Origin of the sequence: Stenotrophomonas sp. S39 (genome assembly GCF_016624665.1) — a bacterium.
Taxonomy (GTDB): Bacteria; Pseudomonadota; Gammaproteobacteria; order Xanthomonadales; family Xanthomonadaceae; genus Stenotrophomonas.
In genome coordinates this window covers 1-49,564 of sequence record NZ_JACVTT010000027.1, presented here as the reverse complement: position 1 = coordinate 49,564, position 49,564 = coordinate 1, and the positions used below count along the sequence as shown (strand labels likewise).

47 protein-coding genes are annotated in these 49,564 nt (G+C 67.0%); 17 read left to right on the top strand and 30 right to left on the bottom strand.

Annotated elements, in window-relative coordinates; translation table 11 throughout:
- Window positions 1–53: 53 nt before the first annotated feature.
- The 4 genes from IAE41_RS09425 to IAE41_RS09410 form a co-directional block, all read right to left on the bottom strand.
- Window positions 54–269 (bottom strand): hypothetical protein, encoded by a 216-nt coding sequence (locus tag IAE41_RS09425; RefSeq protein ID WP_200732936.1) that lies wholly within the window; start codon window positions 267–269, stop codon window positions 54–56.
- Window positions 266–910 (bottom strand): sigma-70 family RNA polymerase sigma factor, encoded by a 645-nt coding sequence (locus IAE41_RS09420; RefSeq protein WP_200732935.1) that lies wholly within the window; start codon window positions 908–910, stop codon window positions 266–268. Before IAE41_RS09420 ends, IAE41_RS09425 begins: the two co-directional genes overlap by 4 nt.
- A 36-nt stretch (window positions 911–946) precedes the next feature.
- Complete coding sequence (locus IAE41_RS09415) at window positions 947–1,276, bottom strand: hypothetical protein (protein WP_079224246.1); 330 nt, start codon at window positions 1,274–1,276, stop codon at window positions 947–949.
- A 79-nt stretch (window positions 1,277–1,355) separates the two neighbouring features.
- The gene (locus IAE41_RS09410) at window positions 1,356–1,799 is read right to left on the bottom strand and encodes a hypothetical protein (RefSeq protein ID WP_200732934.1); all 444 of its coding nucleotides are present in this window, start codon (window positions 1,797–1,799) and stop codon (window positions 1,356–1,358) included.
- A 150-nt stretch (window positions 1,800–1,949) separates the two neighbouring features.
- Between IAE41_RS09410 and IAE41_RS09405 the strand changes: the two genes are divergently transcribed.
- The 5 genes from IAE41_RS09405 (at window position 1,950) to hemF (ending at window position 8,065) form a co-directional block, all read left to right on the top strand.
- Complete coding sequence (locus IAE41_RS09405) at window positions 1,950–4,316, top strand: S9 family peptidase (RefSeq protein ID WP_200732933.1); 2,367 nt, start codon at window positions 1,950–1,952, stop codon at window positions 4,314–4,316.
- Window positions 4,317–4,326: 10 nt separating this feature from the next.
- Window positions 4,327–4,746, top strand: coding sequence for an NUDIX domain-containing protein (locus IAE41_RS09400; protein ID WP_200732932.1), 420 nt, complete (start codon window positions 4,327–4,329; stop codon window positions 4,744–4,746).
- A gap of 30 nt (window positions 4,747–4,776) precedes the next feature.
- Window positions 4,777–5,340, top strand: a complete 564-nt coding sequence (locus tag IAE41_RS09395; RefSeq protein WP_200732931.1) for a hypothetical protein — start codon at window positions 4,777–4,779, stop codon at window positions 5,338–5,340.
- A gap of 142 nt (window positions 5,341–5,482) precedes the next feature.
- A complete protein-coding gene (locus IAE41_RS09390) occupies window positions 5,483–7,129 on the top strand; it encodes a hypothetical protein (RefSeq protein ID WP_200732930.1) in 1,647 nt (548 codons plus the stop codon).
- A gap of 39 nt (window positions 7,130–7,168) precedes the next feature.
- Window positions 7,169–8,065: an oxygen-dependent coproporphyrinogen oxidase gene (gene hemF, locus IAE41_RS09385; protein WP_200732929.1), complete on the top strand. Its 897-nt coding sequence runs from the start codon at window positions 7,169–7,171 to the stop codon at window positions 8,063–8,065.
- Window positions 8,066–8,219: 154 nt separating this feature from the next.
- Here the strand turns inward: hemF and IAE41_RS09380 are convergent, their stop codons facing one another.
- Both IAE41_RS09380 and polA read right to left on the bottom strand, forming a co-directional pair.
- On the bottom strand, window positions 8,220–8,693 hold the full coding sequence (locus IAE41_RS09380; protein WP_200732928.1) for a YetF domain-containing protein: 474 nt from the start codon (window positions 8,691–8,693) through the stop codon (window positions 8,220–8,222).
- A gap of 314 nt (window positions 8,694–9,007) precedes the next feature.
- Window positions 9,008–11,782, bottom strand: coding sequence for a DNA polymerase I (gene polA, locus IAE41_RS09375; RefSeq protein ID WP_200732927.1), 2,775 nt, complete (start codon window positions 11,780–11,782; stop codon window positions 9,008–9,010).
- Window positions 11,783–11,879: 97 nt separating this feature from the next.
- Between polA and IAE41_RS09370 the strand changes: the two genes are divergently transcribed.
- The gene (locus IAE41_RS09370; RefSeq protein ID WP_079224259.1) at window positions 11,880–12,164 is read left to right on the top strand and encodes a DUF2782 domain-containing protein; all 285 of its coding nucleotides are present in this window, start codon (window positions 11,880–11,882) and stop codon (window positions 12,162–12,164) included.
- A 108-nt stretch (window positions 12,165–12,272) separates the two neighbouring features.
- Complete coding sequence (locus IAE41_RS09365) at window positions 12,273–12,716, top strand: AraC family transcriptional regulator (protein ID WP_200732926.1); 444 nt, start codon at window positions 12,273–12,275, stop codon at window positions 12,714–12,716.
- 102 nt (window positions 12,717–12,818) lie between these two features.
- Here the strand turns inward: IAE41_RS09365 and IAE41_RS09360 are convergent, their stop codons facing one another.
- The 4 genes from IAE41_RS09360 to IAE41_RS09345 form a co-directional block, all read right to left on the bottom strand.
- A complete protein-coding gene (locus IAE41_RS09360) occupies window positions 12,819–13,265 on the bottom strand; it encodes a universal stress protein (protein ID WP_200732925.1) in 447 nt (148 codons plus the stop codon).
- Between the two features lie 143 nt (window positions 13,266–13,408).
- Entirely contained in the window at window positions 13,409–14,425 is a 1,017-nt protein-coding gene (rtcA, locus tag IAE41_RS09355; protein WP_200732924.1) for an RNA 3'-terminal phosphate cyclase, read from the bottom strand.
- 83 nt (window positions 14,426–14,508) lie between these two features.
- Entirely contained in the window at window positions 14,509–15,735 is a 1,227-nt protein-coding gene (locus tag IAE41_RS09350; protein ID WP_200732923.1) for an RtcB family protein, read from the bottom strand.
- A gap of 516 nt (window positions 15,736–16,251) precedes the next feature.
- On the bottom strand, window positions 16,252–17,799 hold the full coding sequence (locus tag IAE41_RS09345) for a VWA domain-containing protein (RefSeq protein WP_200732922.1): 1,548 nt from the start codon (window positions 17,797–17,799) through the stop codon (window positions 16,252–16,254).
- 187 nt (window positions 17,800–17,986) lie between these two features.
- Between IAE41_RS09345 and rtcR the strand changes: the two genes are divergently transcribed.
- Window positions 17,987–19,582, top strand: coding sequence for an RNA repair transcriptional activator RtcR (rtcR, locus tag IAE41_RS09340; RefSeq protein ID WP_200732921.1), 1,596 nt, complete (start codon window positions 17,987–17,989; stop codon window positions 19,580–19,582).
- Window positions 19,583–19,657: 75 nt separating this feature from the next.
- Window positions 19,658–19,804, top strand: a complete 147-nt coding sequence (locus tag IAE41_RS09335; protein ID WP_200732920.1) for a hypothetical protein — start codon at window positions 19,658–19,660, stop codon at window positions 19,802–19,804.
- A 94-nt stretch (window positions 19,805–19,898) separates the two neighbouring features.
- On the opposite strand, the gene IAE41_RS09330 is transcribed toward IAE41_RS09335, so the two are convergent.
- From IAE41_RS09330 to rpmB, 7 genes are all read right to left on the bottom strand, one after another.
- A complete protein-coding gene (locus tag IAE41_RS09330; protein WP_079224267.1) occupies window positions 19,899–20,453 on the bottom strand; it encodes a hypothetical protein in 555 nt (184 codons plus the stop codon).
- Between the two features lie 112 nt (window positions 20,454–20,565).
- Entirely contained in the window at window positions 20,566–20,892 is a 327-nt protein-coding gene (locus IAE41_RS09325; RefSeq protein ID WP_053498324.1) for a low molecular weight protein tyrosine phosphatase family protein, read from the bottom strand.
- An 86-nt stretch (window positions 20,893–20,978) separates the two neighbouring features.
- Window positions 20,979–23,171 (bottom strand): DNA helicase II, encoded by a 2,193-nt coding sequence (uvrD, locus tag IAE41_RS09320; RefSeq protein ID WP_079224270.1) that lies wholly within the window; start codon window positions 23,169–23,171, stop codon window positions 20,979–20,981.
- 9 nt (window positions 23,172–23,180) lie between these two features.
- Complete coding sequence (locus IAE41_RS09315; RefSeq protein ID WP_200732919.1) at window positions 23,181–24,602, bottom strand: FAD/NAD(P)-binding protein; 1,422 nt, start codon at window positions 24,600–24,602, stop codon at window positions 23,181–23,183.
- Window positions 24,603–24,647: 45 nt separating this feature from the next.
- On the bottom strand, window positions 24,648–26,066 hold the full coding sequence (gene cls, locus IAE41_RS09310) for a cardiolipin synthase (protein ID WP_200732918.1): 1,419 nt from the start codon (window positions 26,064–26,066) through the stop codon (window positions 24,648–24,650).
- Between the two features lie 147 nt (window positions 26,067–26,213).
- Window positions 26,214–26,381 (bottom strand): 50S ribosomal protein L33, encoded by a 168-nt coding sequence (gene rpmG / locus IAE41_RS09305; protein ID WP_170272460.1) that lies wholly within the window; start codon window positions 26,379–26,381, stop codon window positions 26,214–26,216.
- Window positions 26,382–26,391: 10 nt separating this feature from the next.
- Window positions 26,392–26,628, bottom strand: a complete 237-nt coding sequence (rpmB, locus tag IAE41_RS09300; RefSeq protein ID WP_005411638.1) for a 50S ribosomal protein L28 — start codon at window positions 26,626–26,628, stop codon at window positions 26,392–26,394.
- Window positions 26,629–26,972: 344 nt separating this feature from the next.
- Between rpmB and IAE41_RS09295 the strand changes: the two genes are divergently transcribed.
- Both IAE41_RS09295 and IAE41_RS09290 read left to right on the top strand, forming a co-directional pair.
- Window positions 26,973–28,985 carry an AAA family ATPase gene (locus IAE41_RS09295; RefSeq protein WP_200732917.1) on the top strand — a complete coding sequence of 671 codons (2,013 nt, stop codon included), beginning with the start codon at window positions 26,973–26,975 and terminating at the stop codon, window positions 28,983–28,985.
- Window positions 28,978–29,877: a hypothetical protein gene (locus tag IAE41_RS09290; protein ID WP_200732916.1), complete on the top strand. Its 900-nt coding sequence runs from the start codon at window positions 28,978–28,980 to the stop codon at window positions 29,875–29,877. Before IAE41_RS09295 ends, IAE41_RS09290 begins: the two co-directional genes overlap by 8 nt.
- Before the next feature lie 27 nt (window positions 29,878–29,904).
- Here the strand turns inward: IAE41_RS09290 and IAE41_RS09285 are convergent, their stop codons facing one another.
- Complete coding sequence (locus IAE41_RS09285) at window positions 29,905–30,798, bottom strand: LysR family transcriptional regulator (RefSeq protein WP_200732915.1); 894 nt, start codon at window positions 30,796–30,798, stop codon at window positions 29,905–29,907.
- A gap of 107 nt (window positions 30,799–30,905) precedes the next feature.
- Here IAE41_RS09285 and IAE41_RS09280 point away from each other — a divergent pair, with 107 nt between their 5' ends.
- Window positions 30,906–31,304: a RidA family protein gene (locus tag IAE41_RS09280; protein ID WP_200732914.1), complete on the top strand. Its 399-nt coding sequence runs from the start codon at window positions 30,906–30,908 to the stop codon at window positions 31,302–31,304.
- A 103-nt stretch (window positions 31,305–31,407) separates the two neighbouring features.
- Here IAE41_RS09280 and IAE41_RS22505 read toward each other — a convergent pair whose 3' ends face one another.
- On the bottom strand, window positions 31,408–32,094 hold the full coding sequence (locus tag IAE41_RS22505; protein ID WP_234458403.1) for a hypothetical protein: 687 nt from the start codon (window positions 32,092–32,094) through the stop codon (window positions 31,408–31,410).
- A gap of 156 nt (window positions 32,095–32,250) precedes the next feature.
- Between IAE41_RS22505 and IAE41_RS09270 the strand changes: the two genes are divergently transcribed.
- The 4 genes from IAE41_RS09270 to IAE41_RS09255 are packed head-to-tail and all read left to right on the top strand — an operon-like array spanning window position 32,251 to window position 38,279.
- Window positions 32,251–32,589, top strand: a complete 339-nt coding sequence (locus IAE41_RS09270) for a hypothetical protein (RefSeq protein ID WP_200732913.1) — start codon at window positions 32,251–32,253, stop codon at window positions 32,587–32,589.
- Between the two features lie 56 nt (window positions 32,590–32,645).
- Window positions 32,646–33,899, top strand: coding sequence for a TolC family protein (locus IAE41_RS09265; RefSeq protein ID WP_200732912.1), 1,254 nt, complete (start codon window positions 32,646–32,648; stop codon window positions 33,897–33,899).
- A complete protein-coding gene (locus IAE41_RS09260; RefSeq protein WP_200732937.1) occupies window positions 33,896–35,071 on the top strand; it encodes an efflux RND transporter periplasmic adaptor subunit in 1,176 nt (391 codons plus the stop codon). The genes IAE41_RS09265 and IAE41_RS09260 overlap by 4 nt, the downstream gene beginning before the upstream one ends.
- 10 nt (window positions 35,072–35,081) lie before the next feature.
- Window positions 35,082–38,279 (top strand): CusA/CzcA family heavy metal efflux RND transporter, encoded by a 3,198-nt coding sequence (locus tag IAE41_RS09255; RefSeq protein WP_200732911.1) that lies wholly within the window; start codon window positions 35,082–35,084, stop codon window positions 38,277–38,279.
- Between the two features lie 57 nt (window positions 38,280–38,336).
- Here IAE41_RS09255 and IAE41_RS09250 read toward each other — a convergent pair whose 3' ends face one another.
- From IAE41_RS09250 to IAE41_RS09210, 9 genes are all read right to left on the bottom strand, one after another.
- Window positions 38,337–40,106: a DUF885 family protein gene (locus IAE41_RS09250; RefSeq protein ID WP_200732910.1), complete on the bottom strand. Its 1,770-nt coding sequence runs from the start codon at window positions 40,104–40,106 to the stop codon at window positions 38,337–38,339.
- Between the two features lie 365 nt (window positions 40,107–40,471).
- Window positions 40,472–40,819 (bottom strand): lipid-A-disaccharide synthase N-terminal domain-containing protein, encoded by a 348-nt coding sequence (locus IAE41_RS09245; RefSeq protein ID WP_174214093.1) that lies wholly within the window; start codon window positions 40,817–40,819, stop codon window positions 40,472–40,474.
- On the bottom strand, window positions 40,819–41,541 hold the full coding sequence (locus IAE41_RS09240; protein WP_079224313.1) for a glycosyltransferase family 2 protein: 723 nt from the start codon (window positions 41,539–41,541) through the stop codon (window positions 40,819–40,821). Before IAE41_RS09240 ends, IAE41_RS09245 begins: the two co-directional genes overlap by 1 nt.
- A 90-nt stretch (window positions 41,542–41,631) precedes the next feature.
- The gene (locus IAE41_RS09235; protein ID WP_079224314.1) at window positions 41,632–42,597 is read right to left on the bottom strand and encodes an NAD-dependent epimerase/dehydratase family protein; all 966 of its coding nucleotides are present in this window, start codon (window positions 42,595–42,597) and stop codon (window positions 41,632–41,634) included.
- A 36-nt stretch (window positions 42,598–42,633) separates the two neighbouring features.
- Entirely contained in the window at window positions 42,634–43,368 is a 735-nt protein-coding gene (locus tag IAE41_RS09230; protein WP_200732909.1) for a suppressor of fused domain protein, read from the bottom strand.
- An 84-nt stretch (window positions 43,369–43,452) separates the two neighbouring features.
- A complete protein-coding gene (locus tag IAE41_RS09225) occupies window positions 43,453–44,373 on the bottom strand; it encodes a ParB/RepB/Spo0J family partition protein (protein WP_079224318.1) in 921 nt (306 codons plus the stop codon).
- Window positions 44,373–45,170, bottom strand: a complete 798-nt coding sequence (locus tag IAE41_RS09220; RefSeq protein WP_079224320.1) for a ParA family protein — start codon at window positions 45,168–45,170, stop codon at window positions 44,373–44,375. Before IAE41_RS09220 ends, IAE41_RS09225 begins: the two co-directional genes overlap by 1 nt.
- Window positions 45,171–45,282: 112 nt before the next feature.
- Complete coding sequence (gene rsmG / locus IAE41_RS09215; protein WP_200732908.1) at window positions 45,283–45,921, bottom strand: 16S rRNA (guanine(527)-N(7))-methyltransferase RsmG; 639 nt, start codon at window positions 45,919–45,921, stop codon at window positions 45,283–45,285.
- A gap of 52 nt (window positions 45,922–45,973) precedes the next feature.
- Complete coding sequence (locus IAE41_RS09210; RefSeq protein ID WP_200732907.1) at window positions 45,974–46,573, bottom strand: 4'-phosphopantetheinyl transferase superfamily protein; 600 nt, start codon at window positions 46,571–46,573, stop codon at window positions 45,974–45,976.
- A gap of 90 nt (window positions 46,574–46,663) precedes the next feature.
- Between IAE41_RS09210 and IAE41_RS09205 the strand changes: the two genes are divergently transcribed.
- A complete protein-coding gene (locus IAE41_RS09205; RefSeq protein ID WP_079224325.1) occupies window positions 46,664–46,915 on the top strand; it encodes a GlsB/YeaQ/YmgE family stress response membrane protein in 252 nt (83 codons plus the stop codon).
- A 79-nt stretch (window positions 46,916–46,994) separates the two neighbouring features.
- Here the strand turns inward: IAE41_RS09205 and xth are convergent, their stop codons facing one another.
- A complete protein-coding gene (gene xth / locus IAE41_RS09200; protein ID WP_200732906.1) occupies window positions 46,995–47,762 on the bottom strand; it encodes an exodeoxyribonuclease III in 768 nt (255 codons plus the stop codon).
- A 129-nt stretch (window positions 47,763–47,891) separates the two neighbouring features.
- The gene (locus tag IAE41_RS09195; RefSeq protein WP_200732905.1) at window positions 47,892–49,301 is read right to left on the bottom strand and encodes a coniferyl aldehyde dehydrogenase; all 1,410 of its coding nucleotides are present in this window, start codon (window positions 49,299–49,301) and stop codon (window positions 47,892–47,894) included.
- Between the last annotated feature and the right edge of the window lie 263 nt (window positions 49,302–49,564).

The window sequence follows — 49,564 nt, the reverse complement described above, 5'->3', positions numbered from 1 at the left end:
GGCACCGTGCGACCCATCTGCCGGTAGCGCCGGGCCATGCCCGGCGGGAGATGTCAGTGCCAGAAATACCAGGCTGCTGCAGCCAACAGGGCGCCGAACAACAGCACCTGCACCACCACGTACAGCACACCGCTGTCGCGCGTTTCCGCCTGCAGCCGCTGCTGCAGCGCGTCGCTTACATCAGGCACGGCGTGCTGTTGTTCCTGCTCGCGCAGCGCCTGCGACAGCGCGCGCGCATCGGCATCGCGGGGGTCGTTGGCTTCGCTCACAGCAGTTCTCCGGCGGTGGCGCGTCGCGTCAACTCCTGCTTCAGGGTCTGCCGCGCGCGGTACAGGTGGCTCTTGATGGTACCGCGCGCCATCCCGGTCACCTGTTCAATCTCGGCCAGGTCGAAATCCTCCAGGTAATGCAGGCCCACGATCAGCCGCTGCGGCGGGGTCAGCCGCTCCAGCGCCGCGCCCAGCTGCCGGCCGGCGTGCAGCGCCTCGCTCAGCTCCGCCGGGCCGGGGCCCTCGTCGCCGATCCCCAGCTCCTCGGGCACCTCCACCGCCACCATCCACTGCATCTCCAACCGGCGGCGGCGCAGGTGCTGCAGCGCCGTCGTGTAGGCCACCCGCGAAACCCAGGTCCGCAGCGAGGATTCGAAGCGGAACCGGTGCAGCTGGCGGAACACCGCCAGGAAGGTTTCCTGCAGCAGGTCGGCCACCTGGTCGCGATTGCCGACCATGCGCCCGATCACGTGTGCACAGGTACGTTGATGGGCCTGCACCAGCTGCGCGAACGCTGCCTGCGAACCATCGATGATGGCGACCACCAGCGCGCGGTCGTCTTCCCACGCAGCCGGTTCCTCGGCGACGGCGTCGCGACGCCGCCCGCGCAATGCAGCCAAAGCGCCACCCAGCAGGCTCATGCGTTGGCCGCTCGCTGTGCCCGTGGCATGCGCCGGTCAGCCCTTGCGCACGGCGGGGCGGGTGATGAACCACGCCAGCAGCTGGCCCACGCCGGCACTGCCGGCCAGCGCAGCGGCGGCGCCGAAGGTCAGCTCGCGCGCACCCATGGCTTCCAGCAGGGCCAGGGCCACGGCCAGGCTGACCAGGCTGATGCCCCAGCGCAGCGCGCCCTGGCGGCGGCGCTCCTCCTCCAGCACCGCCAGCGAGCGGATCACTTCCTCCGGCACGTGCGGGGCCACCAGCTTGCTGCGCGCCCGCGCATCGGCAATGGCATGGATCGCGTAGGCGATGCAGAGGAAGAGGGTGATCGGGATGAGTTCCTGCATGGTCGTGCTCCTGTCCGGTGAATGATGCGGGTTCAGGAGATTGGATGCGCAGGCCCGGCGACCGGTTGCAGTGGATGTATCAGGCTTCGTCGTCGGTCTCGGTCTCGACCGGTGCATCCGGAAAACAGGTTTCCAGATGGAAGCCCAGCCGCAGGTCGGCCATCAGCCGCACCAGTGCAGGATCCAGTTCAAAACCCGCCCACGCCCGCTTGCCAAAAACAGCGATACGCAGGCCGACATCGGCGCCCTCCTGGTTCAATGCCTGGATCACCTGCACCCGCGCCTGCAGAATCCCGACCACCTGCGGCCAGGCGTCCATCAGCCAGCCATCCTTGCCAGCGGCCAGTTCAAAGCTCACCCAGGTGAAGCCATGTACCCGGATCAAGCGGCCATCACCGCCACGTAGATCGGTGCCGGCATCACGGAAGAACCTCCGTTCCAGCCCCAGCCGGGCGGAGATGTCGGCGCTGGCGACTGCAGGGTGCTGCACCCCCAGGGAAATGCGGTAGTCGTAGGGGTACATGGTCGGCTCTTTCCGGCTCAGTCGCCCATCATGCGCCACGCAAGGCCCCGCCGGGCCTTTGCCCAAGCGGTCTGCATGACCTGTGGCCCCCTCCCCCGGCCCGGGCGGCTGCTACCCTTGCCCGGTTTCCTCATCTGGTGCTGTCCGCCCATGTCCCGAGTGCTGCCCCTGTCCCTCCTGCTGTCGGCCGTGCTGGCCGCACCGGCCGCGCATGCCGCGCCGACGCCGATCACCATCGAACAGGCCATGGCCGACCCGGACTGGATCGGTCCGCCGGTCGAGAAGGCCTGGTGGTCCTGGAACAGCCAGCAGGTGGAGTACCAGCTCAAGCGCAACGGCAGCCCGGTGCGCGACACCTTCCGCCAGCCGCTGGCCGGTGGCGCCGCCGCACAGGTGGCCGATGACCAGCGCGGCACCCTGGACGTGGCCGAGCCGGTCTACGACCGCAGCCGCAGCCGCAGCGCCTTCGTCCGCAACGGCGATGTGTTCGTGCGCGACCTGCGCAGCGGCGCGCTGACCCAGCTGACCCGCAGCAACGAACGCGCGGCCGGGGTCAACTTCGCCGCCGACAACGGCGTGATCTGGCGCGTCGGCCAGGAATGGTTCCACTGGACAGCCGCCGCCGGCGTGCAGCAGGTGGCCAGCCTGAAGGCCGAGAAAGACCCGGCCAGCAAGCCCAAGGACGACCTGCTTCGCGACCAGCAGCTGCGCACCCTGGAAACCCTGCGCCGCGACCGCGACCAGCGTGAAGCGCTGAAGGACCAGGACCAGCGCTGGCGCCAGGCCGACCCGACCCGTGCCGCAGCCCCGATCTACCTGGGCGCCGACGTGGAGATCGCCGACAGCCTGCTGTCGCCGGACCTGGGCCACCTGATCGTGGTGACCAAGCCGAAGGATTTCGATGACGGCCGCACCAGCAAGATGCCGCTGTACGTGACCGAATCGGGCTACGAGGAAACCGAGGACACCCGCACCCGCGTCGGCCGCAACGGCTTCGAGCCGCACACCCTGTGGTATGTCGATGTGCGCACCGGCAAGGCCGAGAAGCTCTCGCTGTCGGGCCTGCCGGGCATCGGCACCGACCCGCTGGCCGAGCTGCGCCGCAAGGCCGGCAAGGACCCGCTGAAGGGCGACCGCAGCGTGCAGGTGATGAGCGACTTCATGGGCGGCGGCATGCGCTGGAGCGCCGATGGCCAGCAGGCTGCGGTGATGCTGCGCGCCAACGACAACAAGGACCGCTGGATCGTCAGCATCGGCAACGATGGCCGCGTGCAGAACCGCCACCGCCTGACCGACAACGCATGGATCAACTGGGGCTTCAACGATTTCGGCTGGATGGCCGATGGCCGCACCCTGTGGCTGCTGTCCGAGGAATCGGGCTTCTCGCACCTGTACACCCAGGCCGGCACGGCCAAGCCGCAGGCGCTGACCAGCGGCAAGTGGGAAACCTCCGCGCCGGTGCTGTCGGCCGACGGCAAGGGCTTCTACTTCCTGTGCAACCAGCAGGCGCCGCACGACTATGAAGTCTGCGCGGTCGACACCGGCAATCGCCAGGTGCGCGAGCTGACCAGCCTCAACGGCGTGGAAGATTTCTCGCTGTCGCCCGATGGCCAGCAGCTGCTGGTGCGCTATTCGGCCGCCTACCTGCCGACCCAGCTGGCCGTGGTGCCCAGTGCCGGTGGCCAGGCGCGCGTGCTGACCGACACCCGCACCGCCGAGTACAAGGCGCGCGAGTGGGTCCAGCCGAAGCTGGTGGCGGTGCCGTCCAAGCACGGTGCCGGCGTGGTCTGGGCCAAGTACTACGAGCCCGAGCACAAGGAACCGGGCAGGAAGTACCCGATCGTGATGTTCGTGCACGGTGCCGGCTACCTGCAGAACGTGCACCAGCGCTACCCGGCCTACTTCCGCGAGCAGATGTTCCACAACCTGCTGGTGGAGAAGGGCTACATCGTGCTGGACATGGATTACCGCGGCAGCGAGGGCTACGGCCGCGACTGGCGCACGGCGATCTACCGCAACATGGGCCACCCGGAACTGGAAGACTACAAGGACGGCCTGGACTGGCTGGTCGACACCCAGCAGGGTGACCGCGACCATGCCGGCATCTACGGCGGTTCCTACGGCGGCTTCATGACCTTCATGGCGCTGTTCCGCTCGCCGGGCACGTTCAAGGCCGGCGCCGCGCTGCGCCCGGTGCTGGACTGGCAGAACTACAACCACGCCTACACCAGCAACATCCTCAACACCCCGGACATCGACCCGGAGGCGTACCGCACGTCCTCGCCCATCGAGTACGCGCAGAACCTGCAGGACAACCTGCTGATCGCCCACGGCATGATGGATGACAACGTGTTCTTCCAGGACTCGGTGCACCTGACCCAGCGCCTGATCGAGCTGCACAAGGACAACTGGTCGATCGCCCCGTACCCGCTGGAACGCCACGGCTACATCCGCGCCGACTCCTGGCTGGACCAGTACAAGCGCATCCTCAAGCTGTTCGAGCAGAACCTGAAGTGAGCCGGCTGGCATGAGCCGCGACGCGGCCACGATCCACATCGTGGCCGCGGTCATCGTGGATGACCGCGGTCGCGCGCTGGTGGTGCGCAAGCACGGCGTCGACCGTTTCATCCAGCCCGGCGGCAAGCCCGAAGCGGGTGAAGCGCCGCTGCAGGCATTGGCCCGCGAGCTGGACGAGGAACTCGGCGTGCAGCTGCGCGCCGGGACCGCCATCGCACTGGGCACGTTCGAGGACTGGGCGGTGAACGAGCCCGGCCACCGCGTACAGGCCCAGGCCTGGTGGGTGCATGTGCTGGGCACGCCAGCCGCACGCGCGGAAATCGCCGAACTGGCCTGGGTTCCACTGCGGCCGCCGCACGGCCTGCGCTTGGCACCCCTGAGCGAACACCATATCCTGCCGGCGGTCGCCGCCCTGGCGACGCCCCACTGAAGACGCGGGCCCTGCCTGCAAGGACAATGGATGTCAGTGCCTATTCCCCCCATTCCCGCCGCGCCCACCGCCGCCCGTAGCCACTGGTTGAAGCCGTTGGCGCAGGGTTCGTTCTGGCTGTGCCTGGTACTGACCGTCTACTGCCTGCTGCAGGCACTGGTGGCGATTCCCTTGGCCGCACTGCCGCTGTGGCAGCACCTGGCCAGCCTGGCCTGGGAACACGGCCTGGACCGCACCCTGTGGTGGATGCTGGTCCACCCGGTGTCCACATCGCTGCTGGCCGCCCTGGTCTGCCTGGCGTCCACGCTGGCCAGCTGGGGGCTGTGGCACGAGCGGCGCTGGGGACTGTGGGCCTATGTCTGGGCGCTGCTGTTGAGTGCGCTGGCCAACTTCGTCATCACCTGGTGGTTCGACCGTGTCCTGCGCCAGGTGTTCGCGCTGATCGCCGACGACCCGTCGATGGCCCGTGAACTGGACATGCAGCGCGTGATGTTCACCGTGACCCTGCTGGGAAGTTCCGTGCTGTTTGCCGGCCTGCAGGGCTGGCTGGCCTGGCGCCTGCTGCGGCCGGACATGCGCGCACGCTTCCGCTGACGCGCTGGCTGCTGGCGTTTTTGACGCGAACGACCTGCCCGGCGCAGGCATCGTGACCGCAGGACAGGCGTTCCAGCGGCTTTGATTGCGGATCGGTGGGGGCTGGCTATCGTGGCCCGCGTCTTTTTGCCCTGGCCCCGAAATGTCTGCATTCGCCCCGCGCACCCTGCTTCCGCGCTGCATCGCGCTGCTGTCCCTGCTGCTCTGTGCCCAACAGGCCGCTGCATCCGGCCTGCCACGCTGCGGCGTATTCGAGGTCGAGGGGGGCAGCAACAGGCTGTACGTGCTCGGGCCTGACCGCGGTACTGAGAAAGGCCGCTATATCTCCGATCTCCCCTTCGTCGTCCAGCGCAGCGAAGGCAGCCTCAGCCTGGTTGATCTCACCTTCGGCCTCGTCTCTGAACTGGAGGTCCAGCGCGATGGTCGCGTTCTGCAGAAGGACAGCAAACGCTACCGCCTGACCCAGCCGGCTGCGTGCCTGCCACCGGTAGAGCATGCGCCCGGCAGTTGCCTCGCAGACGCACAGCACTGCCTCGACAGCTACCATGAATTGAGCCTGCCGGCAGTCGAATCGGCCTGCGCCGAAGGTGTTCCGCGATTCTGCCAGGCCCTGCCAGAGCGCTATCGCGAGGCTGACCAGCCTCCCGGCAGCGATACGCCGTCCGAAGCACAGATTGCCGTGATACAGGCCACCATGGAAAAGGCCATGGCCGAGATGGATTTCCCCCGGCAGTGTCGCGATGATGATCCTGCGGCCGACGCCGAGGCCTGCATGGCCATTCTGGAAGAGCGGCCGGAGCTCGTCGAGGCCGTCGCCACTGCCATTCGCACGGCCTCGATGGCGGCCAGCATGGTTGAAGTGTTCTCGCCTGCCGCCAAGCCCGCTCTGTCGGATGCGCGACTACAACGCCTGCAGGGGCTCTGCAAGCAGGTGGGTGGAAGTGACTTCTGCAAGGAGGTGGCCGGCCTGCAGTGGGCCGCCGGGAACCTTCAGGAAGGAAGGGCAGCCCTGCAGGTCGCCTGCGACGGGGGCGACGAAACGGCTTGCAGGCAATCGGCCCAGCTGCAGCCGCTGGGGGAGGCGTTGACCGTGGTACCGGTAACGGCCCTGCCCTGTGGCCGCTACGACGCCTCCGACCGAATGTTGGAAAAACTGGAGTTCGGCGACGGCGGCCTGGTGGAGTTTGGTTTTGGCTCGCAGGTGCGTGCACGCGTGCAGGAGGGCCAGATCCGCATGCGCCATGAGCGCGGCGGCGACTACGTGCTGCAGCCATTGCCCAACGGCGATCTGCTGGGGCTGGATCAATGGCTTCGCTTCGAGCGCTTCCAGCGGCAGCCGGGCGATGCGCAGTGCAGTGCGCCGCGGGAGTTCAATGAAGTACCGTTTCCGCAGGATTGCCCGCGTGCGCCCATCGACGGCGAAGCCGAAGCCTGCTGCGCCGCCGGCAGAATGCAGGGCTGCCACGTGCTGGGCAGTCGCGCCGCGCTGGGCGGGAAGTGGGTCGAGGCGAGCGAGCACTACCAGAAGGTCTGCCAGGCCGGCATCCGCGAAGGCTGTGAGAACCTGGTCGGCCTGATGGAGAACAGCAGCAGGGTGGACGTCCGCCCCATGCTTGAGGCCGTCTGCGAGGCCGATGGCAGTGGCCGCCACGTAGCGTGCGACGTGCTGGCGACCCGCAACTGGGGCCTGTTGGATCTCGGCCAGGCCCTGGAGCGTGCTGTCCAGGAGCAGTCGGCGGACGAGGATCGGACCAGACCGGCGCCGCGCACCCCCAACCACAAGCAGTGAGGAGCTTGCCTGCCCGGGCGCTGCGGTAAAGTACGCGCCATGAACGATTTCGAGCGCGTACGCGCCTACCTCACCGACCTGCAGGACCGCATCTGTGCGGCCATCGAGGCCGCCGACGGCCAGGCCCGCTTCCAGGAAGACCTGTGGCAGCGGGCCGAGGGCGGTGGCGGGCGTACCCGCGTGCTGCGCGACGGCGCGGTGTTCGAGCAGGCCGGCATCGGCTTTTCCGATGTGTCCGGCAGCCGCCTGCCGCCGTCGGCCTCGGCCAACCGGCCCGAGCTGGCCGGCGCCTCCTGGCGCGCCACCGGCGTGTCGCTGGTGTTCCACCCGCTCAACCCCTACGTGCCGACCACCCATGCCAACGTGCGCTTCTTCCAGGCCCAGCGCGATGGTGAAGTGGTGGCCAGCTGGTTCGGCGGTGGCTTCGACCTGACCCCGTTCTATCCCTTCGATGAGGACGTGCAGCACTGGCACCGGGTGGCCCACGACCTGTGCGCGCCATATGGCGAGGAGCGCTACGCCGCACACAAGCGCTGGTGCGACGAGTACTTCTTCCTGCGCCATCGCAACGAAACGCGTGGCGTGGGCGGCCTGTTCTTCGATGACCTGCACGGCGATTTCGAGCGTGACTTCGCCTACCTGCGCGCCGTTGGCGACGGCTTCCTCGATGCCTACCTGCCGATCGTGCAGCAGCGCAAGGACACCGCGCACGGCGAGCGCGAGCGCGAATTCCAGCTGTACCGTCGTGGCCGCTACGTGGAGTTCAACCTGGTCTACGACCGCGGCACGCTGTTCGGCCTGCAGAGTGGCGGCCGCAGCGAGAGCATCCTGATGAGCCTGCCGCCGCGGGTACGCTGGGAATATGGCTTCACTCCGGAAGCCGGCAGCGCCGAAGCGCGCCTGGCCGATTACCTGGTGCCGCGCGACTGGGTGTGAGGCCACGCCGCGTTCGACGCTATCAATGCGTGTGGCGCAATGCCCGTAGAGTCGAGCTTGCTCGACTGCTTTTCGCACTGCGCCAACGGCAGTCGAGCAAGCTCGACTCTACAGGAGCGGGACGCACCGTCGAGCGCGTGCGACATTACGAAGGCTACTTCTTCGGAATGATGGTGATGTGGCCGGTGGTTTCCAGCAGCGCCAGTTCGACATCCTCCACGCGCAGGCAGCCCTGCTGGCGCAGCGCGGCTTCGAAATCGGCCGTGCTGACCAGCTCGCGCCGCAGCACGGCCTCCAGCAGGCGCCCGTCGCGCGCGATCACCACCGGCTCGCCTTCGATCAGCCGTTCCATGCGCCGGTTGCGCGTGGTCAGCCACCCCACGCCATAGTTCAGCAGGATCAGCGTGGCCGCCAGCAGCAGGCCGCCGCCCAGCGACGTGTCGGTGCCCAGCAGCGCGTTCTGCACGGCGTTGCCCAGCAGCACGATCAGCAGCACATCGAACGGGGTGATCTGTCCCAGCGCGCGCTTGCCGCTGAGCCGGACCATGCCCAGCACCACGGCATAGACCACCACCGCACGCAGGATGAATTCCCACCACGGCATCGCCAGTGCGAACAGATCGGGCATTGCGGCTTCCCCTGCGGAGCGATGGCCCAGCGTGGCGCAGCAGCGCACAAATAAAAAGCCCCGCTGACCAGGGGGAGGTCAACGGGGCCGGGGAACGGGCGCTTGGGGAGGAGCCCCCGTTCCGAGATCTGCTCCAGGGGATGGGAGAGATCCACGACAGGCGTTGCGCCTGTCGAGAGTTATAGAAACACCCCGAACACTAACGGTTCGTGAAGGGGCCCAATTTATTGTAGGCCGCTACCCAAAACATTCATCTTCGAGTCAGATAAATCGTACAAATGAACCATTCATGGCGTTTTTAGCCTGAATGCGAATCAGTGCGCCTCGTCCCAGTTAACCCCAACACCGGTATCAACGACCAGCGGCACCCGCAATTGCGCCGCTTGCGACATGCGCTCGATCACGTTTTTACGCAGTTCCTCGGTGAAACCGGCCTCGCTTTCGAATACCAGTTCATCGTGAACCTGCAGGATCATCCGCGCCGGGGCGCCACTGTCGTGCAGCCACTGGTCCACTGACACCATCGCCCGCTTGATGATGTCCGCCGCGGTGCCCTGCATCGGCGCGTTGATCGCCGCGCGTTCGGCGCCGGCACGCAGGCCCTGGTTGCGGGCATGAATGTCATTCAGGTACAGGCGACGGCCGAACAGGGTTTCCACATACCCCTGGTCACGCGCCTGCTGGCGCATCCGCTCCATGAAGTCACGCACGCCCGGATAGCGGCTGAAGTACAGCGCCACATAATCCTGCGCCTGGCCACGGTCGATGCCCAGGTTGCGGGCCAGGCCAAAGGCGCTCATGCCGTACATCAGGCCGAAATTGATGGCCTTGGCGGCGCGGCGCTCGTTGGGCGTCACCTCTTCCAGCGTGCGCCCGAACACCTCTGCGGCGGTGGCACGATGGACGTCGGCGCCCTGCTCGAAGGCACGCACCAGGCCCGGGTCCTCGGACAGGTGGGCCATGATCCGCAGCTCGATCTGCGAATAGTCGGCCGCCAGCAGCTGGAAGCCCTCCGGCGCGACGAAGGCACGGCGGATGCGGCGGCCGTCCTCGGTGCGGATCGGGATGTTCTGCAGGTTCGGGTCCGAGGAGGACAGGCGGCCGGTGGCGGCGCCGGACTGGTGGTAGCTGGTGTGCACCCGGCCGGTGTCCGGGTTGACCATCTCCGGCAGCTTGTCGGTGTAAGTGCTGCGCAGCTTGGCCAGGCCGCGGTATTCCAGGATCACCCGCGGCAGCTCGTGCTGGTCGGCAATCGCCTCCAGCGCTTCTTCATTGGTGCTGGGCTGGCCCTTCGGGGTCTTCACCACCGCCGGCAGCTTCAGCTCGTCGAACAGCACCGCCTGCAGCTGCTTGGGCGAATCCAGGTTGAAGCTGCGCCCGGCCAGCTCGGTGGCCTTCTGCTGCGCAGCCAGCATGCGCGAGGACAGGTCGTGGCTCTGCCGGCGCAGCTCATCGGTATCGATGCGCACGCCGTTGGCTTCGATGCTGGCCAGCACCGGCACCAGCGGCATCTCGATGTCGCGGTACACGCTGTCCAGCGCCGGTTCGGCCAGCAGCTGCGGCTGCAGCGCACGGTGCAGGCGCAGGGTGATGTCGGCGTCCTCGGCCGCATAGCGGCTGGCTTCGTCGATGCCCACCTGCGAGAACGGGATCTGCTTGGCGCCCTTGCCGGCCACGTCCTCGAACTTGATGGTGTTGTAGCCCAAGTAACGCAGGGCCAGCGAATCCATGTCGTGGCGGGTGGCCGTGGAATTGAGCACGAAGCTCTCGAGCATGGTGTCGTCGTGGTAGCCCTGCACGTCCACGCCGTGGCGGCGCAGCACGTGCAGGTCGTACTTGCCGTGCTGGCCCAGCTTCTGCTTCGCCGGGTCCTGCAGCACCGGGCGCAGTGCGTCCAGCACCTGCTGCAGCGGCAGCTGGGCGGGGGCCCCCGGGTAATCGTGGCCGACCGGGATATAGGCGGCCTTGCCCGGCTCCACTGCCAGGCTGATGCCGACCAGGCGCGCGCGCATGGCGTCCAGCGCATCGGTTTCGGTGTCGAAGCTGATCAGCGTAGCCTGCTGCACGCGCTCCACCCAGGCCTGCAGCTGTTCGGTCGTCAGTACGGTTTCGTACTCACCGGGCGCGGACAGCGCCGGGTCGATCCCGGCGGCCGGCGGCGCTTCGGCGCTGCCCCGGGCGAAGCCGGCGGCGGTGCCACGCAGGCTCGGGGCGGCTTCACTGGCGGCGGCCGGTGCCGGCAGCGGGCCGCCCAGCTCCTTCAGCGCCTGGGTGAAGCCATAGCGGGCATACAGCTCGGTCAGCACCGGAACGTCCTGCTCGCGCAGGGCCAGGGTGGCCGGCGAAGCGTCCAGCTCGACGTCGGTGCGGATGGTCACCAGCTCGCGGTTCAGCGGCAGGCGCTCCAGCGCGGCGCGCAGGTTCTCGCCGATCTTGCCCTTCATGGTCGGCGCGGCAGCGATGACGCCGTCCAGGTGCTGGTACTCGGCCAGCCACTTGGCGGCGGTCTTCGGGCCGCACTTCTCCACGCCGGGCACGTTGTCCACGGTGTCGCCCATCAGCGCCAGCAGGTCGATGATCTGGTCGGCGCGCACGCCGAACTTGTCCATCACCGCCGCGTCCGAATCCATGCGGCTGCCGGTCATGGTGTTGACCAGTTCGATGCCCGGCCGCACCAGCTGGGCAAAGTCCTTGTCACCGGTGGAAATGGTCACCTTCAGGTCCTGCGCCACGCCCTGCAGGGCCAGCGTGCCGATCACATCGTCGGCTTCCACGCCGGGGATGCGCAGGATGCTGATGCCCAGCGCTTCGACGATGCGGCACATCGGCTCGACCTGGCTGCGCAGCTCGTCAGGCATGGGCGGGCGGTTGGCCTTGTACTGGTCGTACAGGTCGTCGCGGAAGGTCTTGCCCGGGGCATCGACCACGAAGGCGACGTAGGCCGGGCGCTCCTTCAGCGTCGAGCGCAGCATGTTGACCACGCCGAACAGCGCGCCGGTGGGCTCGCCCTGTGCATTGGACAGGGGCGGCAGCGCGTGGAACGCGCGGTACAGGTAACTGGACCCGTCGATCAGGACTAATCTGCTCATGCGACGATTCTACGCGCCCGTGCCTGCACCGCGGCGACACGGCCGCGACGCGTCGATGGGGCATAATCAAGGTCCGATCGATGCGAAGGCCCTGCCGATGAAGACCCTGATGCTGGCTTCCCTGCTGCTGCTTGCTGGCTGCGCCAGCATGGGCGGTGCAGGCGCTCCCCCGGTGGACGTGAAGGGCGCCGATGTGTCCAGCCGCACCATGGACAACGGCGATGTCATCGAGGAATACCGCGTGTCCGGCCAGCTGCGCATGGTCAAGGTCACCCCGTCGCGCGGCGCACCGTTCTACATGTACGACAAGAACGGCGATGGCCGCATGGACAACGACAAGGACGGCGTCTCGCCGGTGTACTGGAAGCTGTACAGCTGGTGATGCATCCGGGGCCGGCTCCGTCAGTGCAGCCGGCCGATGATAGGTTCCCGACACATCTGCCGGTTGATCCCATGACAGGCCCCGGAGGCGGGCCGGGATCACGCTGCCATGAACCTGCAACAGGCCACCCCTTCGGTGGTTGCATCCCTTGCCGCCGACCTGCGCCGCCGCAGCGCACGCCAGCGCGTCACCTGCGGCGGCACGGCCGACCCGCGCCTGCTGCGCATCGTCGATTACATCGATGCCCACCTGGGCGACTGCGAGCTGGGCGAGCAGATGATCTGCGACGCCTTCGCGATGTCCCGCTCCACGGTCTACCGGCTGTTCCGGGCCCACGGCGGGGTGGCGCGCTACATCCGTGAATGCCGGGCCTGGCTGGCGCACCGCCACCTCGCCCGGGAGCCGGGCTGCCGCCTGACCTGGCTGCTCTATGAAGTCGGCTTCGCGTCCGAGCGCCAGTTCCAGCGCGCGTTCCTGGCGCAGTTCGGCATGTCGCCGGCCGACTGGCGGCAGGCCTGCCGGCAGCGCGCACGGGGCTCGCTGCTGTCCTGAGCGGACCCGCTGGGACGGCCTGGAGGAAGTGGGTGCCGGCACACATCCTGCGTACCGGCACCAGGTCCCCTCCCCGGGAACGCGCGGATCAGTGGATGTTGATCAGCGGATGACCAGTACCGGCAGGGTGCTGCGTGCCAGCACTTCGGCCGTCTGGCTGCCCAGCAGCACGCGGGTCACCCCGCGGCGACCGTGCGAGGTCATCACGATCAGGTCGCTGTTGCGCTCGCCGGCCGTCTCGATGATGCCGTCGGCGGCGTAGCGGTCCAACACATGGACGGGATTGGCGCGGATGCCCTGCTCGGCGGCCTTGGCCAGCGCCGGCTGCAGCACCTTCTGCGCACCTTCCTCGCGGTCGGCCTTGTATTCGGGGCTGTTCATGTAGCCCACGCTCCAGCCCATGGCGTCGTACATGCCCACCGCCCACGGCTCGGAGACCGTCACGATATCGACCTCGGCGTTGAGATCCTTCGCCAGCTCCAGGCCCTTGGCCAGGCCCTTGTCGGACAGCTCGGAGCCGTCGGTGGCGATCAGGATGCGGGTGTACATGGTGGGCCTCCTTGGCGGGGTGCCAGTTGGGAACATCACCATTGCACACCGGATGTGCACGCCGCGCCTTGAGCAGGATCAATCCTGGCGCGGGATTGATGCCCGTGCCCATCTGCAGCGCCGGGCCATGCCCGGCGGCGTGTTCAGGCCTCGACGGTGACCCGCCAGCCCCCTGCATGAGGCTGCCAGTCGAATTCCACCGGCAGGAACTTCTCGATCAGGCGCGCGTTGCTGGCCAGGTGGTCGCTGATGACGTGGGTGGTGAAGCTGCCGCCCCCGGCCAGGGCCATCGGCAACAGCAGCTGGTCGGACAGGTACTCGCCGACCCACGCGCCACCGCTGAGGTAAGTGCGTACCTGGCCCGCCAGGCGCGCGCCCACCTGCTCGGCCGACACGCCGCGCTCGCCATGCCCATCGAACACTTCCACGTGGTCGCCGTGGCGCACGCGCACCATCGCCACGTTGCCCGGGCCCAGTGCCGGCCGCACCGACTGCACGTGGCGCGGGTGCGGGTCGACGCCGAGTTCATCGGCCAGCACCTGCAGTTCGCGCAGGCCGATGCTGCTGGACAGGCCGGACATCACCACCTGCGCCTGCATCGAATCCAGTGCCGGGCGCTGCTCCATGCACGGCACCTGCAACGTCCCGCACGGCTGCACCTGCAGCTCGATCACGCCGCCGCCGGCCGGGTGGAAGCCGTGCTGCAGCAGCTGCATCGAGGCCTGCACGCCCATCCGCGCCAGTGACGGCAGGTAGCTGTCGGCGATGAAATCAGCGCTGGGCGCCAGCGGATTGTGGGTGCCGCCTTCCAGGCGCAGCCGCGACGGCCCCTGCGCGCGCCACAGCGCCGGCAGCACGGTCTGCAGCACCAGGGTGGCCGAGCCGGCACTGCCGGTGGCGAAGTGGTAGTCGCCAGCGCTCACCACGCCCGGCTCGAAGCGCAGCGAGGTCGCGCCCAGCGTGGCACCGTGCGTGCAGGCGTTGCCGACCCGCGCTGCGGCATTCACTGCGGTCAGGTGCTGGCGCATCAGCCCGGGCTTGCGGCGGATCGCGCGGATGTTCTGCAGGGTGAAGCCGATGCCGGTGCACAGGCTCAGGGTCAGGGCCGAGCGCAGCAGCTGTCCGCCGCCGTGCCCGCCATCAAGTTCGATCATGTCCATCTGTTCTGTTCCTCCATGCCTGCGGTTTCGTCTGCAGGCCGTCCTGCCGCGCGCGGCGCAGTGTACGCCGCGCGCGGCCCGCTTCATCCCTTCACGCACACCACCTGGCGCAGCGTGTGCACGATCTCGACCAGATCGCGCTGGGCCTCCATCACCGCCTCGATCGGCTTGTAGGCCGCCGGCGATTCATCCACCACCTCCGCATCCTTGCGGCATTCCACGTGCGCGGTGGCCCTGGCGTGCTCATCCACGGTGATCAGCTTGCGCGCCTGGGTGCGGCTCATCACGCGCCCGGCACCGTGGCTGCAGCTGTGGAAGCTGTCCTCGTTGCCCAGCCCGCGCACGATGAAGCTCTTGGCGCCCATGCTGCCCGGGATGATGCCCAGCTCGCCCTTGCGCGCACTCACCGCGCCCTTGCGGGTCAGCATCACTTCCTTGCCGAAGTGCACTTCGCGGTTGACGTAGTTGTGGTGGCAGTTCACCGCCTCGGCCTGGGCCTCGAACGGCTTGCTGATGACCGTACGCACGGCCGCCACCACGTTGCGCATCATCACCTCGCGGTTCATGCGTGCGAAGCGCTGCGCCCATTCCACCGCGAACAGATAGTCACCGTAGTGCTGGCTGCCCTCGGGCAGGTACGCCAGGTCCTGGTCGGGCAGGTTGATCATCCAGCGACGCATTTCCTGCTTGGCCAGTTCGATGAAGTAGGTGCCGATGGCGTTGCCCACGCCACGCGAACCGGAGTGCAGCATGAACCACACGCGCTGGTCCTGGTCCAGGCACACTTCGACGAAGTGGTTGCCGGTGCCGAGGGTGCCCAGGTGCTTGAGGTTGTTGGTGTTCTTCAGGCGCGGGTGGCGCTCGCAGATCAGCGCGAAGTCATCGACCAGCTGCTTCCAGCCTTCGATGGCCAGCTCCGGCGGCGTGTCCCAGCTGCCCTTGTCACGGCCGCCACGGGTCACGCTGCGCCCATGCGGCACGGCCCGCTCGATCGCGCTGCGCACCGCCGACAGGTTGTCCGGCAGGTCGCTGGCATCCAGCGTGGTGCGCACGGCCATCATGCCGCAGCCGATGTCCACGCCCACTGCGGCCGGAATGATGGCGCCGACGGTCGGCACCACCGAGCCCACGGTTGCCCCCTTGCCCAGGTGCACGTCGGGCATCACCGCGATCCACTTGTGGATGAACGGCAGCCTGGCGATGTTCTGCAGCTGCTCGCGTGCCTGGTCTTCCAGCGGCACGCCGCGCGTCCACAGCTTGATGGGTGCAGCGCCCGGCTGCTGGATCACGTCATGGTTCAAGGTGGTCATGGTGATGTTTCCTTTCATCCAATACAAAAACAAAGAAGGTGCGGTGACAAAGATGGCCGAACATTCCGCCTGCCACGGTGCCGTGGCAGGCGGCCGGGACTTGAACCCGACCCTGAAGGGCTACCGATGTAGTTCGGCCTGCATTCCCCGCGCAACGAAAGCGAAGGTGCCGGCAGCACGACGAGGGGTGGAGGAACATCCTGCTCTACCACTGAGCTACCGCTGTGTTGCCACAGCGGGCGGGGCTCGAACCCGCGACCCGGAGCTTAGAAGGCTGTAGTTCCTCCGGCATTCGCAGTGCCGGCGTTGAAACAGGTGCGGTGACAAAGAGGGGTGGAACATCGTCTCCCCACAACCGGCGGGACACGCGGGATTCGAACCCGACCCCGAAGGGACAACCCATGTAGTTCCACCAGCATTCACCGCGAAAAACGTGAATGCCTGGTCCTGCCCGGCTGGCCCCATTGCCAGCCGGGCGGTCCCTGGCGACATCCTTGCCGCCTTCCAACATCGTGTTTACAGCGGCATGTCCTCGATGCGCTCGACCCAGCCGCTGCCATCGCCCGGCGCCTGCGCGAACTGCGCCAGCAGGTCGAACACCGCATCGCTGAAGCCGCCGATGTGCAGCACGTCCTCGCGCTGCACGGTCTGGCTGCTGGCTACCGGCTGCAGGTCGATGCAGACCAGCCGTGCCTGCGGGCAACGCTGCTTCAGCGCATCCCAGGCCTGCATCGTGGCCGTCGCGCCGCCCCTGCGGGTGTCACGCCAGCTCTCGTTGTCCGACACCAGCACCACCAGGTCGACCTGCTCGCGGCGACGGTTGAGGTGTTCCAGCGGTGCGCTGACCGAGGTACCACCGCCATTGATCGCCAACTGCGCCGCCAACGTCATCACGCTGTCGCGCGGGTTCAACCTGACCGGGCGCACCTCGGTATCGAACGGCAGCACGGTGGCCAGCGGCTGGCCGCGCAGCACGCAGGCCGCGATCAGCGCCGCCACGTCCACGCAGCGCACCGCCGAGCTGGCACCCTTGCGGTAGCCGGTCACCGGCCACTGCATGGAACCGGACACGTCCACCGCCACCACCACCCGGCCCGGCAGCACCGGCACCTGCGCCGTGGCCGTTTCCATCGCGTCCTGCAACGCTTCCGGAATCTGCTGCGGCAGGCGGGCGCTGGCCTGGTAGGCCATCAGCAGCTGGTACGGCATCACCCGGGCGCGGCGCACCTGGGCCGGATCACGCAGCCGCGCTGCGATCACCGACACCATCGCCGGGTCATCGAACACGCCGTTGCGGGCGAACGTGTTGAGGTTCATCCGCATCGACTGCCACGACGCACTGCGCGCCAGCGCCGACCACTGCGCCGCATCCAGCGGCAGCGTGCTGAAGTACTGGAACGGCAGGTCCGGCGGCAGCCCACGCGGGTCACGCTTGAACGCCTCGTAGGCCTGCACCAGCGCCGGCAGCTGCGCCTCTTCGTACGGGCGACCGACGATCCACGCATACAGCGCCTTGCGCTCGGCATCGGCCGGCTTCGGGTGCACCATGCGGATCAGGTCGGCCAGCGACGGCTGCTGGCCGATGGCCGCACGCACCAGGGTTTCCGCCGATGCCTGCTGGATCCACTCGCGTACCAAGCGCTTCGGCAGCGACCCCAGCGACCGGCGGCCGACCTGGCCGCTGCGCATGATCTGCACGAAGGTGCGCAGCTGGCGGCCGTTGTCGACCACCCGCGGGAACACCTGGGCGAAGGCCTCCGGGTCGCGCAGGCTGAGCACGGCTGCCAGCAGCACCGGCATGTCCTTCATGTGCGCCACCTGGCGGGCATAGACCGCCGTGCGGGCAATGAAGCGCGGCTCGACCTGCGCGGTCAGCGCCAGCACCTGCTGCAGCTGTGCGTCGGCAGCGCTGTAGAAGGTGTTGTTGAGGCAGCCGGTGGCCGCATACAGGGCCAGGGCAGCGCGCGGGTCGCGGCGGTAGGCCAGGCCACCGGCTTCATTGACGGTGGTGGCCGGCGGCAGTGCCGGGGCACGCGGGGTGGAGAAGATCGTCAGGTTGGCCATCGTGGTGTCCTCGGCGGGAACAGCCCGCTTCGTGTCTTGGGAGGGATAGAGCAATGGCCGTGCCAACTTTCTCACTGACGCATCAACTCATTGTTTTTTCTGGATTTCGCCTGATCTCTGGCGCAACACCCACCCATTGACCGCGCTGAATGTATATATTCAGCGCGCGTCTTTTATAGGAATGGATATGTCCCGTCGGCAGGTAGTCTTCGGCATGCTCGGCACCCAGCTCGACGCGGGCGAGGGTCCGGGTCGTTGGCAGAAATGGCGTCCCACGGTGTCGCTGGGCATGCATGAGGACTTCCTGCCCGACCGCATCGAGCTGCTGCTGGACGAGCGCCGCTACGCCAAGCTTGCCCGCGTGGTCTGCGAGGACCTGCAGCAGATGGCACCCGGGCTGGAGGTGCGGCGGCACGACACCTATCTGGCAGATCCCTGGGAGTTCGAAGGGGTCTACGCGACCCTGCACGACTTCCTGGCCAGCTATCCGTTCCAGCCGGAGGAGGAGGACTACTACGTCCACATCACCACCGGCACGCACGTGGCGCAGATCTGCTGGTTCCTGCTCACCGAGAGCCGGCATTTCCCCGGCCGCCTGCTGCAGACCTCGCCGCCGCGCAAGCAGGACGGCGCGGCCGGCAGCTACGCGGTCATCGACCTGGACCTGTCGCGCTACGACCACATCGCGCAGCGATTCGCCCAGCAGCAACTGCAGGACCGCGACCTGCTGAAGAGTGGCATCGCCACGCGCAATGCGGCCTTCAACGCGATGATCGCGCAGATTGAAACCGTGGCCACGCGCTCGCGCGCGCCGATGCTGCTGATGGGCCCCACCGGCGCGGGCAAGAGCCAGCTGGCCAAGCGCGTGTTCGAGCTGAAGAAGCTCAAGCACCAGCTGCCCGGCCGTTTTGTCGAGGTGAACTGCGCCACCCTGCGCGGCGACGGCGCGATGAGCACGCTGTTCGGGCATACCAAGGGCGCGTACACCGGCGCCTCGTCCGACCGCGCCGGCCTGCTGCGCTCTGCCCACCAGGGCCTGCTGTTCCTGGATGAGATCGGCGAGCTGGGCCTGGACGAACAGGCCATGCTGCTGCGTGCGCTGGAAGAGAAGCGCTTCCTGCCGGTGGGCAGCGACCGCGAGGTGGAAAGCGAGTTCCAGCTGATTGCCGGCACCAACCGCGATCTGCAGCAATCGGTGCTGGAGGGCAGTTTCCGCGAAGACCTGCTGGCGCGCCTGAACCTGTGGACCTACCACCTGCCCGGCCTGGCCCAGCGCAGGGAGGACATCGAGCCCAACATCGAGTTCGAGCTGCAGCGCTGGTCGCAGCAGCAGCACGCGCAGGTGCGCTTCAACGTGGAGGCACGCACGCGCTACCTGGCGTTCGCCACCAGTGCCGAGGCGGCCTGGCGCGGCAATTTCCGCGATCTGGGGGCATCGATCATGCGGCTGGCGACGTTGGCCAACGCCGGGCGCATCCAGATCGAAGGCGTCGATGATGAGATCGCGCGCCTGCGCCAGCAATGGCGCGGCGGCCAGGCGCCGTCAGCGCTCGAGGCCCTGCTGGGCCCGGCCGTGGATGAGCTGGACCGCTTCGACCGCGTGCAGCTGGAAGAGGTGGTGCGGGTCTGCGCCCACGCGAAGTCGCTGTCAGCGGCCGGCCGCGAGCTGTTTGCGGTGTCGCGCACCCAGCGCGCCAGCACCAACGACGCCGACCGCCTGCGCAAATACCTGGCGAAATTCGGCCTGGACTGGGAGCAGGTGCGGCGCCCGGCGGGGCCGTAGCGCCGCGCTTGCCCGGCCGCCGGCCGCGGCGCATGATGGCCGCGCGGCACGCCGCCGCCATCGGGGAGCACGCGCATGCAGGACCGCAAGCCGCCATCAAAGGTCACCCCACGGGCCATCGTGCTGGCCGTCGCCGCCGCATTGGTGATGTTCTATGGCGGCTACCAGGTGGGCAAGCATCTGGCCCTGCGCGAGAACGCAGAGCAGGCGGCGGGCCGCTGACGGCCTTCTGTAGAGCCGAGCCATGCTCGGCTGCTTCACACACGCGGCGGCACCGTGCCAACCAAGGTTGGCACCTACCCGTAGAGGCCAGCCCTCAGGCGATCTGCACGATGCGCGCGTTCTGGCACAGCGGGTAGCTGGCCACGAACTCCGCGATCGCATCACGCATCTTCTCGAACGATTCGCCATACATGTACAGCGCGGTCTCGGTCGGCCCCTGCCACCAGCTGCAGATCTCGCCCAGGCCATCGATGTTGTCGGACAGCTGCTCGAACACGTGGTTGGAGTCGCACTGTTCGTAGACTTCGTCCGGCAGGTTCAGGCCATCCAGGTAGATGCCCAGGCCCTCGGTGACGCCGAAGGCGCGATCATCCTCGCCCACACGCTGCACCTGCGAACCCTTCGGTGCGCCCAGCTGCTCCAGCAGGTCGATCAGCTTCGGCACGCCGTCCGCATCGACCAGCGCCACTTCGATATCGCCGTACTCGACTTCGCCCAGGTCGGAGATTGCGGTGCCACCCCCGGTCAGTTCGCCCAGGTTCGCCGCCTGCAGCAGCGCATCGAGCGGATCCTCGAACAGCTCGTGGCGATGCTCGGGCTGCAGCTTCGCATTCAACTTCACGGTGACGTGCAGGGTCGGTTCGGTCATGGGGGCGTTCCTGGAAGATTTCAGGCCCCATTGTAGAGTCGAGCTTGCTCGACTGCTTCCAGCGCGGCACAAGGCAGTCGAGCAAGCTCGACTCTACGGGGGTTCGATGTGCTCAGCGCAGGAACGGCGCCACCTTGCGCTTCAGCAGCTCGACCAGCACCGGGTCCATGTAGTCGTAGTCATCGGGAATATCCAGGCAGATCACCCGCTTGCCGTTGAGCCATGCCTTGTAGCGGCTGGACAGGCGGTTGCGGTGCGCCTTCTCCATCACGAACACCAGGTCCGCCCACTGCAGCAGCTCCGGGCTGAGCACTTCCTCGGCGTCGGCCAGCAGCCCGGCCGAGGCGGTTTCAATCCCCGGCCAATCGGCGAAGACCTGCTCGGCCGTCGGGCTGCGCAGGCGGTTCTGGCTGCAAAGAAAGAGCACGTTGCGGGTCATGACCACTCGTCCTTGTAGCGCCGAGCCCATGCTCGGCTGATTTTCCCGGCGCAAGCAGCCGAGCATAGGCTCGGCTCTACAGGAGATCAGATCACCGTCAGGTTGGCATACGCCATCACCAGCCACTTACTGCCGGCATCGGCGAACTCGACCTGCACGCGGGCGTGGGCGCCGCTGCCTTCGTAGTCGGTCACCATGCCTTCGCCGAACTTGGGATGGGTGACCAGCGCGCCCAGCTTCAGTGGCGGGGCCTCGATCGAGGCGTGGCCCATCACCCGGCTGCTGCCCAGCGATGCCGGCCGCGAAACCTGCACCTTCGGGCGCACTTCGTGCAGCAGTTCGCGCGGGATCTCGCGCAGGAAGCGCGACGGCAGGCTGTAGTTGTCCTGGCCATGGATGCGGCGCGATTCGGCGTAGCACAGCACCAGCTTCTGCCGGGCGCGGGTGATGCCCACGTAGGCCAGCCGGCGCTCTTCTTCCAGGCGGCCGCTTTCTTCCAGCGAACGCGCGCTCGGGAACAGGCCGTCTTCCATGCCGGCCAGGAACACCAGCGGGAATTCCAGGCCCTTGGCCGAGTGCAGGGTCATCAGCTGCACGCCCTCCTCGCCCGCCTGCGCCTGGCCTTCACCGGCCTCCAGCGCGGCATAGGCCAGGAACGCGACCAGCTCGTCCATGTCCTCGCCCACTTCCTCGATGTCGTCGGCGCGGCGCAGGAAGCGCGAGGCCACCGAAACCAGTTCGTCGAGGTTGTCGGTGCGCGATTCCGAATCCAGCGAATTGCGGCTCTCCTTGCTCCAGTGCTCGCGCAGCTGCGAGCGCGACAGCACATGGTCCACGCGCTCGGCGAGGGTCATGTGCAGGGTCTGCGCCTGCAGTTCGTTCACCAGCACCAGGAAGCCGGCCAGCGCATTGCGTGCACGCGCGGCCAGCGCCGTGCCCTGGGTGACCAGCATGGTGGCCTCCCACAGCGAGATACCCTGCGCGCGCGCCTCGCGACGCACCTCGTCCAGGGTGCGCTCGCCGATGCCACGGGTGGGCGTGTTCACCGCGCGCTCGAAGGCGGCATCATCGTTGCGGTTGGACAGCAGGCGCAGGTAGGCCAGCGCATCCTTGATTTCAGCACGCTCGAAGAAGCGCATGCCGCCATACACGCGGTACGGCACCTGCTCGCTCAGCAGCGCTTCTTCCAGCGCGCGCGACTGCGCGTTGCTGCGGTAGAGCACGGCCACTTCGGTGTAGCTGCCACCATCGCGCACCCACTGGCGCGCGCGCTCGACGATGTAGCGCGCCTCATCCATCTCGTTGTAGGCCGCATACAGGTCGATCGGCTCGCCGTCGCCGCTGTCGGTCCACAGTTCCTTGCCGATGCGGTCCGGGTTGTGCGCGATGACCGCGTTGGCCGCGCCGAGGATGTTGGCGGTGGAACGGTAGTTCTGTTCCAGGCGGATGGTCTGTGCACCGGGGAAGTCACGCAGGAAGCCCTGCACGTTCTCGACCTTGGCGCCGCGCCAGCCGTAGATGGCCTGGTCATCGTCGCCGACCACGAACACATGGCCCTCGTGCCCGGCCAGCACGCGCACGAAGGCGTACTGGATGGCGTTGGTATCCTGGAACTCGTCCACCAGGATTTCGCGGAAGCGTGCACGGTAGTGCGCCAGCAGTGCCGGATTGTCGCGCAGCAGTTCATGCGCGCGCAGCAGCAGCTCGGCGAAGTCGACCAGGCCGGCGCGATCGCAGCGCGCCTGGTATTCGATGTAGGCCTGGCGCATGGTTTCCAGCCACGCATCATGCGGCTCGGGCTGGATGTGCTGCGGGCGGCGGCCTTCATCCTTCTGTTCGTTGATCCACCAGGCGATCTGCTTGGGCGGATGCTTGCTGTCGTCGATTTCCAGCGCCTGCACCACGCGCTTGACCAGCCGCAGCTGGTCGTCCGAATCCATGACCTGGAAGCCTTCGGGCAGCTTGGCGTCCTGCCAGTGCAGGCGCAGCAGGCGGTTGGCCAGGCCGTGGAAGGTGCCGATCCACATGCCGCGGCTGCCATTGGGCAGCTGCGCGTCGATGCGGTGGCGCATCTCGCCAGCGGCCTTGTTGGTGAAGGTCACCGCAAAAATGCCGTGGGTCGGCACGCCTTCGACTTCATGCAGCCAGGCGATGCGGTGGGTGAGTACGCGGGTCTTGCCGGAACCGGCACCGGCCAGCACCAGGTGGTGGCCGGGGGGAGCGGAGACGGCTTCGCGCTGGGCCGGGTTCAGGCCATCGAGCAGGTGGGAGACATCCATGCCCCCATTTTACGGCATCGCCGTCGCGGCTCCTGCGACCACCTGGGCGGCCAGGGCCTGCGCCTGCTGACGCAGTTCAGGCACGGCCAGGCTTTCCCACAGGCTGCCGATGCGCAGGCTGCCGAGCACGCCCAGCCGCGCCTGCGCTGCACCGCTGCGGCTGCACAGGCGGTCGCCCGGCACGCTGCTGTCCAGGCCCAGCCCATGCGGCCCGGGGCGGGCCAGGCCATCGGCCAGCAACTGCTGCAGCAGCGGGTTGCGCAGCGCACGCGCCCGGGTTTCCACGCCGGTGGCATTGACCACCCCGGCGATCGTCCACTGTTGCCCGGCACCGGCGGAATCACGACCGGACAAGCGCAGCACGTCGCCCTCGCGCCAGACGCGCTGCAGGCGGGCACGGTGCAGGCGCAGCTGGCCACGGGCCTGCAGTGCCTGCAGCTGCGCATCAACGTCCTCGGCGATACGGTGGCGGTGCACATCCCAATAGCGCACCACATGGCGCAGGAAGCGCCGCTGGTCGGCCTCGTCCAGGCTGCACCACAGTGCCTGGCCATGCGGGCGGATGCGATCCATCACGCCCTGCCACGGCTGGCCATCGGCCTGCGCCTGCCGGGCGAAGCCGCGCAGGGCGTGCACGCGCTGGCGCAGGGTCATCGGCAGCAGCGCGCCCGCATCGAAATCAGGCAGCACGCCATGCGCATGCGGCAGCGGCAGCAGGCCGTGGCGCGAGATCACGTGCAGCGGACCGGTATGGCCGGCAGCCACCAGCGCCAGCACGGTGTCGGCCATGCTCAGGCCGGAACCGACGATGGCCAGCGCATGGGCGCCGGCCAGGGTGCGCACACCGTCATAGTCCCAGGCCTCGACCACGTCGTCGGCGGGCAGCGCATCGGCGCCGGCCACCGGCAGCGGGCGCATGCTGTTGCCGGTGGCGATGACCGCCTGTGCCGCGTGCAGCGTGCTGCCATCGCCAAGCTGCAGGCGGTAACCGTGGTCGTCCGGCTGCAGGCCCAGCACCGGCTGCGCCATCACCTGCAGCTGCGCAGGGCTGGCGGCCGCCGCGTCCTGCAGGCGCTGCTGCAGGTAGGCGGCGAAATGGTGGCGGCTTGCGTAGCGTTCACCCAGCAGCGCGCGCGCCTCGCCCGGGTAGGCATCCACGGCCTGCAGGTAATCAAGGAAGTCGCCGGGCTGGTCGGGGAACGCACTCATCTTCGCCGCCGGCACGTTCAGCAGGTGCTCCGGCCACGGCGTGGCGTAGGCAATGCCCTGGGCCAGCTGCGAAGCGGGTTCGAAGAGGGCCAGTGCCAGCGGCGCCTGGGCCTGTCGCAACACCTGGATCGCCACCAGCACACCGGCCGCACCACCGCCGATGATCGCCAGGTCCAGTTCGCCATTTCGCGGTGAATCAGTCATGCGCCGATTGTAGGCCATGGCGGGTGACGCCCCGGGTTGCCGGAGCGGGCGGTTACAGCGGCGTCACATCAACGCATCGGCCAGCCGCGCGATGCCTTCGCGGCTGCGCTTCCAGGCCGGGCGCCTGCGCCACTGCTCCAGGTCCAACAGGCGCGACTGGCGCAGGTAGTCGTCCTCGATGGCGCACAGCTGCTGCACCAGCGCGCGGTCGTAGCAGATCAGGCCGATCTCGGCATTCAGCGCAAAGGAGCGGATATCCATGTTGATCGAGCCGAGCACGGCGATGTCCTCGTCCACGCTCATGTGCTTGGCGTGCAGGAACTGTGGCTCGTACAGGGCGATCTGCACGCCACAGCGCAACAGCTCGTCGTAGTACGCCTCCTGCGCCCACGAGGTCAGCCGCTGGTTGTTGCTGGCCGACAGGATCAGCTGCACCTGCACGCCGGACAGCGCGGCGATGCGCAGTGCGCTCAGCGTCGCTTCGTCGGGCACGAAGTACGGGGTGACCATCACCAGCCGCCGCCGCGCCAGGTGGATCAGCGCCGCCACCGCATCGCGCGCGTTGCTGTACGGGTAGGCCGGGCCGCTCGGCAGCAGCTGGGTGGCGATGTCATCGCCACACACCGGCACATCGGCGATCACGTCCAGGCGCTGGCCGGTTTCCATGTACCAGTCACTGGCGAACACGGCTTCCAGATGCGCCACCGCCGGGCCGCGCACGCGCGCGACCAGTTCGCGGTTGGGGTGGCCGGGCACGAAGCGGGGGCCGGCCAGGTTCTGCGAGCCGATGTAGGCCACTTCGTTGTCGATGACCGCGATCTTGCGATGGTTGCGCAGGTCCATGCGCCCGCTGCGGCGCCAGCGCAGGCCGCCGGGCAGCATCGCCCGCACTTCGATGTCACGCGCCTGCAGGCGCTTGCGATAGGCACGCAGGCCACGCTTGGCGCCCACCGCATCCAGCAGCACGCGGCACTGCACGCCACGCGCGGCGGCGCGCTGCAGCGCTTCGACGATGGCCTCGCCCACGGCGTCGTCGAACATCAGGTAATACAGCAGATGGACGCGGTCCTCGGCCTGGTCGATGTCGGCGATGAGGGTGTGCAGCGATTCGTCGTAGTCGGTGAGCAGATCGACCGCGTTGCCATGCACCGGCATGAAATCGCCCTGGCGCTGCACCAGCGGCACGATCTCGGCGCAGGCGGTGTCGGCCTTCGGCGTCCAGCGCAGGCGGCGCTGCAGCGCCTGTTCCTCGCGGATGACCTGCGACGCTTCGGCCTGCCGGCGGATGCGCTCGCGCGACAGCCACGGGTGGCCGAACAGCAGGTACAGCGGCAGGCCCAGCAGCGGCACGAAGCCGACCAGCAGCAGCCAGCTGCGCGCGGCCCCTGGCGTGGTGCGGGTGGGAATCCAGCACAGCGCGACCAGCCGGATCAGCCAGTCGATCAACAGCAGGTACGAACCCAGCAGCCACTCGAACAGCATCGCGTCGCCCGTCGGGAGGTGTGGGGGCCATTCTGCCCAGCCTTCCGGCGACGTGCCAACCAACGGTTGGCACCCACCGGGTTGGGAGCACAAAAAAACCCGCCACGAGGGCGGGTTCTTTCGGAAGCGACCAGCAATCCTTGCGGATTACTTGATCTTGCCTTCCTTGTACGGGACGTGCTTGCGCACGACCGGATCGTACTTGGAGAATTCCATCTTCCCCGGGGTGTTCTTCTTGTTCTTGTCGGTCGTGTAGAAGTGACCGGTACCAGCGGTCGAAATCATACGGACCTTATCGCGCTTGCCTGCCATGATCGTCTACTCCTCAGACCTTTTCGCCGCGCGCACGCAGCTCAGCCAGAACGGAATCGATACCGTTCTTGTCGATGGTGCGCAGTGCATGCGCGGAAACACGAAGCTTCACCCAGCGGTTCTCGCTGGCAACCCAGAAGCGGCGCTCGTGCAGATTCGGCAGGAAACGACGACGGGTCTTGTTGTTGGCGTGCGAGACGTTGTTACCCGTCTGCACTCGCTTGCCGGAAACCTGGCATACGCGGGACATTGCGCACCTCGATAGTAAGTTGTGTCAGCCCGTAGCCCGGGAGACGGCGGCCTCGGTGGTTGCCCACCACACGTCAAGAGAATCAAAGGGTTACGCTGGCGTTGGGCGGCCGGGGACGTGCTTCCGGGGGCGCCGCCCGGTAGAAAACCGGACACAGCGAGCCGCGCATTATGCACGGGTTCAAGCACTTGCGCAAGCGCTGAGTCAAGCCTCTCCCCACAAGGTCCCCTTGCTGCAACCGCCCCTTGCTCCAAGCAGTGCATTCAGCTACAGAGGCAAGATATAAGCCTGCGGTAGGCGTTCATTTTTGTACGGTCAATGAGCAGCAACTAGGGAGCATCAAGATGATAGGACTTGAGAAAGCAAAAGAACCCGCCGCACTTCAAAATCCCAAGTATGCGCAGGTGCTTCAGAGAGCGAGGTCGCACTACGATTTGGATATCCGAACTGTAAGACAGTCACGCCCTCAATTTGACTTTTTTCATCGAAGCGAGCTTAAGCGTGCACTTCTTATCGAATCCCACGGAAAGTGTGCCTACTGCGAACAACTCTTGGATCCTGAAGACAGTGTCATCGATCGATTTCGACCTTCAGGCGGCGCCGTTGACTCGTCGGGGGCCATCTCCAGCCCCCACTATTGGTGGCTCGCTTACGACTGGAATAATCTGTTTCCTTCATGCCAGCAATGCAATTTCTTTAAAGGCAACAACTTCCCCGTTGCGAACGAAAGAATCCCCATAGGTGTGCGCACGGACTTCGACCCGGTAGAAGTCCCCTTGATAATCAATCCCTTTAGGCTTGATCCTTCCAAGCACTTTGAATACACCAGCGACGGAAGGGTGATTCCACTAAGTTTGTTTGGCGAGCACACCATAGCAACCATCAAGCTGAATCGATCCCCTTTGCTACACAAGAGAGAGCAGGCGCTAGCTAATTTTAGTAGCCGAGGAGAATCGTGGATAGAAAATTCACAAGCCTCACGAGAATTTGCAGGAATGGCACGTTACTTCGCCCTCCTGAAAGGCCATAGCCGTAGCTGGCCCGTACTTCGACGAGAAGAGCCCAGTGTCGTCGACAAGGATGCCTCTGAGACATCTCCGCCCAGCGCTCCAGACAGTTTCCCTCTCGTCAGTTCAATAACGATTTCTGGGTTGTTTGGGCTTGGCGACATAGAAGTGTCGATCCCTTACAGAAGCGCAAACCGTGCACCATGCATTGCACTGGTTGGAGAGAATGGTACTGGCAAGACATCTATTCTGAAGGCCATCGCGGTAGCAATGTATGACAGCCAGTCTCTAGTAGACCACATTGATACGACCAGCATGCTAACGCACCCCGAACGCCCAGGGGAGCTGATTGTTAGATTCGACAACGCAAAGATCAACTCAGCAAAAATCCTTCCGAATGGAAAAGTAGAGAGAAAACGAGAAGAGTCCAGCGTCACTTTGCTTGCCTACGGGGCGACCAGATTGCAAGCGGATGTTAATCACACGCCTCCCCAGGAAAAAAGCGACTCCAGAGCGCTTAACCTCTTCGACCCATTCTCCCCCCTTAGAGAATCTTCACCTTGGCTCATGGCCTTACCAGCACATAAGTTCGATTACGCAGCTGCGGCAATCAAGAAGATACTCGACTTACCAGACGAAGTAATCATTGATCGCCCAGCGAGTGGAAACAAAGAAAAGTCGATTCACATGCTAGTCAACGGAGAAAGGCGACCCGTAAGTACTCTGAGCCACGGGTACAAGGCAATGCTTGGCCTAGCCTGTGACATCATGCAGACAATGTTTTATAAATGGGAGGACTCTGCATCTGCGGAGGGAATAGTAATAATAGACGAGATCGAGAATCACTTACACCCCGTCTGGAAGATGAGAATAGTTCCCGCTCTCCGAGATGCATTTCCCCGCATCCAATTTATTACAACTACGCATGACCCACTTTGCCTTCAAGACTTTGATTATGATGAAATATCCATCATCACCAGATCTTCGTCGGGCGGCGCAAGCATTCGAAACGCGCCAAAATCAACTGATATGATGAGAATTGACGAGGTTCTAACTTCGCCAAACTTTGGATTAGGCAGCACATTGAGCCTCCGCCTCAAGCAAACATTCGACGAATACTATGGTCTGCTTGATTCAGATAACCCTAACCCAGATAGACTTCGCGAACTCGAACTACAGGTAGCTTCGTTTGATGCTCCCCACCTCTTGGAACGCGACAGAATAATGTACAAGGTCATTGACAAATTTATCGCGACTCGAAAGAGAGGGGAGCAGGACGATCTGACTTCCGAAGAGAGCCTGTCGTTGATTGAGAGCCTTGCAGAAAGCATGCGAGACAATCATGATTAAAGTAAACAGAAGCGCCGTCACTATTCCAGACTGCCTTCGCACTGACATAGCAAGCGATGGATCTTCCGAGACACAACTAGCCATCGATTACTTCGAAGGAAATGACAGAAAACTAGGATTTACATACAAAGTATATTCAAGGGCCGAGGTCAAGAGTCGCCTTAAAAAATTATTCAACAATAAGTGTGGGTTCTGTGAAATCGACTACGGCGGTGCGGCAAGTGACGTAGAACACTTCCGACCAAAAGGCCGTCTCGACACAATTGATGAGAGGGGTAAAGTAAAAATTTCGGGGGATGGGTACTACTGGCTCGGTGCCGACTGGAGCAATCTAATATACTCGTGCCAGCACTGCAATCGCGGGGAAACGCATATCCATGCCGGCGACTTTCCGGATGCGGAGAACTCTCTGAGGGTCAGTGGGAAGCGGAACCTGTTTCCTTTGATCGATGAATCAAAGCGAATCTCTCGCGGCAACCACATTAACTCTGAAGAGCCTTATAGACTTCTTCTTGATCCCTGTAATGACGACCCGACCCTGCATTTGGAGTTTGATAACGAAGGGCATATATCTGCAAGGAAAGTCGGATCCAGCAGGAGCACCAAAGGAAGGAACTCAATTGAAATTTATGGACTCAGGCGAGACCCTCTTAATGCCAGAAGAAAAACCACAGCGACGATGCTGCTGTACGCGGTGTCGATCCTCAATGATGCAACATCAGCCTCCCTTCGCGCACTTAATGATCAATCATTGAGATCAAAAGTCATAGATCATATCTCACACATACAACACAATTTTTTGGCATCTCATTGTCCGTTTCTAGCGATGAGCAGGGGCATTGCTGTGAAGAACATTGGCTTCGCTTCGCTTCGAAAGTGCCTCAATAGATAGACCATCTTGCTTTGCGAAATTGGCGTGTCACCCCAACACCTCCACCGCCCAGTCAATAAACACCCGCAGGCGCTGGCTCATGTGCCGGTTCGGCGGAAACATCACGTGCATCGGCATCGGCGGCAGCTGCCAGTCCTGCAGCACCGGCCGCAGTTCGCCGCTGGCCACGTGCGGCGCGGCCATGTAGCTGGGCAGCGCAACCACGCCCAGGCCCGCCACACCGGCAGCCAGGTAGGCATTGCCATCATCGAAGCCCACCGAATGCCGACCCTGCACCTCGATGCGCTCATCACCGCGCTGGGCGAGGAACACGCGTGCGCGACCGGTGCGCGGGCTGAGGAAGCCGACCATGTGATGGTCCGGCCCTTCCAGCGCGCGTGGGTGCGCGGGCATGCCGAAGCGCTGCAGGTACGCAGGGCTGGCGTGGAAGCCGATCGGCAAGCTGGCCAGTGGCCGCGCCACCAGCGCCGGATCGGCAGGCGCACCGCCACGGATCACGCAGTCCACGTTGTCGGCGATGACATCGACCTCGCGGTCGCTGACGCCGATGTCCAGCTGGATGTCCGGATAGCGCGCGTGGAAATCCGGCAGCGCCGGCACCAGCTGCAGCCGCGCGTATGGACCGGGCACGTCGATGCGCAGGCGCCCGCGCGGCTGGCTGGCGGCATCGCCGAGGCCGCCCTCCACCTCTTCCAGCTCGGCCAGCAGGCGCGCGATGCGTGGGTAGTAGGCCGCGCCATCGGCGGTGACGCTGACCCGCCGCGTGGTGCGGTTGAGCAGGCGCAGCCGCAGGTGCGCTTCCAGCTGCTGCACCAGCTGGGTGACCGTGGTGCGGCTGACCTGCAGGGTGTGCGCGGCACGGGTGAAGCTGCCGGTTTCCACCACGCGGGCGAAGGCGCGCATCGCCTCGAAACGGTCCATGGGCTGGCCGTGATTGTTTGGGATTGGCAATCAATCTAGGCCGATCATCGCCGTTTATCCAGACAGATCCGGTGCGCAAGATGGGAACCTCCCGCTTGGAGCCCCCCATGACGCACCGTGATGTCGTTTTTCCCGCCGGCCGACAGGCCCTGTACGAGCGCAACCGCTACTCGCCCGCCATCCGTTCCAATGGCTTCCTGTTCGTCTCCGGCCAGGTCGGCAGCCGCGAGGACGGCTCGCCCGAACCGGACTTCGAGACCCAGGTGCGCCGCGCCTTCGACAACCTCAATGCGGTGCTGGCCGCCGCTGGCTGCAGCTTCGATGACGTGATCGACGTAACCGTGTTCATGGTCGACCCGGAAACGAACTTCGAGAAGGCCTGGGCCATCGTGCCCGAGTACTGGGGCGAAGCGCCGCACCCGACCCTGACCGGCATCGGCGTGACCTGGCTGTATGGGTTCCAGTTCGAGATCAAGGTGATTGCGAAGCTGCCTGCAGACCGGTAGTGCCGGCCGCTGGCCGGCAATGGCAGGCGATTGCCTGCGCTCGTGAGGTTGCCGGCCAGCGGCCGGCACTACCCATACGAAGGGCACTGCCCCCGCGCGGCCATCATTCCGGAGCAAACTCCAGTGTGCGGCGCCACCGCAATGGTGTCGTCGCACGCGCCGGGTCAGGGCCAAACCGGGTCAGCCACCCGGCCGCCAGCGCGCGCTCACGCAGGCGCTCGCCGACGCCTTCGGCGGTCTCCACCTCGACATGGGTCACCTTGCCTGCGGCATCCACGTCCATCGCCCAGACGAGCTTGCCCACCCACTCGGCCGGCGGAACGGAGGCGTCGTAGTTCGGCCGTCCTGCCACGTAGGGCTGGTCATGCCGCAGGTACAGGGGCGACGCCTCCAGCGTCGGATCCACGCGGATCTGCGCGCTGCCACGGCGTCCATCCCCCAGCACGGCATCGATGGTCCACATCCCGGCCGCGCCGGTACTGCCAAGGTCAGCGGCATAGCACTTCTTGCGGCCCCGGTAGTCCTCGTGGGCCGTGCGCGAGACCTGCACGCCCTTGGCATCACGGACGTCGATGCGCAGGCCCGCCACGTCGGTATCGACGAGATTGGCGGCCACACAGATGCGGTGATCGTGGTGGCCATCTGCAATGAACAGCTGGGTCTGCGAGCGTGCGAGGGCATCTGCCGGCGTCGGCGCCCACAGGAATTCCACGTAGACATCCTCGGCGGCGACTGCGACGGGACTGGCCAGTATCAGCAGCAGGCCTGCTGCGGCAATGCGTGCGGTCATCGTTCCTTCCCTGGTGATGAATCCCGATCCTCAACGATGGTGCGTGGCGGCGCAACAGCCGCACGGGTGCAGCCGAGCATGGGCTCGGCTCTACAGGGGGATCCGACCCGGCCATTGATATTGTATCCACCGGAAACTGCTTGCTAGCCTGCCTCCATGCGCTGGATTGCCCGCCACCTCCGTTCGACCCTGCTGATGCTGCTGATGGCGGCATTCGTGGTCGTGCCGGTGGCCGATGTGCTGGCCTGTGCGGTGGAGCCGCATGACACGGTCGCGGCCCATGTTGAATCCGCGTCCGACGACGCAGACGGCGACAGTGACGGCACGCACACCGGTGCCTGCAGCCATAACCACTGCCACCATTCCAACCTGAGCCTGCCGGCCGGCACCGTTGCCGCCTTCGGCACGCCGCTGCCGGCACGCTGGATGCCGGCCGGTGACAGCGCGGCCTATGCCGTCGCGCAGGATGAACTGAAGCGTCCTCCCCGGGCGTGAGTTGAGCGCGTCCCGCAATCGCGGGCTTCCGTTCCCCTCACCTCCGGATATTTTTCATGTCGAACCTGACACCTCGGTCGCTGCGTGCGGCCGGGCGGGTCATTGCCATGTTGCTGGGCCTTGCCCCGGCAATGCAGGCAATGGCACAAGCCGCCCCTTCCTACGACACCCTGCTTGAACGCCTGGACCAGCTGCCCGGCGCCCGCGTCGGCGCCGCCCTGGCCGAGGCCGCCGACGCGCGTGCCGACCAGGCCCGTGCGTTGCCCAACCCATCCCTTTCCTGGTCCGCCGAAAACGCCTGGGGCACCGGCTCCTACGGCGGCATGGGCAGGGCCGATACCGTGCTCACCCTGTCCCAGCCGCTGGAAATCTGGGGCCAGCGCGGCGCGCGTGTCCGTGCCGCGCGTGCCGAGGCACAGGCAGCCAACCTGCGGGGTACCCAAAGCCGCAGCGATGTGGCCAGCCAGCTGGCGGCGGTGTACGCACAGGCGGAAAGTGCACTGCGCCGCTACGCCTTGGCCGAAGAGGCGCTGACCCTCACCCGTGCTGACGCCAACGCCGTCAACGCGATGGTCAGGCAGGGCCGCGAACCGCAGCTGCGTGCGGTGCAGGCGCAGAGCGAGGTGGCCAACGCCACCGCCGCGCTGGATGAAGCGCAGGCCTACCGCGATGCCGCACTGGCGCGGCTGGCCGGTGCCGCGCTGCTGGATGCGCCAGTGCAGTCGATCGACAGCAGCCTGCTGGACCGCACGCCGCCGTTGCCGCGTGGAAGCGGGGATGCCGCGCTGGCGGTGCGCATTGCCGAAGCCGAAGCACAGGCCAGCACGCGCCTTGTCGAGGTGGAGCGCAAGCGTGCCCTGCCCGACCTCAGCGTGACCGCCGCGCAGACGCGCTTCCGCGAGGATCGCGAACAGGCCTACAAGCTGGGGGTGAGCCTCTCCATCCCACTGTTCGACCGCAACCGCGGCGGCATCCGCGCGGCCAGTGCCGAACAGCGCGCGGCCGAGGCGCGCCTGGACCAGCAACGCCGCGACAGCGAGGCCGAACGCCTCTCGGCCGTGGCCGGACTGAAGGCCGCCGGCAGCCGCACACGCGCCGCCGATGAAAGCGTGGCCGCCGCCGAGGAAGCCTACCGGCTGGCCCGCATCGGCTTCGATGCCGGACGCATCTCGCAGCTGGAACTGCGCAGCACGCGCAGCGCCCTCATCGCCGCCCGCGGCACCGCCGTGGATGCGCGCCTGTCGCGCGTCGGCGCCGAAATCGATCTTGCCCGCCTGGAAGGGCGCGCCCCGTTCGTGGAGGTTCACTGATGTTTTCCCGCACTTGTTCGTTGCTGTCCGTGGCGCTGTTGAGCGCGCTGCTGGCCGGCTGCACTGGCACTGCACAGGCTCCACCGGCTGCCGCCGACGACGGCCACGGCCATGCACCGGGCAGCGCTGAAGCCACGCCCGACGCCGCCGCACCCGACGCCGATGAAGGCGTGGTGCAGCTCACGCCGGAACAGATCAAGGCGTCTGCCATCGAGGTGGTCGCCATTGGCCGCGGTGGCGGTGGCTCCACCCGCCTGTCCGGGCGGGTCGAGCCATCGATCGGTGCGCGCGCCTCGGTGGCCTCGACCGTGACCGGCCGCGTAGAACGCGTACTGGTGGCACCGGGCACGGCGGTGAAGCAGAACCAGGCCCTGGCCATCGTGGTCAGCGGTGAGGCGGCCGTGTTCCGCGCCAACGCGCTGGCCGCCGCCGCCGAAGCCAAGGCCGCACGCCTGGCCCACGGTCGTGACAAGGCGCTGGTGGAACAAGGCGTGGTCGCACGCCAGGATCTGGAAACCTCGCATGCGCGGGCCATGGCTGCGCAGGCGCAGGCGGACGCCGCACAGGCCCAGGCGACCGCCAACGGTGCGCCCGACGCCAGTGGCCGCGTGCGCATCACCAGCCCGGTAGCCGGCATCGTCGGCAACGTGCAGGTCACCCCGGGTGGCGTCGTCGCTGCCGGCAGCGTCGTGGCCGATGTCGCCGATCCGGCGATGAACGAACTGGTGTTCACCGCGCCGCCGGCACTGGCCGCACAGGTCACGCCCGGCATGACGCTGGAAGTGAGCGTGCCGGGTGGCAGCTTCACCGCCACCGTCACCGGTTCGGCCGCCGATGTGCGCCAGCAGGGCGGCGTCGCGGTGATCCGTGCCATGCCGGTGGGCGCTGCGCTGCCGCCGGCCGGTTCGCCGGTATCGGCGGTGGTGGTCACCGAAGGCCAGGAGGGCTCGCTCAGCGTCCCCGCCGATGCGGTGCAGAACGTCGATGGCCGCAGCGCGGTGTTCGTCGCCGTCGACGGCGGCTTCAGGGCGCAGCCGGTGCTGGCCGGCCGCCGTGCCGGTGACCGCATCGAGATCCTCGGCGGCCTGACCGGCAACGAGCGCATCGCCGGTGCCAACGCCTTCCTGCTCAAGGCCGAACTGGCCAAGGGCGAAGCCGAGCACGGCCACTGAGGAGGCGACCATGTTCAAGCTGATCATTGAAACAGCGGTGCGCCACCGCTGGCTGGTTGTGTTCGCCGCCGCGCTGCTGGCGGCCGTGGGCCTGCTGCAGTTGGGCAAGCTGCCGATCGACGCGGTGCCGGACATCACCAACCGCCAGGTGCAGATCAACACGGTGGCGCCGGCGCTGACGCCGGAACAGATCGAGCGGCAGGTGACCTACCCACTGGAAACCGCGCTGGCCGGCATTCCCGGCCTGACCACCTCGCGTTCGCTGTCGCGCAATGGCTTCTCGCAGGTCACCGCGATCTTCACCGATGCCACCGACATCTACTTCGCCCGCCAACAGGTGGCCGAGCGCATGCGCGAAGCCTCCGGTGACCTGCCCGACGGCGCAGCGCCGATGCTGTCGCCCGTCACCACCGGCCTCGGCGAGGTGCTGATGTGGACGGTGGATTTCACCGCGTTCGATCCGGCTACGCTGGCCAGGCCCGGTGAGGCCGGATGGCAGGCCGGTGAGGTCTACCGCACGCCGGAAGGCACCCTGCTGCGCACGCCGGAAGAACGCGCCACCTACCTGCGCACCGTGCAGGACTGGATCATCGCGCCGCAGATGCGTTCCAGCCCGGGGCTGGCCGGTGTCGATACGGTCGGCGGCTACGTCAAGGAGTACGGCGTGCACCCGGACAGCGCCCGACTGGCCGCTCACGGCCTCGGCCTGGCGGACCTGGTCACTGCCCTGCAGCGCGCCAACGTACAGGCCGGTGCGGGTTTCGTGCAGCGAGCCGGCGAGGGCCTGGTGGTGCGTGCCGATGGCCTGGCGCTGACCACCGACGATCTGGCGCAGGCACCGGTGGCCACGCGCAACGGCATGGTCGTGCGCGTGGCGGATGTAGCCGAGGTGGCCCTGAGCCGTGCGCCACGCCTGGGTGCGGCCAGCCGCAACGGCCACGAAGCCGTGCTCGGTACCGCGCTGATGATCGCCGGTGGCAACAGCCGCACCGTGGCGCAGGCGGCCGCCGCGCGCCTGCAGCAGGTGAATGCCTCATTGCCGCCGTCCATCGTCGCAGTGCCGGTGCTGGACCGCAGCGAACTGGTCAATGCCACCATCAGGACCGTGGCGAAGAACCTCACCGAGGGCGCGCTGCTGGTGGTGGTGGTGCTGTTCCTGCTGCTGGGCAACCTGCGCGCGGCGGCGATCACGGCACTGGTGATTCCGCTGTCGTTCCTGTTCGCGGTGATCGGCATGAACCGCTTCGGCATCAGCGGCAACCTGATGAGCCTGGGCGCGCTGGATTTCGGCATCCTGGTGGACGGCGCGGTGATCGTGATCGAGTCCACGCTGCTGATGCTGGGCCAGCGCCGCGCTGAGCTGGGGCGTGCGCTGACCGCGATGGAGCGCCTGCGCGTGGCCGCCGATTCGGCAATGAAGATGGCGCGGCCGGCGGCGTTCGGCCAGTTGATCATCCTGCTGGTGTTCGCACCGATCCTCACGCTGGAAGGCGTGGAGGGCAAGACGTTCCACCCGATGGCGGCGACCTTCATGCTGGCCCTGGTCGGTGCCTTCATCTTCTCCTTCACTTTCGTGCCGGCGATGGCCGCGCTGCTGGTGCGCGAGCCGAAGGCGAAGGACGGCGATGCGCATGCCGATGGGGGCGAACACGAAACCGGGTTGATCCGCGTGCTGCGTGCGCGCATCGAGCCGGTGGTACGCAGCGCGGTCGCCCGCCCGCGTACGGTGCTGGCCGGTGCGGTGATGATGGTGGTGGTGGGTATCGGTTCGTTTTCGCTGCTGGGCCGCGAATTCATGCCGACCCTGGACGAAGGCAACGTGGCGATGCAGGCCCTGCGCGTACCGTCCGCCTCGCTGGAACAGTCGCTGGCGATGCAGCTGGCGCTGGAAAGGGCGATTGCCCAGCAACCGGAAGTGGAAACCGTGTTCTCGCGCACCGGTACCGCCGAGGCCGCGATCGACCCGATGCCGACCAACATCTCCGACAGCGTGATCGTGCTGAAGCCGCGCACGGACTGGCCCGATCCGACGCTGGACAAGGAGGCGCTGGTCGCGCGCTTCGAGCAGCTGGCCGGGCAGCAGCTGGGCAACAGTTTCGAGTTCAGCCAACCGATCGAACTGCGCTTCAACGAGCTGATTTCCGGCGTGCGCACGGATCTGGCGGTGATGATCTACGGCGATGATTTCGCCGAACTGCAGAAGGTAGCCGACCAGGTCGCACTCAAGCTGCGTGCGGTGCAGGGTGCGGCCGATGTGCGGGTCGAGCAGATTTCCGGCCTGCCTACGCTCAACGTCAAGATCGACCACGTCGCGGCCGCGCAGTACGGGCTGACTGCGGCGGACGTGAGTGACGCGCTGTCCACCGGCATCGGTGGTACCGCGGCCGGCCGCATCTTCGAAGGCGACAGACGCTTCGATGTGGTGGTGCGTCTGGACGATGCCGCACGCAACGACCCGGACCAGCTGGCCTCGCTGCCGATCGCCACGCCGTCGGGCCAGGTGGTGCCATTGTCCTCGCTGGCGCGCATCAGCGTCAGCGAAGGGCCGAACCAGATCAGCCGCAGCGACGGCAGCCGTCGCGTCGTGGTGCAGGCCAACGTGCGCGGCCGCGATCTCGGTGGCTTCGTCAGCGAAGCCCAGGCGGCGGTGGCCGACGTGGCGTTGCCGGCCGGTGCCTACCTGCGCTGGGGCGGCCAGTTCGAGAACCTGCAGCGCGCGGAGAAGCGGCTGGCCACCGTGGTGCCGGTGGTGTTCCTGCTGATCGGCGGCCTGCTGTTCATGGCCCTGCGCAGCGGCAGGGAAGCGCTGCTGGTGTTCAGCTGCGTGCCGCTGGCCCTGGTCGGCGGCATCCTCGCCCTGCTGCTGCGTGGCATGCCGTTCTCGGTGTCGGCGGCAGTGGGCTTCATCGCCGTCTCCGGCGTGGCGACCTTGAACGGCCTGGTGCTGATGCAGGCGATCCGCGAGCGGCTGGAGGGTGGTGACCTGCCGATGCAGGCGGCCATCAATGGTGCCGCCAGCCGCATCCGCGCGGTGCTGACCACGGCCCTGGTGGCCATCGTCGGCTTCATACCGATGGCCATCGCCAGCGGTGCCGGCGCGGAGGTGCAGAAGCCGCTGGCGACGGTGGTGATCGGTGGTCTGATCACCGCCACGGTGCTGACGTTGCTGGTGCTGCCGACGTTTGCCGGGCGGTTGGTGAAGCGCTGAGGTGCGTTGGGGTCGGAGCCCTTTCCGGTGGAAAGGGATCCGACCCCGGGCCCAGGCTCAGGCCTTCTTCCGCTCGGCGATGTACGCCTGGATCTGCTGTTCCAGCACCGGCAGCGGCACCGAGCCCTGCTTCAGGATCACATCGTGGAAGCCCTTGATGTCGAACCTGTCGCCCAGTTCCTTCTCGGCCTGCGCGCGCAGGCGCACGATGGCGATCTCGCCCAGCTTGTAGCTCAGCGCCTGGCCCGGCCAGGAGATGTAGCGGTCCACTTCGGTGGTCACTTCATGCTCGCTCAGCGCGGTGTGGTCGCGCAGGTAGGCGATGGCCTGCGCGCGGGTCCAGCCCTTGCTGTGCACGCCGGTGTCGATGACCAGGCGCGCGGCGCGCCACATTTCGTAGGTCAGGCGGCCGAAATCCTCGTACGGGGTTTCGTAGATGCCCATTTCCACGCCCAGCTTCTCGCAGTACAGCGCCCAGCCTTCGCCATAGGCGGAGATGTAGGCGTTGCGGCGGAACTCGGGCAGGTCCTTCTGCTCGGAGGCGATCGCCCCCTGCAGCGCATGGCCCGGATCGGACTCATGCAGGGTCAGCGCCGGCAGGTTGTACAGCGGGCGCGACGGCAGGTCGTAGGTATTGACCCAGTAGGTGCCCATGCCGCCGCGGCCGGCGGTCCAGAACGGGGCGATGTCCGGCGGCACCGGCACGATGGTGAAGCGGGCACGCGGCAGGGTCATGAACCGGCCGAGCTGGCCGTCGGCACGCTTGGAGATCCACGCGGCGCGCGACAGCAGCTCTTCCGGGGTCTTGGCGTAGAACTGTGGATCGGTGCGCAGGAAGGTCAGGAATTCGGCGAAGCTGCCCTTGAACTGCACCTGCTGGATGATGTCGTTCATCTCCTTCTGGATGCGCGCCACTTCGCCCAGGCCGATGCGGTGGATCTCGTCGGGCGACAGGTCCAGCGTGGTGTATTCGTGGATCTGCTGCTTGTAGAAGGCCTTGCCACCGGGCATGGCCTCGGCCGCCAGGGTGGTGCGCGCCTGCGGCACGTATTCGCTGACGAAGAAGGTGCGCAGCTGCTGGAAGGCCGGCACCACCTTGCCGCTGATGGCCGCTGCGGCCTGTTCGCGCAGGGTGGCCTGTTCGGCGGCGGGAATGCTCGCCGGCAGCTTCTTGAACGGCGCATACAGCGGCGACGCGGTCGGGTCCTTCAGCTCGGCGACAGTGGCGATGGACACCTCGCGGCCGTCCAGCACCGCGCGCGGCACGCTGAAGCCGCGCTTGAGGCCGGCGCGCATGTTGTCGGTCTGCTGGCCGAAGTAGCGCGGCACATCGTTCAGGCGGGCGATGTAGTTGCGGTAGTCCTGCGCGGTCTTCATCTCGCGCCGGGCCATGAAGGAGAGGTTGGACCAGAACGAGGAATCCGAATTGAACGGCATCTCGTAGGTGCGCAGGCGCGTCGCTTCGGCCAGATTGAAGACCTGGTCGCGGTAGATCGCGTAGTTGACCTGGTTGTCGGCCGACAGGGCCTTCGGGTCGATCTTCTTCAGCGCGGCCAGGGTTTCGTCCCAGACCTTCAGGCGGGCCTGCTGCGCGGCCGGGCCGACATCGGGCATGCGGGTGGCGTTGGCCGGTGCATCCTCGTCCTCGCTGGCTTCGCCGCCGCCGTCCTGGCGCCACGTCCACTCCTTCTCGTACAGGGCACGGAAGGCGGCATCGGCCGCCGATCCGGTGGCCATGCTGGCCGGAGCGACGGCAGGCGGGGCAGCGAGGGCGACCACAGGGGCGGACAGGGCAATCAGCAGAGCAACGGCAAGGCGGGTTTTCACGAGCACAGGTTCCCGGGAAGGCAGATCCCGATGATCGCACCGTGCACCGCCTGTGGCATGGGACGAAGGTCCTGCCTGCTACGCAGGCAGGACCGGGGACCGGCCGCAGGCCGGGACCCCAGCGCCGCAGGCGCGTGGTAGAGCCGACTGTTCGTCGGCTGCTCTTCCACAAGGTCGGGCAAACCTCGCGCTTCGCGCGGAAGTCGACTGACAGTCGACTCTACCCACAGCGCGCACGCGCCGCAGGCGCGTGGTAGCGGGCAACGCGGAAACGGATGCCTCCGCCGGGCATGGCCCGGCGCTACCAACGAACATGCAGTAGATCCACGCCATGCGTGGATGCGCCGGGGATCCGACCCTTGGCCTCAGTGGCTCGCCTTGTCCCGCTTCCAGCCGCGGTGCTGGATGTCCAGGTGCAGGCTGTACAACGCCGTGAACGCCGGGAACAGGTTCTGCAGCACGCCCACCGAATCCTGCTTGGCCGAGAACAGGAAATAGCTCAGCGTCATCAGGCTGCCGACCACGCTCATGTACCAGAACAGGCGCGGGATGACCGGCTTGCCGGCGCGCTTGGAGGCCACGAACTGCACCAGCCAGCGGCCGCCGAACATCAACGCGCCGGTATAGCCGATCAGCTTCCAGCCGGTCACGTGCAGGCCGGTCCAGTACAACCAGGTCAGCGGCTGGTCGAGCCAGTGCAGTTCCAGGTCCATCAACGCTCCTCCACCGCCGTGCGCTTGCTGCGGGTGATCAGCCATGCCACGCCGCGCAGGTCGCGGATGCCGACCAGGGCGCGGCCAAGGTTGTTGTACTTGGATACGCCGGCAGTGCGGTGGCGGTGGTTGACCGGCACGCTGGTGGTCTTCCAGCCGGCTCGCTGCATCAGCGCCGGCAGGTAGCGGTGCATGTGGTCGAAGTACGGCAGGTCGAGGAAGGCCTCGCGCTCGAACAGCTTGATGCCGCAACCGGTGTCGGGCGTATCGTCGCGCAGCATGCGCGCGCGGATCGCGTTGGCCCACTTGCTGGCCCAGCGCTTGCTGCCGCTGTCCTGGCGGTTGACGCGCCAGCCGGCGAACAGCTTCACCTGTGCATCGGCGCTCTGCCGTGCGGCCAGCAGCTTGGGGATATCGGCCGGATCGTTCTGGCCGTCGCCATCAAGGGTCGCGATCCAGGGGGCACGGGCGTTGCGCACGCCGGTGCGTACGGCGGTGCTCTGCCCGCTCTGGCTGACATGGTGCAGCACGCGCAGCTCGGGCGTGCTGGCTTTCAGGCCCTGCAGCACGGCCAGGCTGTCGTCGCGCGAATGGTCGTCCACGTAGACGATCTCGAACGGCACCTGGCCGCGCAGTGCGGCCACGATCTCCCCGACGAGGGGCGCGACGTTGTCGCGCTCGTTGAACACCGGGACGACAACGGAAAGCTCGGGTTGGCTCATGGGTCACTCGGCCAGCAGGGATACAAAGACCGCGCATTCTCCGAAGCCGAGGTTATCCGAAGATGAATCCGGCTGTGTGAGGGTCCGTCCTCAGGCACGATCACCAAAATACTCGCGGCACCACTGCACCACCGGCGGCAGGCCCTGCTCGATCGGGGTGACCGCGTCGAAGCCGAAAGCGTCATGGGCGCGACGGGTGTCCGCCATCGTGCGCACCATGTCGCCTGGCTGCATCGGCTTGTAGACCTTCTGCGCGGGGCGGCCGGCGGCCTGCTCGATCACGCTGATGAAGCGCTCCAGCTCGACCGGCGTATGGTTGCCGAGGTTGAACACCCGGTGCGGCACGGTTTCGGTGCTGGGGTTCGCCAGGGCGCCGAGGATGCCCGAAACAATGTCAGAAACATGTGTGAAATCACGCTGCATGCGCCCTTCGTTGAACACATCGATCGGCCTGCCGGCCAGCACCGCGCGCGAGAACAGCAGCGGCGCCATGTCCGGCCGGCCCCACGGGCCATACACGGTGAAGAAGCGCAGGCCGGTGGAATGCAGGCCGTACAGCTGCGCGTAGGTGTAGGCCATCAGCTCGTTGGCGGCCTTGGTGGCCGCATACAGCGAGCGCGGCTGGTCCACGCGCTGGTCCTCGGAGAACGGAGGCGTAGCCGAATCACCATACACCGAACTGCTGGACGCGTAGACCAGGTGCTGCACGCCGCGATGGCGGCACAGCTCGAGCATGTTGACGAAGCCGACAAGGTTGCTGTCGACGTAGGCGTGCGGGTTTTCCAGCGAATAGCGCACGCCGGCCTGCGCGGCCAGATGGATCACCGCGGTCGGCTTCACTTCATCGAACAGCGCGGCCAGGCCCTGCTGGTCGGTCAGGTCCAGGGTGCGCAGGTCCAGGCCCGGGCACAGCGCGGCCACGCGGTCGCGCTTGATCTGCGGGTCGTAGTAGTCGTTGAAGTTGTCCAGGCCGACCACGGCCTGGCCGGCCTCCAGCAGCGCGCGGGCGGTGTAGGCACCGATGAAGCCGGCAGCGCCGGTAAGCAGGATGGTCATGGCAAAGGCTCTGCAACGAAGTTCAGACGGTGGATGTTACCGGTCCCAGAAGAAACCGAAGCGCTTCCTGGCGACGTTGACCCGGCCCGGCACGATCACATCCTGGATGTTCTTCGCATCGAAGCGGTCCAACAGGGTCTCGGTGTCCTTCCGCAGCTTCAGGTCCATCTCTTCCGGGTACAGCGGGACGATGGACATGAACACGATGGTCCTGCCGTCTTCCAGCTGCAGCGTGTCGAAGCCCTCGGGGGTGGTCACCGGCGGCAGCACGATCGCGCCGTCGAAGCCCACGCCGGGGGCGTACGGCTCGGCCGGGTGGCCGTTGGGAATGGTGTGGCCGAAGCCGAGCCAGGTGTCGTACTCATGCGGCAGGCGCGCCAGCGTCTTCAGCAGGCGCACCGGCCAGTAATGGCGCTCGTCCCCGAAGGCATCCTGGGTGATCGGCCAGTCGGCCGGCAGGGTCACCATCAGTTCCATGTACTGCGGCACCTCCACCTCTTCGGGCGTGGCCATGGGCAGGTCGCTCATGCCCGACGTCACCAGGCGCAGGTAGGGGAAGCGTTCGCTGGCCGGCACCACATGCACGTCGATGTGCACGAGGTCGGAGATGATTTCGTGGAATACGCAGGAGATCGGGCCCAGATGGCACTCGATGTGCGCGCTGATGGCCTCGATGTGCGAGTCGCCCCGGGCCGGGGTGAAGTCCTTCTCCCGGCGGTGGCGCAGGATCGGGCTGCCACCCGGGCTGACGTCGTCGATCTCAGTGCTCATTCCTGCTCCCTGGATGAGCCGCGGCACAGGGCCGTCCCGCGGCGTGCGCGCTTCCTGCCGCGCGCGGTTGCAGCGATGCCGCGCTCAGCCCTGGCGGGTGCGCAGCTTTTCCAGCACGCCGTCCAGCGTGTCCAGATCGGTGTAGTGGATGATCAGCTTGCCCTTGCCGCCGCGGCCGTGGTTGATGGCCACCTTGGTGCCCAGCGATTCGGACAGCTCGGTTTCCAGCGAGGCGATGTCGGCCTGCTGCACCTTCGGCGTGGCCACCGGGCGGTTGCTCGGCACCTTGCCGGCGGCGAAGGCCTGCGCACGGCGCTCGACCTCACGTACCGACCAGCCTTCATCGGCCGCTTCCTGCGCCAGCTTGCCGGCCAGTTCCGGGGCCAGGGTCAGCAGCGCGCGGGCGTGGCCCATTTCCAGGCGGCGGGTTTCCAGCAGCAGGCGGATGGCCACCGGCAGCTCCAGCAGGCGCAGCAGGTTGGACACCGCCGCGCGCGAGCGGCCGACGGCCTCGGCGGCCTCGGCGTGGGTCAGGGTGAATTCGCTGATGAGGCGCTGCAGCGCTTCGGCTTCTTCCAGCGGGTTGAGGTCTTCGCGCTGGATGTTCTCGATCAGCGCCATCGCGATGACGGTGCGGTCTTCCAGCTCGCGCACCACCACCGGCACTTCGTCCAGCCCGGCCAGCTGCGATGCGCGCCAGCGGCGCTCACCGGCGACGATTTCGTAGTTGCCCGCCGGCAGCTGGCGCACCAGGATCGGCTGGATCACGCCCTGCGACTTGATCGAATCGGCCAGCTCGGAGAGCTTGCCTTCGTCCATCTCGCGGCGCGGCTGGTACTTGCCCGGCTGCAGCTGGCCGACCGCCAGCTTGCGCAGCACTTCACCCGGCAGGGGTTCGATGACCGCAGTGGTGGCCTGCACCTGGCTGGCTGCGCCCTTGGGGCCCAGCAGGGCGTCCAGTCCGCGGCCGAGGCCTCGCTTCTTGGCGGCAGGCTTGCTGGTCATCAGGCGGTCTCCACGGCCTTGCCGGCCTTGTTGCGTTCGTTGTTGCGGCGGATGATCTCGCCGGCCAGGCCCAGGTAGGCCACGCCACCGCGCGAGGCGCGGTCGTAGCCGACGATGCTCTGGCCGTGGCTGGGGGCCTCGGCCAGGCGTACGTTGCGCGGCACGATGGTGCGGAACACGCGGTCACCGAAGTGCTCGGTCAGTTCAGCCGACACGGCATTGGCAAGGTTGTTGCGCACGTCGAACATGGTGCGCAGCACGCCCTCGATCTCCAGCACCGGGTTGAGGTTGGTGCGCAGCGCTTCGATGGTTTCCACCAGCGCGCTCAGGCCTTCCAGCGCGTAGTACTCGCACTGCATGGGCACCAGCACCGAATCGGCGGCGGCCAGCGCGTTGAGCGTCAGCAGCGACAGCGCCGGCGGGCAGTCGATCAGGATGTAGTCGTACTCTTCGCGGATCGGCGCCAGCGCGCGCTTCAGGCGCTGCTCGCGCTCTTCCTGCGCCATCAGCTGGATCTCGGCCGCGGTCAGGTCGATGTTGCCCGGCAGCAGGTCGTAGCCCTCGGCGGTGGCCACGCGCACGTCGGCTGCCTTGGCTTCGCCCAGCAGCAGATCGTAGGTGGAGGAGACCAGCTCGCGCTTGTCCACGCCACTGCCCATGGTCGCGTTGCCCTGCGAATCCAGATCGACCAACAGCACGCGCTTGGGTGCGTTGGCCAGGGAAGCGGCCAGGTTGACGGCGGTCGTGGTCTTGCCGACGCCACCCTTCTGGTTGGCGATGGCGATGATGCGGGCCATGCGGGTGTGCCTCGTCGACGTGTGCTGGGACCGGTCATTATGCGTACAACCGGCCCCGTGCGGAAATCATGGATCGCCAACCCCTTGTTTCGCAAAGGGCCGGCGGCGGGGTTCAGGGGCCTGTAACAGTGACCAGATGGCGTTCGCCGGCCAGGCCGGGCACGCTCAGCGGGGTCACCTCGCGCACCTGCCAGCCTGCCGGCAGGGCCGCGATCTCGTCATGCGGGTAGACGCCCTTCATGGCCAGCAGCACGCCACCGGGCCGCAGCAGGTGGCCACCGACGCGGACGATGCCGGCCAGGGTGTCCATCGCGCGCGCGGTCAGCTGGTCGTAGCGGCCGGCCTCGTCCAGCGCCTCGGCGCGCGATTCGGCCACGCGTGCATTGGCCAGGCCCAGCTGGCGCACGGCTTCGCGCATGAAGCGCGCCTTCTTGCCGTTGCTTTCCACCAGGGTGACCTGCAGGCCCGGGCAGGCGATGGCCAGCGGGATGCCCGGCAGCCCGGGGCCGGTACCGAGATCGGCCAGGCTGCCATCGGCCACGAACGGCTGCATCGCCAGCGAATCGAGCAGGTGGCGGGTGACCATCTCCTGCGGATCGCGGATGGCGGTGAGGTTGTAGGTGCCGTTCCAGCGGTGCAGCAGCGCCAGGTAGCGCAGCAGCGGCGGCGCCAATGCGGCCGCCAGGCCCATGCTGGCCAGGCCCTGTTCCAGCGTGGAGACCGCGCCGGCGGGAAGATCGTGTTCGCTCATGCCGTCATTATCGCCGGTTTTGCGCGCCGGTTCGCCGCTTCAATGCGCGGCCTCAATCGGCACGCCAGGCCAATGCCGCGCGGAACTGGCCGCTGGCCTGCCATTCGTTCAGGTGCCAGCGCTCGGCCTGGCCCAGCGCGGCGTCGCACCAGCGCAGGTGCAGGGCACCATCGGCGCCGGGCGCCAGCTGCAGCCGGTGCAGGCCGAAGGAGATGCCCTGGCCATGCGCCTTGAGCAGCGCTTCCTTGGCGCACCACACGCGGAAGAACCAGTGTTCGCGCGCGTCGGCCGGCAGCCCCTGCAGCCATGCCACCTCATCGGGGTGGAAGAAGCGCTGGATGATTTCCAGCAGGCGCGGGCGCGGCCGCAGCAGTTCCAGGTCCACGCCCAGCCGCACGCCCTCGCCCAGCGCCACCAGCAGCACCTCGCCGCTGTGGCTCCAGCCGGTGCCGTAGTGGGCCAGCGTGCCAGCCAGCTCTGGCCGGCCCTTGTCGTCGCGCACCAGCGGCAGGGCATCGGGTTCACCGCCCAGGGCCCGTGCCAGCACCTGCCGGGCCTGCGGCTCACCGCGCTGGCCGGGCACGTGCGGGCAGCGCCAGACCGTCACCGGGCCAAAGCGCCAAGGGCCATCCAGGGTGGCAGGCAGGCTCATCCGCACGCGCCCGTCACGGGATTGCACGACGGGTTCACAGCGCTGCGCGTCAACTGGCGCTCGTCCCTTCCCCTTCCCGAGGTCACGTTCATGGGCATCATCATCTGGCTGATCGTTGGCGGCATCGTTGGCTGGCTGGCCAGCATCATCATGCGCCGCGACGCCCAGCAGGGCATCATCCTCAACGTCGTGGTGGGCATCGTCGGCGCGCTGATCAGCGGCTGGCTGTTCGGCGGCGGCATCAACGAGGCCATCACCCTGCGCACGTTCCTGTTCTCGCTGATCGGTGCGGTGATCCTGCTGGCCATCGTCAACCTGTTCACCCGCAAGAGCATCCGCTGATCTGAACGGTAGCGCCGGGCCATGCCCGGCGTCTGCCTGCCGCCGCTGCGCTCGCCGGGCATGGCCCGGCGCTACCGCATCAACCGATCTCCACCCATGCCGGCGCATGGTCGCTTGGGCGCTCCCAGGTACGCGGCTCGCGGTCGATGCCCGACGCCACGGCACTGGCCTTCAGTGCGTCGGAGACCAGCGTCAGGTCGATGCGCAGGCCCAGGTTGCGGCGGAAGCCGGCCGCGCGGTAATCCCACCAGCTGAACACCCCGGCCTCGTCGTTGTGCAGGCGGAAACCATCGTGCAGGCCCAGCTGCAGCAGCTTTTCCAACGCGCCGCGCTCGGCGGTGGAGGTCAGGATGTGGTTCTCGTTCCAGACCTCCGGGTCGTGCACGTCGCGCGCATCCGGGGCGATGTTGAAGTCGCCCATCACGATCAGCTTCGGATGGCGCTGCAGTTCCTGCGCGATCCAGGCATGCACCGCTTCCAGCCAGCGCAGCTTGTAGTCGTACTTGTCGGTGCCGACGTCCTGGCCGTTGACCACGTACAGGTTGATCACCCGCAGGTCGCCGAAGGTGCCGGCGATGACGCGCTTCTGCTCGTCCTCGAAGCCGGGGATGCCGATCTGCACGTCCTGCGCCGGCTCACGCGACAGCAGGGCCACGCCGTTGTAGGTCTTCTGCCCGGCGAACACGCTGCGGTAACCCGCGGCGATCAGCGCCGAATCGGGGAACTTGTGGTCCTCCAGCTTGGTTTCCTGGATACCGACGATGTCCGGGCCGAACTCCTTGAGCCACTGCTCCAGGTGCGGCAGGCGGACATTGAGCGAATTGACGTTCCACGAGGCGATTTTCATGGGGCCATTCTACCCGGGTGGGCCTGGGTTGCCTTGTAGAGCCGAGCCGACGCTCGGCTGCCTGTACCCGGGCCGCTCAATGGCAGCCGAGCATGGGCTCGGCTCTACAAAACCACGCCATGCGTGGCGTCACCGCACCAGCAGCTTCAACAACCCGGCAATCTTCGAATACGGCGGCCGCAGCCGGTCGCTGGCCGCCCAGCGCGACTGCCACAGCACCGGCAGCCGCTTGCTCATCGCGTCGAACCCGGCCCGGCCGTGGTACGCGCCCATGCCGCTGGCCCCCACCCCGCCAAACGGCAGGCCATCGGCGGCGAAGTGCAGCAGCGTGTCGTTGACCGTCACCCCGCCGGCCACCACCTGGCCGAGGATGCGCTCCACCGTGGCCGTGTCATGGCTGAAGGGATACAGCGCCAGCGGCCGGTCCCGGGACAGCACGTCGCCCAGCGCGGCCTGCAGATCCGGGTAGGCGCGCACCGGCAGGATCGGCCCGAAGATCTCCTCGCGCATCAGGTCCAGGTCGTCCGGCGGGTCCAGCACCACGGTCGGCACCAGCAGGCGCTCACGGTCGGCACGCGCCGCGTCCACCTGCGCCAGCGGAATCACCGGCACGCCGCGTTCGCGCGCCTGCGCCAGATAGCCCTGCAGGCGCTGGTACTGGCCTTCGTTGATGATGCGCGTGTAATCGCCGGCATCGCTGAAATCGCCGTAGCGCTCGCGCACCTGCTGCTGCAGCGCCTGCACGAACTCACGCTGGCGTGCGGTGTCGATCAGCACGTAGTCCGGCGCGATGCAGGTCTGGCCTGCGTTGAACCACTTGCCAGTGGCCAGCCGCGCGGCGGCAGTGTCCAGCGGGAAATCACGGCAGACGATGGCCGGCGACTTGCCGCCCAGCTCGAGCGTGACCGGCACCAGATGCTCGGCCGCGGCGGCCATCACCTTGCGCCCCACCGCCGTCGAGCCGGTAAACAACAGATGGTCCAGCGGCAGCGAGGATACCGCCGCGGCCACGTCCGGCCCGCCCTGCACCACTGCCACCCGATCGGGCGGGAACACGCTGGCCAGCAGATCGGCCAGGAACGCGCTGGTGCACGGGGTGTGCTCGGAGGGTTTCAGCAGCACATGGTTGCCGGCCGCAATTGCGGTGGCCAGCGGCACCAGCGCCAGGGTCACCGGGTAGTTCCAGGGCGAAATCACCCCGACCACGCCCAGCGGCGTCGGCCGCAGCTGCGCACGCGCCGGCCACAGCTTCCAGCCGGCCGATACGCGCTGCGGCTTCGACCAGCGCCGCAGGTGGCGCCGCAGGTGGTCGATGGCCGACAGCACGCTCATGCCATCGGCCAGCTTCGATTCGACGTGGGCACGGTGGCCGAAGTCCTCGGCGATGGCCTGGGCCATTTCATCCAGGCGCGGCTTCAGCGCCTCGCGCAGGCGGCGCAGGTCGGCTTCGCGCTGGTCGAGCGTGGGGCGCTGGGCCTGCCAGGTGCTGCGCAGGGTGTGCAGGATGGCGGGGAGGTCGGCCGGGGCGGTGGTGATCATGGGCCGACTATACGAGCTACGGCGGTCATGACCGCATGACAGGGAGTGGAATCGACTGGGTAGAGTCGACTGTCAGTCGACTGCCGTCGGCGCAGAACGCATGAACCCCGCGCTGCGCGCGATAGTCGACCAACGGTCGACTCTACCCGCCGTCAGGCGATCCGGCGCCGCACCCAACAAAAAGGCCGCGGTCTGCACCGCGGCCCTTGAAACTCCGGTGGGTGGCCCCCCGTTGTGGGGCCGCCGGGTTATTTGTGGTGTGC

What these genes read in the sequence shown, in the direction of transcription:
- IAE41_RS09420 (WP_200732935.1), bottom strand. Translation starts at nt 910, where the DNA reads ATGAGCCTGCTGGGTGGCGCTTTGGCTGCATTGCGCGGGCGGCGTCGC.
- IAE41_RS09415 (WP_079224246.1), bottom strand. Translation starts at nt 1,276, where the DNA reads ATGCAGGAACTCATCCCGATCACCCTCTTCCTCTGCATCGCCTACGCG.
- IAE41_RS09410 (WP_200732934.1), bottom strand. Translation starts at nt 1,799, where the DNA reads ATGTACCCCTACGACTACCGCATTTCCCTGGGGGTGCAGCACCCTGCA.
- IAE41_RS09405 (WP_200732933.1), top strand. Translation starts at nt 1,950, where the DNA reads ATGTCCCGAGTGCTGCCCCTGTCCCTCCTGCTGTCGGCCGTGCTGGCC.
- IAE41_RS09400 (WP_200732932.1), top strand. Translation starts at nt 4,327, where the DNA reads ATGAGCCGCGACGCGGCCACGATCCACATCGTGGCCGCGGTCATCGTG.
- IAE41_RS09395 (WP_200732931.1), top strand. Translation starts at nt 4,777, where the DNA reads ATGTCAGTGCCTATTCCCCCCATTCCCGCCGCGCCCACCGCCGCCCGT.
- IAE41_RS09390 (WP_200732930.1), top strand. Translation starts at nt 5,483, where the DNA reads ATGTCTGCATTCGCCCCGCGCACCCTGCTTCCGCGCTGCATCGCGCTG.
- hemF (WP_200732929.1), top strand. Translation starts at nt 7,169, where the DNA reads ATGAACGATTTCGAGCGCGTACGCGCCTACCTCACCGACCTGCAGGAC.
- IAE41_RS09380 (WP_200732928.1), bottom strand. Translation starts at nt 8,693, where the DNA reads ATGCCCGATCTGTTCGCACTGGCGATGCCGTGGTGGGAATTCATCCTG.
- polA (WP_200732927.1), bottom strand. Translation starts at nt 11,782, where the DNA reads ATGAGCAGATTAGTCCTGATCGACGGGTCCAGTTACCTGTACCGCGCG.
- IAE41_RS09370 (WP_079224259.1), top strand. Translation starts at nt 11,880, where the DNA reads ATGAAGACCCTGATGCTGGCTTCCCTGCTGCTGCTTGCTGGCTGCGCC.
- IAE41_RS09365 (WP_200732926.1), top strand. Translation starts at nt 12,273, where the DNA reads ATGAACCTGCAACAGGCCACCCCTTCGGTGGTTGCATCCCTTGCCGCC.
- IAE41_RS09360 (WP_200732925.1), bottom strand. Translation starts at nt 13,265, where the DNA reads ATGTACACCCGCATCCTGATCGCCACCGACGGCTCCGAGCTGTCCGAC.
- rtcA (WP_200732924.1), bottom strand. Translation starts at nt 14,425, where the DNA reads ATGGACATGATCGAACTTGATGGCGGGCACGGCGGCGGACAGCTGCTG.
- IAE41_RS09350 (WP_200732923.1), bottom strand. Translation starts at nt 15,735, where the DNA reads ATGACCACCTTGAACCATGACGTGATCCAGCAGCCGGGCGCTGCACCC.
- IAE41_RS09345 (WP_200732922.1), bottom strand. Translation starts at nt 17,799, where the DNA reads ATGGCCAACCTGACGATCTTCTCCACCCCGCGTGCCCCGGCACTGCCG.
- rtcR (WP_200732921.1), top strand. Translation starts at nt 17,987, where the DNA reads ATGTCCCGTCGGCAGGTAGTCTTCGGCATGCTCGGCACCCAGCTCGAC.
- IAE41_RS09335 (WP_200732920.1), top strand. Translation starts at nt 19,658, where the DNA reads ATGCAGGACCGCAAGCCGCCATCAAAGGTCACCCCACGGGCCATCGTG.
- IAE41_RS09330 (WP_079224267.1), bottom strand. Translation starts at nt 20,453, where the DNA reads ATGACCGAACCGACCCTGCACGTCACCGTGAAGTTGAATGCGAAGCTG.
- IAE41_RS09325 (WP_053498324.1), bottom strand. Translation starts at nt 20,892, where the DNA reads ATGACCCGCAACGTGCTCTTTCTTTGCAGCCAGAACCGCCTGCGCAGC.
- uvrD (WP_079224270.1), bottom strand. Translation starts at nt 23,171, where the DNA reads ATGGATGTCTCCCACCTGCTCGATGGCCTGAACCCGGCCCAGCGCGAA.
- IAE41_RS09315 (WP_200732919.1), bottom strand. Translation starts at nt 24,602, where the DNA reads ATGGCCTACAATCGGCGCATGACTGATTCACCGCGAAATGGCGAACTG.
- cls (WP_200732918.1), bottom strand. Translation starts at nt 26,066, where the DNA reads ATGCTGTTCGAGTGGCTGCTGGGTTCGTACCTGCTGTTGATCGACTGG.
- rpmB (WP_005411638.1), bottom strand. Translation starts at nt 26,628, where the DNA reads ATGTCCCGCGTATGCCAGGTTTCCGGCAAGCGAGTGCAGACGGGTAAC.
- IAE41_RS09295 (WP_200732917.1), top strand. Translation starts at nt 26,973, where the DNA reads ATGATAGGACTTGAGAAAGCAAAAGAACCCGCCGCACTTCAAAATCCC.
- IAE41_RS09290 (WP_200732916.1), top strand. Translation starts at nt 28,978, where the DNA reads ATGATTAAAGTAAACAGAAGCGCCGTCACTATTCCAGACTGCCTTCGC.
- IAE41_RS09285 (WP_200732915.1), bottom strand. Translation starts at nt 30,798, where the DNA reads ATGGACCGTTTCGAGGCGATGCGCGCCTTCGCCCGCGTGGTGGAAACC.
- IAE41_RS09280 (WP_200732914.1), top strand. Translation starts at nt 30,906, where the DNA reads ATGACGCACCGTGATGTCGTTTTTCCCGCCGGCCGACAGGCCCTGTAC.
- IAE41_RS22505 (WP_234458403.1), bottom strand. Translation starts at nt 32,094, where the DNA reads ATGACCGCACGCATTGCCGCAGCAGGCCTGCTGCTGATACTGGCCAGT.
- IAE41_RS09270 (WP_200732913.1), top strand. Translation starts at nt 32,251, where the DNA reads ATGCGCTGGATTGCCCGCCACCTCCGTTCGACCCTGCTGATGCTGCTG.
- IAE41_RS09265 (WP_200732912.1), top strand. Translation starts at nt 32,646, where the DNA reads ATGTCGAACCTGACACCTCGGTCGCTGCGTGCGGCCGGGCGGGTCATT.
- IAE41_RS09255 (WP_200732911.1), top strand. Translation starts at nt 35,082, where the DNA reads ATGTTCAAGCTGATCATTGAAACAGCGGTGCGCCACCGCTGGCTGGTT.
- IAE41_RS09245 (WP_174214093.1), bottom strand. Translation starts at nt 40,819, where the DNA reads ATGGACCTGGAACTGCACTGGCTCGACCAGCCGCTGACCTGGTTGTAC.
- IAE41_RS09240 (WP_079224313.1), bottom strand. Translation starts at nt 41,541, where the DNA reads ATGAGCCAACCCGAGCTTTCCGTTGTCGTCCCGGTGTTCAACGAGCGC.
- IAE41_RS09235 (WP_079224314.1), bottom strand. Translation starts at nt 42,597, where the DNA reads ATGACCATCCTGCTTACCGGCGCTGCCGGCTTCATCGGTGCCTACACC.
- IAE41_RS09230 (WP_200732909.1), bottom strand. Translation starts at nt 43,368, where the DNA reads ATGAGCACTGAGATCGACGACGTCAGCCCGGGTGGCAGCCCGATCCTG.
- IAE41_RS09225 (WP_079224318.1), bottom strand. Translation starts at nt 44,373, where the DNA reads ATGACCAGCAAGCCTGCCGCCAAGAAGCGAGGCCTCGGCCGCGGACTG.
- IAE41_RS09220 (WP_079224320.1), bottom strand. Translation starts at nt 45,170, where the DNA reads ATGGCCCGCATCATCGCCATCGCCAACCAGAAGGGTGGCGTCGGCAAG.
- rsmG (WP_200732908.1), bottom strand. Translation starts at nt 45,921, where the DNA reads ATGAGCGAACACGATCTTCCCGCCGGCGCGGTCTCCACGCTGGAACAG.
- IAE41_RS09210 (WP_200732907.1), bottom strand. Translation starts at nt 46,573, where the DNA reads ATGAGCCTGCCTGCCACCCTGGATGGCCCTTGGCGCTTTGGCCCGGTG.
- IAE41_RS09205 (WP_079224325.1), top strand. Translation starts at nt 46,664, where the DNA reads ATGGGCATCATCATCTGGCTGATCGTTGGCGGCATCGTTGGCTGGCTG.
- xth (WP_200732906.1), bottom strand. Translation starts at nt 47,762, where the DNA reads ATGAAAATCGCCTCGTGGAACGTCAATTCGCTCAATGTCCGCCTGCCG.
- IAE41_RS09195 (WP_200732905.1), bottom strand. Translation starts at nt 49,301, where the DNA reads ATGATCACCACCGCCCCGGCCGACCTCCCCGCCATCCTGCACACCCTG.